This window comes from Nocardioides sp. URHA0020, assembly GCF_000620705.1.
In the GTDB taxonomy this organism is placed as follows: domain Bacteria; phylum Actinomycetota; class Actinomycetes; order Propionibacteriales; family Nocardioidaceae; genus Nocardioides.
Map to the genome: position 1 here is coordinate 314,157 of NZ_KK211171.1, position 40,878 is coordinate 355,034.

General features: G+C 72.7%; 43 protein-coding genes (1 of these 43 cut by a window edge). 17 read left to right on the plus strand and 26 right to left on the minus strand.

The genetic code is table 11. The features are described 5' to 3' along the window. The 3 genes in view from N542_RS0120900 to N542_RS0120910 are tightly spaced (at most 51 nt apart) and all read right to left on the minus strand, a layout consistent with a single transcriptional unit that may run on beyond the window. Window positions 1–515, minus strand: partial view of a YlbL family protein gene (locus N542_RS0120900; RefSeq protein WP_028645582.1) — the 5' end (the start) only. 541 nt of this gene lie to the left of the window's left edge; 515 of the gene's 1,056 nt are visible here — the first part of the coding sequence; it begins with the start codon at window positions 513–515; its stop codon lies off the left edge, out of view. 51 nt (window positions 516–566) lie between these two features. Then, window positions 567–812, minus strand: coding sequence for a hypothetical protein (locus N542_RS0120905; RefSeq protein WP_028645583.1), 246 nt, complete (start codon window positions 810–812; stop codon window positions 567–569). Window positions 813–861: 49 nt separating this feature from the next. Further along, entirely contained in the window at window positions 862–1,287 is a 426-nt protein-coding gene (locus tag N542_RS0120910) for a molybdenum cofactor biosynthesis protein MoaE (RefSeq protein ID WP_028645584.1), read from the minus strand. Window positions 1,288–1,334: 47 nt separating this feature from the next. On the opposite strand from N542_RS0120910, the gene N542_RS25970 reads away from it, so the two are divergent. The 4 genes from N542_RS25970 to N542_RS0120930 are packed head-to-tail and all read left to right on the plus strand — an operon-like array spanning window position 1,335 to window position 5,210. Further along, the gene (locus tag N542_RS25970) at window positions 1,335–2,663 is read left to right on the plus strand and encodes a zinc-dependent metalloprotease (protein WP_051552191.1); all 1,329 of its coding nucleotides are present in this window, start codon (window positions 1,335–1,337) and stop codon (window positions 2,661–2,663) included. After that, window positions 2,660–3,202 (plus strand): NUDIX hydrolase, encoded by a 543-nt coding sequence (locus tag N542_RS0120920; protein WP_028645585.1) that lies wholly within the window; start codon window positions 2,660–2,662, stop codon window positions 3,200–3,202. The genes N542_RS25970 and N542_RS0120920 overlap by 4 nt, the downstream gene beginning before the upstream one ends. Window positions 3,203–3,252: 50 nt before the next feature. After that, complete coding sequence (locus N542_RS0120925; RefSeq protein WP_028645586.1) at window positions 3,253–4,593, plus strand: MFS transporter; 1,341 nt, start codon at window positions 3,253–3,255, stop codon at window positions 4,591–4,593. Next, window positions 4,590–5,210: a hypothetical protein gene (locus N542_RS0120930; protein ID WP_028645587.1), complete on the plus strand. Its 621-nt coding sequence runs from the start codon at window positions 4,590–4,592 to the stop codon at window positions 5,208–5,210. The genes N542_RS0120925 and N542_RS0120930 overlap by 4 nt, the downstream gene beginning before the upstream one ends. Here N542_RS0120930 and N542_RS0120935 read toward each other — a convergent pair. The 3 genes from N542_RS0120935 to N542_RS0120945 all read right to left on the minus strand — a co-directional run bounded on the left by N542_RS0120935 (window position 5,207) and on the right by N542_RS0120945 (window position 7,952). Next, window positions 5,207–5,734, minus strand: a complete 528-nt coding sequence (locus N542_RS0120935; protein WP_081795427.1) for a M48 metallopeptidase family protein — start codon at window positions 5,732–5,734, stop codon at window positions 5,207–5,209. The two genes, N542_RS0120930 and N542_RS0120935, sit on opposite strands and share 4 nt — an antisense overlap. A 9-nt stretch (window positions 5,735–5,743) precedes the next feature. Next, complete coding sequence (locus N542_RS0120940; protein ID WP_036509094.1) at window positions 5,744–6,784, minus strand: PHP domain-containing protein; 1,041 nt, start codon at window positions 6,782–6,784, stop codon at window positions 5,744–5,746. 373 nt (window positions 6,785–7,157) lie between these two features. Beyond that, a complete protein-coding gene (locus N542_RS0120945) occupies window positions 7,158–7,952 on the minus strand; it encodes an enoyl-CoA hydratase/isomerase family protein (protein ID WP_028645590.1) in 795 nt (264 codons plus the stop codon). A 200-nt stretch (window positions 7,953–8,152) separates the two neighbouring features. Between N542_RS0120945 and N542_RS27970 the strand changes: the two genes are divergently transcribed. After that, complete coding sequence (locus N542_RS27970) at window positions 8,153–8,311, plus strand: DUF5679 domain-containing protein (protein WP_165356914.1); 159 nt, start codon at window positions 8,153–8,155, stop codon at window positions 8,309–8,311. A gap of 126 nt (window positions 8,312–8,437) precedes the next feature. Further along, entirely contained in the window at window positions 8,438–9,199 is a 762-nt protein-coding gene (locus tag N542_RS0120955; protein ID WP_155993267.1) for a hypothetical protein, read from the plus strand. A 1-nt stretch (window position 9,200) separates the two neighbouring features. Here the strand turns inward: N542_RS0120955 and N542_RS27975 are convergent, their stop codons facing one another. From N542_RS27975 to N542_RS0120985, 6 genes are all read right to left on the minus strand, one after another. Next, window positions 9,201–9,362 (minus strand): hypothetical protein, encoded by a 162-nt coding sequence (locus N542_RS27975; RefSeq protein ID WP_197026046.1) that lies wholly within the window; start codon window positions 9,360–9,362, stop codon window positions 9,201–9,203. Between the two features lie 72 nt (window positions 9,363–9,434). Beyond that, the gene (locus N542_RS0120965) at window positions 9,435–9,650 is read right to left on the minus strand and encodes a hypothetical protein (RefSeq protein WP_028645592.1); all 216 of its coding nucleotides are present in this window, start codon (window positions 9,648–9,650) and stop codon (window positions 9,435–9,437) included. 26 nt (window positions 9,651–9,676) lie between these two features. After that, the gene (locus tag N542_RS28340) at window positions 9,677–9,805 is read right to left on the minus strand and encodes a hypothetical protein (RefSeq protein WP_269319788.1); all 129 of its coding nucleotides are present in this window, start codon (window positions 9,803–9,805) and stop codon (window positions 9,677–9,679) included. A 120-nt stretch (window positions 9,806–9,925) separates the two neighbouring features. Continuing rightward, window positions 9,926–10,264: a WhiB family transcriptional regulator gene (locus N542_RS0120975; protein ID WP_051552193.1), complete on the minus strand. Its 339-nt coding sequence runs from the start codon at window positions 10,262–10,264 to the stop codon at window positions 9,926–9,928. A 169-nt stretch (window positions 10,265–10,433) separates the two neighbouring features. Then, window positions 10,434–10,673, minus strand: a complete 240-nt coding sequence (locus N542_RS27685) for a hypothetical protein (protein WP_155993269.1) — start codon at window positions 10,671–10,673, stop codon at window positions 10,434–10,436. Between the two features lie 144 nt (window positions 10,674–10,817). Then, window positions 10,818–12,860, minus strand: coding sequence for an ATP-dependent DNA helicase UvrD2 (locus N542_RS0120985; protein WP_036509102.1), 2,043 nt, complete (start codon window positions 12,858–12,860; stop codon window positions 10,818–10,820). A gap of 80 nt (window positions 12,861–12,940) precedes the next feature. Between N542_RS0120985 and N542_RS0120990 the strand changes: the two genes are divergently transcribed. After that, window positions 12,941–13,195, plus strand: coding sequence for a mycoredoxin (locus N542_RS0120990; protein ID WP_028645596.1), 255 nt, complete (start codon window positions 12,941–12,943; stop codon window positions 13,193–13,195). A gap of 3 nt (window positions 13,196–13,198) precedes the next feature. Here the strand turns inward: N542_RS0120990 and nudC are convergent, their stop codons facing one another. After that, window positions 13,199–14,107: an NAD(+) diphosphatase gene (nudC, locus tag N542_RS0120995; RefSeq protein ID WP_028645597.1), complete on the minus strand. Its 909-nt coding sequence runs from the start codon at window positions 14,105–14,107 to the stop codon at window positions 13,199–13,201. 25 nt (window positions 14,108–14,132) lie between these two features. Between nudC and deoD the strand changes: the two genes are divergently transcribed. Both deoD and N542_RS0121005 read left to right on the plus strand, forming a co-directional pair. Continuing rightward, window positions 14,133–14,870, plus strand: a complete 738-nt coding sequence (deoD, locus tag N542_RS0121000; RefSeq protein ID WP_028645598.1) for a purine-nucleoside phosphorylase — start codon at window positions 14,133–14,135, stop codon at window positions 14,868–14,870. A 116-nt stretch (window positions 14,871–14,986) separates the two neighbouring features. After that, window positions 14,987–16,060, plus strand: a complete 1,074-nt coding sequence (locus N542_RS0121005) for an FAD-dependent oxidoreductase (protein WP_028645599.1) — start codon at window positions 14,987–14,989, stop codon at window positions 16,058–16,060. Between the two features lie 20 nt (window positions 16,061–16,080). Here N542_RS0121005 and N542_RS25975 read toward each other — a convergent pair whose 3' ends face one another. The 3 genes from N542_RS25975 to N542_RS0121020 are packed head-to-tail and all read right to left on the minus strand — an operon-like array spanning window position 16,081 to window position 24,424. Then, window positions 16,081–17,958, minus strand: a complete 1,878-nt coding sequence (locus N542_RS25975; protein WP_036509105.1) for a patatin-like phospholipase family protein — start codon at window positions 17,956–17,958, stop codon at window positions 16,081–16,083. 53 nt (window positions 17,959–18,011) lie between these two features. Further along, complete coding sequence (locus tag N542_RS0121015) at window positions 18,012–21,203, minus strand: ATP-dependent DNA helicase (RefSeq protein WP_231482794.1); 3,192 nt, start codon at window positions 21,201–21,203, stop codon at window positions 18,012–18,014. Then, window positions 21,200–24,424: an ATP-dependent helicase gene (locus N542_RS0121020; protein WP_036509109.1), complete on the minus strand. Its 3,225-nt coding sequence runs from the start codon at window positions 24,422–24,424 to the stop codon at window positions 21,200–21,202. The genes N542_RS0121015 and N542_RS0121020 overlap by 4 nt, the downstream gene beginning before the upstream one ends. Before the next feature lie 46 nt (window positions 24,425–24,470). On the opposite strand from N542_RS0121020, the gene N542_RS0121025 reads away from it, so the two are divergent. The 3 genes from N542_RS0121025 to N542_RS0121035 all read left to right on the plus strand — a co-directional run bounded on the left by N542_RS0121025 (window position 24,471) and on the right by N542_RS0121035 (window position 26,786). Next, on the plus strand, window positions 24,471–25,064 hold the full coding sequence (locus N542_RS0121025) for a DJ-1/PfpI family protein (protein ID WP_028645602.1): 594 nt from the start codon (window positions 24,471–24,473) through the stop codon (window positions 25,062–25,064). A 62-nt stretch (window positions 25,065–25,126) separates the two neighbouring features. Then, window positions 25,127–26,284, plus strand: a complete 1,158-nt coding sequence (locus N542_RS0121030) for a CaiB/BaiF CoA transferase family protein (RefSeq protein WP_028645603.1) — start codon at window positions 25,127–25,129, stop codon at window positions 26,282–26,284. A 178-nt stretch (window positions 26,285–26,462) separates the two neighbouring features. Continuing rightward, on the plus strand, window positions 26,463–26,786 hold the full coding sequence (locus N542_RS0121035) for a nuclear transport factor 2 family protein (RefSeq protein ID WP_028645604.1): 324 nt from the start codon (window positions 26,463–26,465) through the stop codon (window positions 26,784–26,786). 91 nt (window positions 26,787–26,877) lie between these two features. On the opposite strand, the gene N542_RS0121040 is transcribed toward N542_RS0121035, so the two are convergent. From N542_RS0121040 to N542_RS0121060, 5 genes are all read right to left on the minus strand, one after another. Next, a complete protein-coding gene (locus N542_RS0121040; RefSeq protein WP_028645605.1) occupies window positions 26,878–27,972 on the minus strand; it encodes a ring-opening amidohydrolase in 1,095 nt (364 codons plus the stop codon). Between the two features lie 14 nt (window positions 27,973–27,986). After that, complete coding sequence (locus N542_RS0121045) at window positions 27,987–28,922, minus strand: carbamate kinase (protein WP_028645606.1); 936 nt, start codon at window positions 28,920–28,922, stop codon at window positions 27,987–27,989. Window positions 28,923–29,042: 120 nt separating this feature from the next. After that, window positions 29,043–29,783, minus strand: coding sequence for an SDR family oxidoreductase (locus N542_RS0121050; protein WP_028645607.1), 741 nt, complete (start codon window positions 29,781–29,783; stop codon window positions 29,043–29,045). Further along, a complete protein-coding gene (locus tag N542_RS0121055; RefSeq protein ID WP_028645608.1) occupies window positions 29,780–30,187 on the minus strand; it encodes a cupin domain-containing protein in 408 nt (135 codons plus the stop codon). Before N542_RS0121055 ends, N542_RS0121050 begins: the two co-directional genes overlap by 4 nt. 12 nt (window positions 30,188–30,199) lie before the next feature. Next, a complete protein-coding gene (locus N542_RS0121060) occupies window positions 30,200–30,424 on the minus strand; it encodes a hypothetical protein (RefSeq protein WP_028645609.1) in 225 nt (74 codons plus the stop codon). Window positions 30,425–30,636: 212 nt separating this feature from the next. On the opposite strand from N542_RS0121060, the gene N542_RS27690 reads away from it, so the two are divergent. Continuing rightward, entirely contained in the window at window positions 30,637–30,810 is a 174-nt protein-coding gene (locus N542_RS27690) for a hypothetical protein (RefSeq protein ID WP_155993271.1), read from the plus strand. Between the two features lie 55 nt (window positions 30,811–30,865). Here N542_RS27690 and N542_RS0121070 read toward each other — a convergent pair whose 3' ends face one another. Further along, on the minus strand, window positions 30,866–31,435 hold the full coding sequence (locus N542_RS0121070; RefSeq protein ID WP_028645610.1) for a TetR/AcrR family transcriptional regulator: 570 nt from the start codon (window positions 31,433–31,435) through the stop codon (window positions 30,866–30,868). Window positions 31,436–31,620: 185 nt separating this feature from the next. Here N542_RS0121070 and N542_RS0121075 point away from each other — a divergent pair, with 185 nt between their 5' ends. Further along, the gene (locus tag N542_RS0121075; protein WP_028645611.1) at window positions 31,621–32,319 is read left to right on the plus strand and encodes an SDR family oxidoreductase; all 699 of its coding nucleotides are present in this window, start codon (window positions 31,621–31,623) and stop codon (window positions 32,317–32,319) included. A gap of 19 nt (window positions 32,320–32,338) precedes the next feature. Next, window positions 32,339–33,016 carry a TIGR00266 family protein gene (locus tag N542_RS0121080; protein ID WP_028645612.1) on the plus strand — a complete coding sequence of 226 codons (678 nt, stop codon included), beginning with the start codon at window positions 32,339–32,341 and terminating at the stop codon, window positions 33,014–33,016. On the opposite strand, the gene N542_RS0121085 is transcribed toward N542_RS0121080, so the two are convergent. Further along, entirely contained in the window at window positions 33,013–33,693 is a 681-nt protein-coding gene (locus N542_RS0121085; RefSeq protein WP_036509115.1) for an SDR family oxidoreductase, read from the minus strand. The genes N542_RS0121080 and N542_RS0121085 overlap by 4 nt on opposite strands. A gap of 58 nt (window positions 33,694–33,751) precedes the next feature. Here N542_RS0121085 and N542_RS0121090 point away from each other — a divergent pair, with 58 nt between their 5' ends. Continuing rightward, entirely contained in the window at window positions 33,752–34,300 is a 549-nt protein-coding gene (locus N542_RS0121090) for a hypothetical protein (protein ID WP_028645614.1), read from the plus strand. On the opposite strand, the gene N542_RS0121095 is transcribed toward N542_RS0121090, so the two are convergent. The 3 genes from N542_RS0121095 to N542_RS0121105 all read right to left on the minus strand — a co-directional run bounded on the left by N542_RS0121095 (window position 34,297) and on the right by N542_RS0121105 (window position 39,061). Further along, entirely contained in the window at window positions 34,297–36,216 is a 1,920-nt protein-coding gene (locus N542_RS0121095; RefSeq protein WP_028645615.1) for a hydantoinase B/oxoprolinase family protein, read from the minus strand. The two genes, N542_RS0121090 and N542_RS0121095, sit on opposite strands and share 4 nt — an antisense overlap. Further along, the gene (locus N542_RS0121100; protein WP_028645616.1) at window positions 36,213–38,306 is read right to left on the minus strand and encodes a hydantoinase/oxoprolinase family protein; all 2,094 of its coding nucleotides are present in this window, start codon (window positions 38,304–38,306) and stop codon (window positions 36,213–36,215) included. The genes N542_RS0121095 and N542_RS0121100 overlap by 4 nt, the downstream gene beginning before the upstream one ends. Window positions 38,307–38,395: 89 nt before the next feature. Beyond that, entirely contained in the window at window positions 38,396–39,061 is a 666-nt protein-coding gene (locus N542_RS0121105) for a lysophospholipid acyltransferase family protein (protein WP_028645617.1), read from the minus strand. A gap of 1,155 nt (window positions 39,062–40,216) precedes the next feature. Here N542_RS0121105 and N542_RS0121110 point away from each other — a divergent pair. After that, on the plus strand, window positions 40,217–40,878 hold a 662-nt coding region (locus tag N542_RS0121110), incomplete at its 3' end, for a DUF222 domain-containing protein (protein WP_231482795.1).

Genomic DNA, 40,878 nt, shown 5'->3' on the forward strand with positions numbered 1-40,878 from the left:
TTGGCGACCTTCGTGCCGTCGACGCTGAGGATGACGTCGTCGGCCTGCAGCTTGCCGTCGGCCGGCGAGCCCTTCTCGACACCGGAGACGAGCGCCTCGGTGACGTCGTACCCCAGCTCGGTCAGGGCGGCCGCGGTCGCCGCGTCCTGGGACGAGGTCATCTCGGCCTGCCCCTCCTTGCGGTCCTGCTCGACGGTGCCGCCCTCGGGATAGATGGCGTCCTTCGGGTAGACCGCGTCGGAGCGGCTGATCCAGGCCTGCATCAGCTCGAAGACGTTGTTGTGGGCGTCGCGCTGCGAGACGAAGACGGTGGTCATCCGCAGCTCGCCGTCGTCGGCGTACGTCGGCTTGCCCTTGATCTGGATGATCGACGCGCCCTCACCGTTGTCACCGAGGACGTTGACGGTCAGTCCGGGCTTGTACGTGACGTAGGGAAGGCCCTCGAAAGCGGCGCCCACCCACAGCGCGATCAGCAGCGGCACGGCCAGGAGGCCGGCAATGGTCCGCTGCGTCATGGCGCCAACCCTCTCAGACCCGTCCAACGCCCGGACCGCCCGCCTGGGTCGTCAGGACGCTCGACGCGACGGGCGTACGGCGATGCCGCTGCTGCGGTCGCGCTCCGGCTGCGGTGCGGCGTACCCCGGCGCGGGCCGTCGGCGACGTCGCGCGTCGTGCTCGAGCGCCCCAGCGAGCCGGCGTACGGCGACGTCGCGGTCGACCTCGCCGCGCCCCTCGCGGCCGAGCCAGGCGACCCAGAGCATGGCCAGGATCCCGACGACGAGCGACGGCACGAGCCAGAGCAGGATCTCCACGGGTCGAGGCTAGGCACTCCGGCCGTGCCGGTCGGGGAGGCTCGCCCCGTCAGGGAGTGCCGACCCATTCCTCGGTGCCATCGCCGAAGCGCTGGTGCTTCCAGATCGGCACCTCGGCCTTGAGGGTGTCGATCAGCGCCCGCGAGGCCGCGAACGCGTCACCGCGGTGGGACGACGTCGTCGCGACGACGACGGCGATGTCGCCGATGTCGAGGCTGCCGACGCGGTGGACGGCGGCGACCCCCTGCACGGCGTGCTCGGTCGCGACCCGCTCGCATACCTCGCGGAGCCGGTCCAGGGCGCTGGGGTGGGCGGTGTAGTCGAGCCCGAGCACGCCCTTGCCGTGGTCGTGGTCGCGCACCCGTCCGACGAAGAGGGTCAGCCCGCCCGAGGCGTCGTCGTCGAGGGCGGCGACGACCTCGGCGACGTCGAGCGGGTCCTCGCGCAGGTCGACGAGGCGTACGGCGGAAGTCACGCGTCCGACCCTAGGGCAGGCGACCACGACACGAGTAGCGTGGAGCCATGAGCGACAAGCCCGGTGACACCCCCGACGACGGCCAGAACCCCTTCAAGGGCACGCCGTTCGAGCAGCTCTTCGGCGCGGCCGCCGGCGGTGGCGGCGGCGCGATGCCGGACCTCAACCAGCTCTTCGGCCAGCTCCAGTCGATGATGCAGCCGCACGACGGCCCGGTGAACTGGGACTTCGCGCTCGACCTGGCCCGCAAGACCGTGGCCCAGTCGCCCGACCCGACGCCCAGCCAGCGTCAGCAGGACGCCGTCGCCGACGCGATGCGCCTCGCCGACCACTGGCTCGACGCGACCACGGCGTTCCCGTCCGGGGTCACCGCACCGGCCGCGTGGAGCCGCGCCGAGTGGGTCGTGGGCACCACGGACGTGTGGAAGGTCCTGGTCGAGCCCATCGCCGAGTCGTCGGTCAACGCCCTCAGCGGCGCGCTGCCCGAGGAGGCGCAGGCCATGTCGGGCCCGCTGCTCGGCATCATCGGCAAGGCCGTCGGCGGCATGCTCGCCGGCCAGATCGGGTCGGGTCTCGGCGCCCTGGCCTCCGAGGTCCTCAGCGTCTCCGACATCGGCCTGCCCCTCTCGGCTCCCGGTCGGGGCGCGATCCTCACCACCAACCTCGATGCGTTCGCCGCCGACCTGGACGTGAGCGCCGACGACGTGCTCCTCTACGTCGCCCTGCGCGAGGCCGCCCACCAGCGGCTCTTCGCGCACGTGCCGTGGCTGCGCGACCACCTCATCGGCGCGGTCACCGACTACGCCCGCGGCATCGAGATCAACGCCGAGGGCATCCAGGCACGCATCGACGAGCAGATGCGCGGCGTCGACCCCACCAACCTCGAGGCGATGCAGGAGCTGATGGAGGGCGGGATGTTCGAGCTCGAGCGCTCCCCCGCCCAGGAGGCCGCGCTGCAGCGGCTCGAGGTCGCGCTCGCGCTGGTCGAGGGATGGGTCGACGACGTCGTCGGCCAGGCGACCGCCGAGCGGATGCCGACCGCCGCCAAGCTCCAGGAGATCTTCCGTCGTCGACGGGCCGCCGGGGGTCCTGCTGAGCAGACCTTCGCGACCCTGGTCGGTCTCGAGCTCCGGCCGCGCCGGCTGCGTGACGCCTCGACCCTGTGGGGCTCGCTGCGCACCCGGCAGGGCGCCGAGGCCCGCGACGGCGTGTGGATGCACCCCGACCTGCTGCCCACCCCGGCCGACCTCGACGACCCGCTGGGCTTCCGTGAGGACGCCTCGGCCCCGGAGGCCCTGACCGACGCGGACTTCGACGCCGAGCTGCAGAAGCTGCTCGACGGCCCGGACGACGCCCCCGCCCCCTCCCAGGAGTGAGCCTCCACGACGACGCGCTCGCGACGCTCACGGACTGGTCGGCCCCGACCGACGCCCAGCGGCGGCTCCAGGAGAGGTACGTCGAGCACCTGCGCGCCCACCCCGACGGGCTGACCCGCGCCTGCGTGCCCGACCACCTCACAGCGAGCACGCTGGTGCTCAGCCCCGACCACGACCGGGTGCTGCTGACCTTGCACGCCAAGGCTGAGCGGTGGTTCCAGCTCGGCGGCCACTGCGAGCCGGGCGACGAGACGCTCTCCGGTGCCGCCCGGCGCGAGGCGGTCGAGGAGTCCGGACTGTCCGGGCTGCGGCTCGACCCGGTGCCGGTGCAGCTCAGCGAGCACGCCGTACCCTTCTGCGGGTCGTCCGGGGACGTGCACCACCTCGACGTGCGCTTCGTCGCCGTCGCTCCCGCCGGGGTCGCGCCCGCGGTCAGCGACGAGTCGCTCGACGTGCGGTGGTGGGCGTACGACGCGCTGCCGGACCCGCAGCCCGACCTGGTCGAGCTGGTCGGGCTCGCCCGCCGGCGGCTGGCCTGAGGCTCGCACCGGTCGCTCGAGATCCGGCAGGAGTGGTCCAAGATGGTCCGGTGCGCCGCGTCGTAGGTCCTCTGCTCGCCGTGACCGTGGCGCTCGTGCTCGCGGACTCCGCGGTCGTGACGCTCGCGCTGCCCGACATCCTCCGACACCTCGATGCGTCCGTCGGGCAGGTCGCGTGGGTCCTGATCGCCTTCAACCTGGTGCTCGGCGTCGCCGCCGTCCCCACCGCCGTGGTCTTCGCCCGCTCGCAGCCGCGGATCGTCGGTGCCGTCGGGATCGCGGTGTTCGCCGGATCCTCGGCATGGTGCGCGGCCGCGCAGTCGATCGACGTGCTGATCCTCGCGCGGTGCGTGCAGGCGCTCGGCGGCGCGCTGGCGCTGGTCGGGTGCCTCGAGCTCCTGGTCGCGGCGTACGGCGAGCGTCGCGGCGTCGCCGCCTGGGTGACCGCGGGTGTCGTCGGCACGGCGATCGGCCCGTTCGCCGGCGGCCTGCTCACGCAGGCGTTCTCGTGGCAGGCCATCTTCGTGGTGCAGGTGCCCGTCGCCGTCCTTGCCGTGCCGGCCGCGCTCGCGGTCGCCGCCGCGCCGGAGCCACAGCCGGACCGGCATCGCCCGGCCATCCGCCCCAACCTGACCCTGGCCCTGCTGTCGGCGGCGCTCACGGCAGCGTTGTTCCTGCTCGTCCTGCTCCTGGTGGAGGGCTGGCGCCAGTCCCCCGGGATCGCGGCCCTGACCGTGTCCGTCGTCCCGCTCGCGGCCCTCGCCGCCCGCCCGCTCGCCCGCCTGCTGCAGCCTCCGCCGGAGGTGGAGGTGGCCGTCGGCTGCTTCCTCATCGCCGGCGGACTGACCGCGCTCGCGTTCCTGCCGTCAGCGGACCTGGTGTGGACGATCGCTCCGCAGGCACTGGTCGGGCTCGGTCTCGGGCTCACCGTGGACCGGCTGACCTCCCAGGCGATGGAGATGCGGCTGCCGCGGGCCAGACATGCGGCCTGGACGATCAGCGCCCGTCACCTCGGTGTCGTCGTGGGCCTCGCGATCCTGACGCCGGTGTTCACCGCCGACCTGCAGGCGGCCCAGGTGCCCGCCCAGGAGGCGATCGCGTCGTTGGTGCTCGACGCGCAGCTGCTGCCCGACGACAAGATCTCGATCGCGCAGGCGCTCGGCGACGAGCTCACGCAGCAGGAGGGACGGGTGCCCGACCTGTCGCACGCCTTCGCGACGGCGGACCTCGCGGCCGGGGACCGACCGGCCGCCGCCCGCCTCGAGCGCGAGCTCGACTCCCAGCTGGAGCGGGCGGCCACCCACGCCTTCCGGGACTCCTTCCTCATCGGCGCCGGTCTCGCGCTCCTCGCCCTACTGACCGTGGTGGCGCCCCGCAGGCGGGTCCGATGACCGGCGTGGCCCGGGTGCTCGCCCTGCCTGCGGCGGCCGTCGTCCTGGTGGCCGTGGTCCTCGGCGTCCAGGTCGCCCACGGCGGCGGGAGCTTCGAGCCGCTGCGGCCGGCCGACCCGTGCGTGGCCCGCGAGGTCACGTCGCGTGCCGCCGGGATCGACGGGCTGACCGAGCGGCTGGTGCTGCTCGGGGTCGACGGAGCGGCCTGTCGCCTGGGCGTCAGCCGTGAGGCGCTGACGCTGGAGCTCGCCCAGCCCGGCACCCGCACGGACGCCGAGATCCAGGCCCTGCACGACGGCCTGCTCGACGCCGTACGCCGGATGCACGACGACGGCTCGCTCCCGCCGGCGTCGGACCTGGTCGACGAGGCCCTCGACAACGCCGACCTCAACAGCTTCCTCGAGCGCGCGATCCGCGCGATCCCGGACCCGGTCGTCGACGCGGCCCTGAAGACCGACGACGTCCTGACCCGCGCGATCGAGGACCTCGACCTGCGCAGCGTGCTGGAGAGCCTCGACGACCAGGACGACCTCGACCAGCAGATCGAGGCCGCCATCACCCAGGCGGTCAAGGACTCCCTGGTCGACCGGGTGCGCGGGCTGCTGCCCGGCGGCTAGTCGACCTGGTCGTCCGGCGGCGGCTCGAGGCGGGCCGCCGCCGACCAGCCGGCCAGGTAGCCCTGCGCGCGCTCGGCCTGCGGGAAGCGGTCCACCCAGCCCCAGAACTGCTCGTTGTGGCTGGGCTCGAAGAGGTGCGCGAGCTCGTGCATCAGCACGTAGTCGATGACCCACTGCGGCATGCCCTGCAGCCGGGCCGAGAGCCGGATCGAGCGGTCGCCCGGTGTGCAGGAGCCCCACCGGGACTCCTGGTTGTCGACCCACCGCACCGAGTCCGGCAGCGCGAGCCCGCCCAGGTAGCGGTCGCTGAGCGAGGTGGCCCGCTTCATCAGGTCGTCATCGCTCGGCTTGCGCCGCCGCTCGGACTTCTCGAGGCGGGCGATCATCGTCTCGACCCACTCCGCCTCCTCCTTGCGGGAGAGGGAGGCCGGGATCAGGACGACGACGCGGTCACCGTCGCGATAGGCCGACACCGTACGGCGGCGTCGCTTGGAGCGCCGTACCTCCACCTCGGGCCTGGCCATGGGCCGACGCTATCTGTTCGCCCACGCCAACAGCCGCTCCCGCGACCACGTGTTGACGATCCGGTCGGCGTCGATCCCGGCCTCCTCCGCGCGCTCGCAGCCGTAGACCTGGAAGTCGAGCTGACCCGGCGCGTGGGCGTCGCTGTCGATCGAGAAGAGGCAGCCCAGGTCGCGGGCCAGCTCGATCAGCCTCGTCGGCGGGTCCCGGCGCTCGGGGCGGGCGTTGATCTCGACGGCCACGTCGTGCTCGACGCACGCCTCGAAGACGGCCCTGGCGTCGAACTGCGAGCTCGGCCGGGTCCCGCGGTTGCCCATCACCATCCGGCCCGTGCAGTGGCCCAGGACGTTGGTCCGTGGGTTGCGGATCGCGCCGATCATCCGCTTCGTCATCGCCGGTGCGTCCATCTTGAGCTTGGAGTGCACGCTGGCCACCCGTACGTCGAGCCGGGCCAGCAGGTCGTCGTCCTGGTCGAGCGCGCCGTCGTCGAGGATGTCGACCTCGATGCCCGTGAGCAGCGTGAACCCCTCGCCCAGGTGGTCGTTGACCGCCTCCACCACGCCGAGCTGACGGGTGAGCCGCTCGGCGCTCAGGCCGTGGGCGATGGTCAGCCGGGGCGAATGGTCGGTGAGCACCAGGTAGTCGTGGCCGAGCTCCATGGCCGTGAACGCCATCTCCTCGATCGGCGAGCCGCCGTCCGACCAGTCCGAGTGGGAGTGCAGGTCGCCGCGCAGCGCGGCCCGCAGCTCGGCTCCCCCGGACGTCAGCGGTCCACCCTGCTCACGCTCCAGGGTGGCGAGCCGGTCGGGGAGCTCCCCGCGCACCGCCTGGGCGATCACCTTCGCCGAGCTGGCTCCGACGCCGGGCAGGTCGGTGAGGGTCCCGTCCACCACCGCCCGCGCCACGTCGTCGGTCGGCAGCGGCAGGATCGCGGCGGCCGCCCCGCGGAAGGCCTTGACCTTGTAGGTGTCCTCACGCGCTCGCTCGAGCAGGAACGCGATCCGGCGCAGGGCCGCGACCGGGCCCCCGTCGTACCCCTCGCCGTCCGACACGCCGCGTCCTCCCGAAATTCTGTCTCGATGTGGCCGGGTTTCTTTCCTCCACACCCCGTGGAGAGCCATTGTGGCTGGTCAGCGCCCCGACGGGGCGAGGGAGCCGCGGTTCGTCCACAGGCATCTCCCACCCCGAGCGCGTGTCGTCCACCGGTGCGGGGGTTCCTCCACAGGTTTATCCACAGCGTTGTCCACAGGCGGGAGCGGGTCCGCGTTGACCGTGACCGCACCCGGCTCCTAGCGTCGAGCCCAGACGAGGCCTCCGGGCCGTCGACGGACACTCGCAAGGGGAAGGCAAGTGTCCGCCCGGCGGCTCGGGGGCCTCCTCTACCTGCGGCTCCCTGGGGTCGCGGTGGGTCGCCCCGCGCGCGGCTCAGCTGCCGGTGAAGACGGGGGCGCGCTTCTCCTGCGCCGCGCGGATGCCCTCCTGCAGGTCCGCGGTCGCCAGCGTGATCGGCTGGGCCATCGCCTCCCACTGCAGGCAGGCCTCCACGTCGGCGTGGCCGCCGTCGCGCAGGGCGAGCTTGGTCAGCCGGCTCGCGATCGGGGCCGTGGCCGCGATCCCGGCCGCGGTCGCGAGCACCTCGTCGAGGAACGACGCCGGGTCGACCACTCCCGAGACCAGCCCCAGCCGCAGCGCCTCGTCGGCGTCGACCACCCGGCCGGTGAGCAGCAGCTCGCGGGCGTGCGCGGCGCCGACCACGTTGGGCAGCAGGTACGTCGCCGCCATGCCCGGGTGCATGCCGAGCTTGACGAACGGCACGCCGAGCTTGGCGCCGGCCGCGGCGTACCGGATGTCGCACGCGAGCGCGAGGCAGAGGCCGGCGCCGATCGCGGGTCCGTTGACGGCGGCGATCGTGGGGACCTCGAGCCGCCGGATCGCCAGCCACGCACGGTAGAACGCGATCATCCGGGTGCGCAGGTGGTCGACCGACGCGTCCGGCTCGCTGGCGATCCACGAGGTGTTGCCACCGGAGCAGAAGGCGGAGCCCTCGCCGGTCACCACCACCGCTCGGACCGAGCGGTCCGCGGACAGCTCGTCGATCGCCGCGACCCACGACGAGGTCATCTCGTCGGACATCGCGTTGCGCTGATCGGGGTTGTCGAGGGTGAGGAGCACGACGCCGTCGCCGGGCCGCTCGAGGCGCAGGTGGGTGAGTTCGGGCATGGCCTCAACGTACTCATCCGGTCCCGGACGCGCCGTGATGCGGTTCACCGGCGCCGAACGGCGCGCCGAGGGCTTCCGGCACGCTCAGCCCCGGTTGTCGTAGGGTCTGAGACGGTCCGGCGGCAACCCGCAGGACTCCGGCGGGTCTTCCCCATCTCCCCGCCGCGACGACCGAGACATTGAAAAGCAAGGAGGCCGTCATGGCGGAGACCTGGAGCGGCGAGTTCTACTGCGTGAAGTGCAAGGAGAAGCGCGAGGCTGAGGGCGAGATTCGCGTCAACGACAAGGGCACCAAGATGGCCAAGGGCGTCTGCCCCGTCTGCGGCACGAACCTCAACCGGATCCTCGGCAAGGCCTGACGCTCCACGCGTCACGCCACACGAGCTCCCCAGCGGCGTCGCCCCGGACCTGTCCGGCGGCGACGCCGCTGTCATTTCCCCTGTGGAGGACCGTCCGGGGCCGCTCCCACCGGGTAGGTGGGCGTGATGAGCCTCCTGCGCACCGGCCTCCACGTCGTACGCCGCGACGACCAGCACCTGCAGATCGGCGTCGACCCGCCCTGGCGCCTGGTGGTGCCCGACGAGCCGGACGTGCAGCGCGTGCTCGACGACCTGCTGGCGGGCCGGCCGCCATCGCCGGAGACCGCGGCCGGACACCAGACGCTGCGCGACCTGCACCGAGCCGACATGCTGCGCCCGCCCGGGGAGCCCCGCCGGTCGTGCTCCGTCGCGGTCGCGGGCGCCGCCCGCGCGACGGCCGAGGCCGAGCGCCTGCTGCGCGCGGCCGGGATCGGGCCCGTCCTCGCCGAGCGCGCCGACCGCGCCGACCTGACGATGGTCGTCGCTGCCGGCGAGCCGCCACGCGACCTGGTCGACGACCACGTCCGGACCGGGCGGCCCCACCTGGTCGTCGGTGCCGGGCCGCGCGGCTTCCGTGTCGGCCCGTTCGTCGTCCCGGGGAGCACCGCCTGCCTGCGGTGCGTCGACGCGCATCTCGCGGAGCACGACCCGCGCCGCGGCGTCGTCGTCGAGCAGCTGGCCGGGCGTACGGCGGCACCCGACGACCCGGCCCTCGAGGCGCTGGCGATCACCTGGGCGGTCCGCGACGCGCTGCGCTACGTCGCCGGGTCGACGCCGTCGACCTGGTCGGCGACCGTCGACCTCGACGTGGAGCTCGAGCCGCGACGGCAGGCATGGACCCGCCATCCGCACTGCGGGTGCGCCTGGGACGCGCTGGCGCTCGGCTGAGTCACCACCACTCGCTGTCGAGCTTGCCCTCCATCGCCCGCAGGTGGGTACGGGAGCACTCGACGCAGTAGACCCGGGTGCGACCGCGCTCGACGGAGGTCGTCCAGGCGAGCGTCGCCGACTCGTCGCTCTCCTGGCGTCCGCAGAAGTCACAGGTGGTCACGCCGCCACGGTAGTCCCCGGACGCGCCGGGAGCCGGGTCCGACGAGGTGTCGGACCCGGCTCCCGGGGTGGATCAGAGTGCTCGGGCGAGGGCCAGACGCGCCTGCTGTGCAGCCTGCTCGGCCTTGCGGCTGAGTCGACGGGCACGGGCCAGCCGGTAACCGAGCTGGAGCTGGTGCGCCTCTCCCAGGCGCGCGGACATTTGTGCGCGCGCGAGATCTTCGTGGAGGAGATTCATGGTGGTGAGTCCGTTCGGGTCGGTGTTCGTGGAGGTGTTCATCGCGGTCATGTCGACTTTCTGGATCTGGGCGGGGCTCAGAGCGTGCGAGCGATGGCGAGCCGGGCCTGCTGAGCGATCTGCTCCGCCTTGCGGCTGGTGCTGATCGCCCGGGCGAGGCGGCGACCCTGTCGGCCGTGCTGCGCCTCGATGAGGCGAGCGCTCACGTGAGCTCGAACCACGTCCTCGTGGCTGAGGTTCATGTCGGTGTCCTGACGTCGTTGTCTCGGAAGGTGGTCGGTGCGGTGCTGCGGTGCTGGGTGTCGGTGCTGCGGGCGGGGGCTGGATCAGGCGGCGACGTCGTTCTTGCGAGGACGCCCCCGAGGACGCTTGCGCGGGATCACCACGCCCTGGAGGAAGAGCTGGCCTCCCCAGACGCCCCAGGGCTCGCGACGCTCGAGTGCGCCGTCGAGGCACATCGACCGGACGGGACAGTCCAGGCACAGTGCCTTCGCGAACTCCACGTCGTGCGGCGACTCCGCGAACCAGAGCTCGGGGTTGTTGGCCCGGCACGGCAGCAGGTCGTCGTCGACGCGGTCGGCCTCGTCGTGGAGCTGACCCAACGTGACCTCCTGGAAGGTCACCTCGGCAGTCCCATCGGTGCGGACGAGTTCACTGATGGTCATGTTTTTCACCTCCTTCTGCTGACCTTGTCTCTGCTTTGCTGGCCCGATCGCTGGTGCGACCGGGTGCGGTCGTGGAACGCGGTCTTGGGAAACGCTGGGTTTCCGCAAACAAAAAGGCCGCGAATCCCGGTGAGGGATCCGCGGCCTGGAGGCTGCCGAGCTGTTGGGGTCAACAGGTCGGTGGTCTCCAGGCAGAGTTCCCCGGGATGTAGGACTGGGCGAGGCCCAGACCCGCCTTGACGGCGCCCGTGGTGCCGGCGATATCCACCAGCCGCTCGCGCACGACCGAGGTCGTCGAGGTACGGCGGGCAGCGGTGGCCGGCGTGACCACACCAAAGGCGTGGCCGGACATGGGCATGCCGAAGTCGGACGGGTTCGTCGCCGTCATCCAGAGCTTGTTGCTGTTCACGTGGGCCACCTCCTTCGGTTCGTCGTGCGCCGGTCGTGCCAGGACCGTGATGCGCTACTGATCAAGTGAGAGAAAACTATCGGCTCATACAGGTAAGGGGCAAACGATTTACTGCCCATTTCTCAAAAACTTTCTGCCACGCTCTCAGTTCACGAGCGTCAGCACGTCCTCGCCGTACTTCTCCACCTTCGAGCGGCCGATCCCGTTGATCCTCAGCAGTGCCTCGGGCGTGCTCGGCTTGTGCTCGGCGATCAGCTGCAGGGTCGCGTCGGTGAAGACGACGAACGCGGGCTTGCCCTCCTCGCCCGCGCGCTCCCGGCGCCAGTCGCGCAGCCGGTCGAACAACGCCTCGTCGTACGACGCCGGGCAGTCCGCGCACCGGCCGACCTTCTTCTCCGCACCGGTCGACAGCGGGCGGCCGCACTCGCGGCAGCTGGCGATCTTGCGGTGGCGAGGCGTCTCGCTGGTGGCACGGACCGAGTCGGGCAGCAGCGGGTCGAGGAACCGCGACGGCTTGCGGGAGGCACGGCCTCCGGGGTTGCGCGCCAGCGACCAGGAGAGCGAGAGGTCGATCCGCGCCCGCGTCATGCCGACGTAGAGCAGCCGCCGCTCCTCCTCGATCGCCGCGGGGGTGTCGGCGTACGTGATCGGCAGGGTGCCGTCCTGGAGCCCGCACAGGAAGACCGAGTCCCACTCGAGGCCCTTGGCCGCGTGGAAGGTCGCGAGGGTGACGCCGTCGGCGACGGGCGCATGCTGCTCCGAGGCGCGGCGGTCGAGGTCGTCGACGAAGGCGTTGAGGTCGGGCAGGGCGCCGTCGAGCGGGGTGCGGGCGAACTCGGTCGCCTGGTTGACCAGCGCCTGCCAGGACTCCCAGCGGTCACGGGTCTGACCGCGACCGGTCGGCGCCTCGGCCTTCCAGCCCATGCCGCCCAGGATGCCGGTCACCGCGGTGACGATGCCGTCGTCGGCGCCCTCGCCGGAGCGGGCGGCGCCGCGCAGCCGCGTGACCGCCTCACGGACCTCGGGCCGGTCGAAGAAGCGGGCGGCGCCGCGGATGACGTACGGCACCCCGCGGGCCGAGAGCGCCTCCTCGAAGGACTCGGACTGGGCGTTGATCCGGAACAGCACCGCGACCTCGGCGAGCGAGCGGCCGCCGTCGCGGAGCCGGGCGATCTGAGCGGCGACCGCGTCGGCCTCCGCGACCTCGTCGGGACGGGCGGTGTAGCTGACCGACGGGCCCGAGGACCGCTGCGCCCTCAGGTCGACGCCGCGGCTGTCCGAGCCCGCGAGCAGCGTGTTGGCGGCGTCGACGACCTCGGGCGTCGAGCGGTAGTTGCGGACCAGCTCGATCGACGCGGCCTGGGGGTACTCGGTGCGGAAGTCGCGCAGGTAGCGGGCGTCGGCACCGGCGAAGGAGTAGATCGTCTGGGCGGGGTCGCCGACCACGCACAGCTCGTCCCGCCCGCCTAGCCAGAGCCGCAGCAGTGCCCACTGCAGCGGCGAGACGTCCTGGAACTCGTCGACGACGAACCACTTGTACTGCCGGCGCACCTGCGCCGCGACCCGCTCGTCCTCGTCGAGGAGCCCGGCCGTCAGCAGCAGGACGTCCTCCATGTCCATCCGGCCCTGGCCGCGCTTGACGTCCTCGTACGCCGCGAAGACGCGTGCCACGGTGTCGGGATCCTGGCCCGACACCACCCGGCCCCGGGCCTGGGCGATGCGGACGTAGTCGTCGGGGTGGACGTTGCTGACCTTGGCCCACTCGATCTCCGAGGCCAGGTCGCGCAACGACGCCTGGTCGGGCTTGATCCGGTGACGGCTGGCGGCGGAGGCGAGCAGGCCGATCTTCGACTCGATCAGGCTGGGCAGCTCGGTGCCCTGGACGCGCGGCCAGAAGTAGCGCAGCTGCCGGAGCGCGGCGGAGTGGAAGGTCCTGGCCTGGACGCCGCCGGCGCCCAGCGCACGGAGCCGACCCCGCATCTCGCCCGCCGCCCGGGTCGTGAACGTGACCGCCAGGACCTCCGTCGGGGCGTAGACCCCGGTCGCCACCCCGTGGGCGATCCGGTGGGTGATCGCGCGGGTCTTGCCGGTGCCGGCACCCGCCAGCACCCGGACCGGCCCGCGGAGCGCCTCGGCGACCTGGCGCTGCTCGGGATCGAGGGCGGACAGCAGGTCGGGGGCGGGCATCCGGGGGAACAACTCCTGCGCTGCGATGGTTGGATCAGGCGGACGAACAACACCCTAGACGTCGGAGGCGACAGTCCCAGATGAGCAGCCCCTTCACGATGTACACCACTCCCTGGTGCGGCTACTGCCACCGGCTGAAGAGCCAGCTGGACCGCGAAGGCATCGCGTTCGACATCGTCGACATCGAGCAGGACCCGAGCGCGACGCAGATCGTCGAGTCCGCCAACAACGGCAACCAGACGGTCCCGACGCTGGTCTACACCGACGGCACCGCGCAGACGAACCCGTCGCTCGCGCAGGTCAAGGCGAAGATCGCGGAGCTCGCGAGCGCCTGAGCGTCACCAGGCTCCGGGGAGCGGGCCGCCGTACCAGTGCTCGACCAGCGACCGGCTGATCGAGACGCCGCCGGGGAGCACGACCGAGCCGGCCTCGGCCAGGTCCTTCATCTCGGCGCGGGTGAACCAGCGCGCCTCCTCGATCTCGTGCTCGTCGACGGTGATGTCGGTCGACACGGCCCGGCCGATCATGCCCAGCATCAGGCTGGCCGGCAGCGGCCACGGCTGGTTGCCGAAGTACTCGACCTCGCCGACCTGGACGCCGACCTCCTCGGCCACCTCCCGGCGCACGGCGTCCTCGAGAGTCTCGCCCGGCTCGCAGAAGCCGGCGAGCGTCGAGAAGCGCCCCTCGGGCCAGACCGCCTGACGCCCGAGCAGGCAGCGCTCGTCCTCGGACCCGGGCTCGCCGTGGGTGACGACCATGATCACCGCCGGGTCCGTGCGCGGGAACTGGGTGTGGCCGTTGGCGCACCGCAGCTCGTGGCCGGACTTCACCGGTGCGAGCGGCTCGCCGCAGCGCGGGCAGTAGTGAGTCACGAAGAGCCACTCGGCCAGGCCGAGCGCGTGGAGGAGCAGCGGTGCGGCGTCCACGGCCCCGTCGGCCAGCGAGGGCAGCAGGCCGCGCAGCGGCGTCCACTCCCCCTTCGCGGACCTCGAGATCTCCGCGTCCACGATGACGGCGAACCACGCCAGGCCGTCGTGCTCGCCGAGCAGCACCCGCAGGCCGTCGGGCGCATCGGCCGGCGAGACCCAGTCGATGCGGCCGTCGACCGGCTTGATCCGGGTCCCGGACACCACCAGGACCCGGGTGCCCGGGTCGGCCCACTGCTCCTCGAGCCAGGCGTCGTCCGCACGACGTACGGCGACCCGGTCGTGGGCGTTGGCGGAGAGCTGCTCGTGCGCGTAGGTCACGTGGACCGAGGCTAGTCTCCTGCCAGTGAGCACCCACATCGGAGCCCGGCCCGGAGAGATCGCCCCCCTCGTCCTGATGCCGGGCGACCCCCTGCGCGCCCGGTGGATCGCGGAGACCTTCCTCGAGGACGCCCGCTGCTACACCGAGGTGCGGGGGATGTACGGCTACACCGGCACCTGGCAGGGGCATCGCGTCTCCGTCCAGGGCTCCGGCATGGGGCAGCCGTCGCTGGCCATCTACGCCAACGAGCTCTTCACGGAGTACGACGTGCAGGCGGTCGTCCGGGTCGGCTCCTGCGGTGCGATGACCGAGCGGGTCGCCGTGCGCGACATCGTCATCGCGTCGGGTGCGTGCACCGACTCGTCGATGAACCGGATCCGCTTCGAGGGCCTCGACTACGCGCCGGTCGCCGACTTCGGTCTGCTGCGCGCCGCCCACGACGCCGCCGTCGCGCGGCGACTCGACGAGGCCGTGCACGTCGGGCTGATCTACAGCAGCGACTCGTTCTACCCGGCGCGACCGGAGCTGGCGGCGCGGATGGTGGAGTACGGCGTGCTCGCGGTCGAGATGGAGGCCAGCGCCCTCTACACGCTCGCCGCCAAGCACGGCCGTCGCGCCCTGGCGATCTGCACGGTCTCCGACCACATCGTGACCGGTGAGGAGACCACATCGCAGGAGCGCGAGCAGACCTTCGGGGCGATGGTGGAGATCGCGCTGACGGCGGGCGTGTCCGGCGCGGGCGGTTTCGAGGCTCAGGCCTAGCGGCCTTCGCACCTCAACCACCGTTCGGTGGTTGAGGTGCGAAGGCGCCCTGGCGCCTGAGCCTCGAAACCACCGGCCGCCCGGATTACCTCGGGGGTCGCCGACGTTCACCTGGCGTGGAGATCTACGACGCGGTGGTGATCGGCGCGGGCCAGGCCGGCCTGTCGGCGTCGTACCACCTCAAGCGGCGCGGGATCTCCCACGTCGTGCTCGACGCGGACGCGGCACCGGGCGGGGCCTGGCAGCACCGCTGGGACTCCCTCACGATGCACGACGTGCACGGGATCGCCGCGCTGCCGGACAGCCGCCCGCCGGGCACGCCCGACGGGCGCGCCAACACGGTGGTGCCGGCGTACTTCGGCGACTACGAGCGCACCCACGACCTGCCGGTGCTGCGGCCGGTGCGGGTCGATCGGGTGGTCGAGGCCGGTGACCTGCTGGTGGTGCGCGCCGGCGAGCGCAGCTGGACCACCCGCACCGTGGTCAACGCGACCGGCACCTGGACGCAGCCGCACCTGCCCTTCTACCCCGGCGGCGCCGACTTCGGCGGCGAGCAGCTGCACACCGTGTCCTACCCCGGACCCGAGCACTTCCGGGGCAGGCGGGTCGTCGTCGTGGGTGGCGGGGCGTCGGCGGTGCAGCTCCTCGGCGAGATCGCGCCGGTCGCCGCCGCCACTCTCTGGGTGACCCGGCGCGAGCCGGTGTGGCGCACCGACGAGTTCAACCCCGACCGCGGGCGCGAGGCGGTCGCCCTGGTCGAGGAGCGGGTACGCCGGGGACTGCCACCGGCCAGCGTGGTGAGCGTGACGGGGCTGGCGCTGCGCGAGCAGGAGGCAGCGGCCTCGCTGCTCGGTGCGTACGAGCGGCACCCCATGTTCACGGGCATCGAGCCCGACGGCGTACGCCTGCCTCCGTCGGCGGGCGCCGGGCCCGGCGAGCTGTGGCCGGCCGACACGATCCTCTGGGCCACCGGCTTCCGGCCGGCGATCGGCCACCTCGCACCGCTCCACCTGCGCTCCGAGCACGGGGGCATCCGGCTCGACGGCACCACCGCGGTCACCGACCCCCGGGTGCAGCTGGTCGGCTACGGACCGTCGGCGAGCACCATCGGTGCCAACCGGGCCGGGCGGGTGGCCGCGCGCGGGGTCGCCGCCTGGCTGGGCGAGCACGGCGCCGAGGACGTCGCCTAGTCCTCCGCGCGGTCCCTCCGTCAGGTCCGCGGCACCCGCCGGATGACGCCCTCGGGGTTGGGGACGCCGGTCAGGTCCGCCACCGTCTCGGGGTCGGCCGCGGCGACCACCGCGGCCGCCCGGTCCAGCGCGTCCGAGAGCTCCTCGGCCAGCGTCCGGGTCGCGGTCCGGGTGAAGGGGTACGACGGCGGGGGGTCCTGCCCGACGCCCAGTGCGGCCCGGCCGTTGGCGTACGAGCCCAGCCACGCCGGCATGCAGGCGAGGAAGGCGCGGTAACGGACCCACCGGTGGTTGTCCCACCCGGTCGCGTGCGGCGGTCGGTAGTGGTCCGTGCCGAACTGCTCGACCATCGCGTCCGCGGCGGCCCGGCCGCGGGCGCCCAGGTCGTCGATCACCTGCTGCTGCATGTCGAGGTTGAGCCCGCCCTCACGGTCGGTCTGGAAGACCTTGACGATCCGGTCGCGGTAGCCGGGGAACTGCAGGTGCGAGGAGTCGTTCCAGTTGCGGGCAGTGTCGAAGGCGAGGCCGGCGAAGCCGGTGAGGGCACCCAGACCCGACGTGGCGAGGGGGGAGTACGTCGGCGCGATGACGTCGTTGTTGCGGGCGTACTCGATGTTGTGACGCTGGTCGGGGTCGGGGACGCGGCCCTCGGGGAAGGCGCCCAGGTTGATCGCGAAGGTGGGCCTGGTCGGCAGCGCGCCGTCGAAGAACTGCACCGGGAAGTTGCTGCACAGCCCGCCGTCGGAGAACCACACCTCTCGGAAGGTGACCGGGCCGACCGCGGGCGGCGTCCGCCCGCGCAGTGCGGCGCGCGCGGACGCGAGCGACGTACGGGTGTCGGGCGCCGCGAAGTCGATGTCCCACATCGGGACCGCCGAGATCAGCCCCGGGAAGCTGAGCGAGAGCCGGGTGGCGACGATGACCGGCAGCGACCGGGCAGGAGGCAGGCGGCGCAGCCCACGTCGGGAGGCGAGCAGGTCGAGCCACGCCGTCTCGGTCGTGACCTCGTCGACGTCGGCGGGCACCGGGTCACTGCCGGCGAGGAGCGCCACCATCACGTGCTCCGGGAAGAGCGTGCGCCACACCTGCTCGTCGTAGAAGAAGCTCCGCACGTCCATCGGCAGCTCGAAGGGGCGCCCGTAGCTCAGGCAGGTGGTGATCATCCGCAGGTCGATCTCGGGGTGGGCCGGGATCGGCGCTCCGAAGCCGGCCACCGGCCGCACCGCCGCACCGGTCCACAGGTCACCGAAGAGCAACGGCCGCTGGTCCGACGTCAGTCCGGCGGCCTCGTCGATCGCGTCGCCGAGCCAGTCGGTGAAGCCCGGCCTGCCGTCGGCCCCGAGGCCGCGGCAGATGCCGAACAGGTTGGCCGGGACGGCGACGGTCACGACCCGGTGGAGGCGCACGGCGACGGCGACCAGCCAGCCCGCCGGCACCAGCGCGACGCCCACGACAGCCAGCAGCACTCCCGCGAGACCCCCGGACAGCAGCCCGATCACGATGGCAGCGATCCCGGGGGCGATGCCGATCAGCGACGCGACCGGGAAGCCGACCAGCGCGCCCCGCAGGACGCCGGCCCGGCCCGAGCGCAGGTAGGCGAACAGCAGCCGCAGCAGCCCGGAGGTGGCTGGCTGCGGGTGGAAGAGCTCGCCGAGCGCTCCCCCGCCCAGACTGGTGGGCAGCCTGGCCAGGACGTCGAAGCCGCCGCTCTCGCGCCCGAACTCGGCCGCCGCACCGACCGCCGCTCCGATGGCGCCGGCCGACGTGCCGCCCAGCCCACGGAAGCGGTAGGTCTCCGCGAGGCGCACCAGAGCCGCCGGGTAGATCACCCCGGAGGTGATGCCACCCTTCATCACCAGGTCGCACTGCAGCTCCGGCACCTCTGTGGTCACACCCATGTCCGCCTCCGAGATCGTGGCCCCTGCGACAGTGTGGCCGACGGAGGCGTCGATCAGGATGACCCGGATGGGCGGCTGACGAGCGCCTCCAGCTCCGGGCGCCCGAGGAGCCCCGGGGGCTCGACCAGCTCACCGGTGCGGACGTAGTAGAAGGCGGCGCGCACCTGCTCGAGGGGTACGTCGTGCAGCTCGGCCCAGGCCAGGCGGTAGATCGCGAGCTGGAGCGGGTCGGCGCTCGCCGACCGGTTGGTCTTCCAGTCGACCAGCAGGTAGCCGTCGCCGTCGGCGTACACGGCGTCGATCCGGCCGCGGACCACCTGGCCGTCCAGCACCAGCGCGAACGGCGCCTCGACCCGGTGGGGCGTGCGGGTCGCGAAGGGCCCGGCCTCGAAGGTCGCGATCAGGTCCTTGAGGTCGGCGTCGTCGTCGATGCCCGCGTCGCCCCGGCCGGGGAGGTCGCCGTAGTCGAAGAGGTCCTGCTGGCCGAACCGGGCCTCCACCCACGCGTGGAACCGGGTGCCGAACCGGGCCGCCGAGGAGGGCGGGCGCGGCATCGGCCGGGCCAGGTCGCGCGCGAACGAGTCCGGGTCCTCGCGCAGCCGGCCCAGCGCGGTGGCGGACAGGCTGCTCGGGAGAGGTACGGCGATGTCGGAGCTGCGGTCGCGGCGCGCCTCGACCAGCAGCCGGTCGAGCTCGGCGTCCCACTCGGCGACCCGGGCCGCGTCGATCATGTCGAGCCCCTCGTCGGCCAGGTCCACCTCGACGGCGCGCACCCGCTCCGCCGCGGCGATGCGGAGCGCCGCCTCGCGGCCGATGCCGGTGGCCGGCCAGGGACGGGACGGGTCGACGGCGGCGTACGGGTTGGGGTCGCCCCGCTGCGGTTTGTCGAGCCAGCCGTCGACCGGCTCGCCCCACGCGACCAGCTGGTCGCGGACCGTCTCCTGGTAGGACGACGGCCCGAACGGCGTCGCGCGCGGGCTCCAGAGGTAGGACGTCACGGACAGGTGGTGCGCCGCCCGGGTGAAGGCGACGTAGCCGAGCCGCAGCTCCTCCTCCGCGTCGTGGGCGCGGGTGTCGGCGCGGTAGGCGTCGAGGGCCGCCTTGTCCCAGCCCTGCAGCTGGGGCAGGTCGGCGGCGTCACCGCGCAGCGGCGCCGGCAGGATCGACGGCGAGGAGGTCCACAGGGTGCGTGATCGGTTGGACGGGAAGCGGCTCTCGCCGACCCCCACCAGGAACACCGAGTCCCACTCCAGGCCCTTGGAGCGGTGCACCGTCAGGAGCTTGACCGAGTCGGCGGCGGTCGGGGTCGCCACGTCGAGACCGTTGCCCTGGTCGTCCTCGGCCGTGAGGTAGGCGAGCAGCGCGGGCAGCGTCACGTCGCCGTCGACGGCCTGGAACTCCGCCACCGCCTTCACGAACAGGTCCAGGTTGTCGCGGCGCGCGCTCGCCGCCGGGCTGACCGCTGAGGCGAGCTCGACGTCGGTGCCGCTGGTGTCGATGATCCGGCGGACGATGTCGAGGAGCGGCTCGCCGACGTACGTGCGCAGCATCCTCAGCTCGCCGGCGAGCAGCGCGAAGCGCTCCAGCGCCTCGGCGGAGTACGGCGCCTCGCCCGGGGAGGAGAGTGCGTCGTCGAGGGACGGGATCTCGGCCGGGTCGATCCCGTCGGCGATGTCGAGCAGGTGCTCGGTGATCGACGCCGACTCGTCGCCGCGACCGGACCGGCCGGCGATCTCGTGGGCCCGACGGCTCAGCAGCCGCAGGTCGCGCGGGCCGATCGCCCAGCGCGGACCGGTGAGCAGGGTGAGCAGGGAGGCGTTGGCCGTGACGTCGTGCAGCAGGTGGAGGGTCGCGACGATCTCGGCCACCTCGGGCAGCCGGAGCAGGCCGGAGAGGCCGACGATCTCGACCGGGACGCCGGCGCCGGTCAGCGCGTCGAAGACGTCCTCGGCGTGGGCGTTGTCGCGGGTCAGGACGCCGATCGCGGCCCACGACTCCTGGTGGGCTTCCTGCACCGCCGACACCAGGTGGTCGAGCTCGGCGGCGTGCGTCTCGAAGACGCCGAGCGACACGCTGCCCACGGCCGCCTCGGGCTTGGCGACCAGCGGCTCGACCTGGCGGTACTTGTCGTAGAGCGGCGCCGCGAGGCGGTTGGCGACCTCGAGGATGCGGGCGTCGGAGCGGCGGTTGACGGTGAGCGGGTACGTCGGGACCGGGCCTGCGGACGCCGGGAAGGTGTCGGCGAAGTTGAGGATGTTGGAGACCGACGCGCCGCGCCACCCGTAGATCGCCTGGTTGGGGTCGCCGACCGCGGTGACGGCGTGACCCTCACCGAAGAGCCGCGACAGCATGGTGGCCTGCGCGACCGAGGTGTCCTGGTACTCGTCGAGCAGCACCACCTTGAAGCGCGACCGTTCGAGCGCACCCACGTCGGGCTGCTCGCTGGCGAGCCGGGCGCCCAACTCGATCTGGTCGGAGAAGTCCATCAGCCCGAGGTCGCGCTTGAGCCGGCGGTAGGCGCCGACCAGCCCGAGCAGCTCGGCGCGGCGGTCGATCGCGGAGATCGCCTTCTCGACGGGCTCGCGGTAGGTGGTGCGGGCCTTGCCGGCGACCTCCTCGGCGAGCGCCCGCTCGAACTGGACGCGGGCGTCGGCGTCGAGCGTGCGCACCTGCTCGGCCGAGACGAGGTGCTCGCTCATCGCGCTGTCGAGGGCGAGGAGGTTCTGGATCGCGGTCGCGGGATGGTCGGTGAGGTGCCGGATCTCACCGGTGAACCGGTCGACCGCGCGGGCGCCGAGCTGGTAGCGCGCGGCGTCGGTGATCACGCGCGTGTCGGGCTCGTGGCCGATGCGCAGGCCGTGGTCGGTCAGCAGGCCGGCGGCGTACGCGTTGTAGGTCAGCACGGTCGGCTCCAGGACGTCCTCGCCCTCCTCGTCGACCTCCTCGAGCGCGCCGGCGGTGCTGAGGGCGGTGCGGATGCGCTGCCGCAGCTCGCTGGCGGCCTTCGTGGTGAAGGTCAGCCCCAGCACCTCGTCGGGGCGGACCTGCCCGGTGACCACGAGGTAGACCACGCGCGCGGCCATCAGCGTCGTCTTGCCGGAGCCGGCGCCGGCGATCACGACGGCCGGGCTCAGCGGCGCGGAGATGGCCGCCCACTGCTGCTCGCTCGGCGCGTAGTCGGTCTTCATCACCCGCTTGAGGTCGTCGGGCGTCGCGATGGTCTGCCGGGTGGCGGTGCCGCTCACTGGGAGGTCACCGACCCCGCGCCCTTGATCGGGCAGATCGGCACGAAGCTGCAGTCGCGGCAGTGCTGGCCGGCGACCGCCGGGAACTCCTCCGCGCGCAGCAGCGCCGCGGTGTGGCCGAGCCGCTCGCGGAGCAGCTCGCGGTCGGCGCCGTCCTCGGGCTGGACCGACTGGGGCTGCACGACCGCCGACGGGCCCCCGTCGAGCATCCCGAGCTGCACCAGCTCGGCGCCGCCCGCGCGGGCGTGGGGCACCAGCTCCTCGACGGCGCCGTGGTCGACGGCGTACTGGTAGAGACCGAGCTGGACGTGGCTCTCCACGGCCTTGTTGCTGGGCTTGGTGCGGCCGGTCTTGAGGTCGACCACGACGACGTCGCCCTCGGCGTCGAGCTCGAGCCGGTCGGCGTAGCCGGTGAGCTGGACCTGCTCGCCGGTGTCGAGCTCGACGACGGTGGAGAACCGGGTCTCGGTGTCGAGCAGCTGGCGGGGGTTGGCGACGTGCCACTGCACGAAGCGGCCCAGGGCGGCGCGGACGCGCTCGTGCTCGCGGGCCTTGGACCACGGGGTGCGGAAGTCGAGGCGGTCCCACACCGCGTCGACGTGCTCCATCAGCACGTCGACGACGGGCTCGACCTCACCGCCCGCGACGCGCTGCGCCAGCGCGTGCAGGAGCTCGCCGAGGTTGGCCGACTGGTGGGACCGGGCGACGCCGCCGGCCTCCCGCTCGAGGAACCACTGGGTCGGGCAGACCAGCAGCGACTCGAGCACGCTGGCCGACACGGGCACCGGCTGGTCCGGGTCGCGCACCGGCTGCGCCGACCGGCTGGCGGCGCGGGTGCCCCACCAGGTCGCCGGGTCGGCGCTGGGGACCAGCGCGCGCTGGCCGATCGACTCCCCCGCCAGCCGCGCGAGGCGGCGCGCGGCGGCGTCGCGGAGCGGTGGGGACGTCTCCGGGTCGGCGAGGGTGCGGCGCAGCTCGCTCACCAGGCCCGCCATCGAAAGCGGACGGAGCGGGCGGCCGACCACCTTGTCGACGGTGACGCCGAGCTCGTCGAGGAACCGCGACGGCTGCTCACCGTCGTCCTCGGCGGACGCGACAGCGGTGACGACCAGCCGCTGGCGGGCCCGGGTGCACGCGACGTAGAAGAGCCGGCGCTCCTCCATCAGGAGCTCGCGGGTCGACACCGGCGGGACCAGGCCGTCCGTGCCGATCCGGTCGGCCTGCAGCAGCGTCGAGCGCCGGCGCAGGTCGGGCCAGCCCTCCTGCTGGACGTGGGCGACCACCACGAGGCGCCACTCCAGGCCCTTGGACCGGTGCGCGGTGAGCAGGCGTACGGCGGCGCCACGGGCACCGCGGTCGGCGAGCGTGTCGGCGGGGATCTGCTGCTGGACCAGGGTGGCGAGGAAGGTCCGGACCCCGACGTGGTCGCGCTGCTCCTCGGCCCGCGCGGCGACCTCGAAGAGCGCGCAGATCGAGTCGAGGTCACGGTGGGCCCGGCGAGCCGCGCCGCCGCCGAGGTCGACCGATCGGCGCAGCCGGGCCGGCCAGCCGGTGCGGGACCAGAGCAACCACAGGACCTCCTCGGCGGAGGCGCCACCGGCGAGGTCCTCGCGGCCGTCGACGAGCAGCTGCGCCAGCGCGCGGGCGCGCCCGACCTCGGGGCCCTCGAGCCCGTCGAGGCAGCCGGGCTCGATGACCGCTGCTCGCACCAGCTCGCGCGACGTGCGCGGCGCCCGCTCCTCGGCCTTGGCCAGCTCCTTCTCGCGCGCGCGCATCAGCCGGGCGAGGCGTCGTACGTCGCCGGCGTCGAGGCCGCCGAGCGGTCCGAGCAGCAGGGCCTCCGCACGCGCCGGGTCGAGGTAGTCGACGTGGTCGAGATCGGTGTTGTCGAGGTTGATCACCGCGCGGAGCCCGTCGAGCAACGGCAGCACGGCCGGGTCGCGGACGAGCGGCACCTCGTCGCTGGCGACCTCGACCGGGACGCCGGCCGCGCCGAGGGCGCGCCGCAGCGGCGGGATCGAGGTCCGCCCGGAGCGGACGAGGACGGCCATGTCGTCCCAGGCGATGCCGTCCTCGAGGTGCGCCCGGCGGAGCAGGTCGGCGAGGTGCTCGGCCTCGGCGCGCTCGGTGTCGAACGTGCGGACGACCACCCGGCCGTCCCCGAGCGGACCGGCCACGGCCTGCGGGTCGAGGAAGGCCTCGCGGGCCTCCAGGGGGATCGAGCCGGGCAGCGCGAGGCGGTGGGCGAGCCGCTGCGAGGCGACCAGCACCCGCGGGCCGAACCGTCGGGTGGTGCGGAGCGCGACCACGTCGGCGAGAGCTCCGTCGGCGCGCGGGAACTCGCTCGGGAAGTCGAGGATGCCGCGAACCTCGGCGCCGCGGAAGCCGTAGATGGACTGGTGCGGGTCGCCCACGACGGTGAGATCGCGGCCGTCGCCGGCGAGCGCCCGCAGGAGGGCGACCTGACCCGGGTCGGTGTCCTGGTACTCGTCCACGAACACGTGGCGCAGCGAGGCCCGCAGCTCGTCGCGGTGGAGCTCGGCCTCGATCGTCGCGCGCCGGATCAGGTCGGCGTAGTCGATGGCGCCCTGGCTGTCGAGACTGTCGAGGTACTGCTCGAGGAAGAGTCCGGCGGCCACGAGCTCGGGCAGCCCCTCGGTCTCGCCGAGCAGGCGCAGGTCCGCACCGTCCAGCCCCTTCTCCCGCGCGCGGGACAGCACGGTGTGGACCTCACGCGCGAAGCCGCGCGTGCCGAGCGCCCGGGACAGCGAGTCGGGCCAGGTGACGGACTCCGGGTGGTCGGTCAGCAGCTCACGGAGGACGACGTCCTGCTCCGGCGCGCTGAGCAGGCGCAGCGGCGCCTCGTACAGCTCGGCCGGCGCGTAGCGCCGGATCAGGGCGTAGGCGAAGGAGTGGAAGGTCGAGCTCAGAGTCGTCGACATGGTGCGGCCCAGGCGCGCGGTCACCCGGTCGCGCAGCTGCTCGGCGGCCTTGCGCGAGAAGGTCAGCGCCAGGATCTCGTCGGGTCGGGCCCCCCGGTGCTCGATCCGGTCGACGATCGTCTCGACCAGCGTCGTGGTCTTGCCGGTGCCCGGACCGGCCAGGACCAGCAGCGGTCCGCCCGGGTGGTCGACGACGCGCTGCTGGTGCTCGTCGAGCGTCGGCACGTCGACCGCGACGTCGGGCCGCACGAGGCGGTACGTCGTCGGGGTGGTCGTCATGTGAGTACCCAACCACCCGGCGCCGACAGCCCGGGAGAATGGCCCCATGACCAGTCACCGCAGTGTCGCCGTCCTGGTGTTCGACGACGTCGAGGTCCTCGACTTCGCCGGCCCGTACGAGGTGTTCAACGTCGCCGGCGAGCTGGGCGAGGACACGCCGTTCTCGGTCTTCTCGGTCGGCCTGACCGGCGCGCCTGCGGTCGGCCGTGGCGGGTTCACGGTGCAGCCGACGTACTCGCTCGACGACGCGCCGCCGCCCGACGTGCTCGTCATCCCCGGTGGCGCCGGCACCCGGCTGCTGCTGCACGACGAGCGGCTGCTGGCGTGGCTGCGCGAGCGCGCGGCCGAGGTGGAGGTGCTCCTGTCGGTGTGCACGGGCGCGCTGCTGCTGGGTGCGGCCGGGCTGCTCGAGCGCAGGTCGGCGACGACCCACCACGACGCGTTCGACGAGCTCGCCACCCTGTCGCCGACGACGCAGGTCGTGCGCGGCCAGCGGTTCGTGCGCAGCAGCGAGCGGATCGTCACCTCGGCCGGGGTGTCGGCCGGCGTCGACGCCAGCCTGTACGTCGTCCAGGAGCTCGTCGGGGCGCCGACGCGCGAGCGGGCCGTCACGGAGATGGAATGGATGTGGCAGTCGTAGCCGTGCCGGGTTGTCACCTCTCGCCGTAGGACGAGCGCCCGCCGCTGGGTAGCGTGCCAGGTATGACCGACGGCCCGCTGTCCGACCTGATCGTCCTCGACCTGACCCGCGCGCTCGCGGGTCCGCACGCCGCCATGATGCTCGGCGACATGGGCGCCCGGGTGATCAAGATCGAGTCGCCGACCGGCGACGACACCCGCGGGTGGGGGCCGCCGTTCATCGGCGAGGACGACGAGCGCGAGTCGACGTACTTCATGTCGGCCAACCGCAACAAGGAGTCGCTGGTCCTCGACCTCAAGACCGAGGAGGACCGCGACGTCCTGGCCCGGCTGGTGGAGCGGGCCGACGTGCTGATGGAGAACTTCCGCGTCGGCGTGCTCGACCGGCTCGGCTTCCCGGTCTCGCGGCTGCACGAGCTCAACCCCGGCCTGATCGTGCTGTCGATCACCGGCTTCGGCCACGACGGCCCCGAGGCGAAGCGTGCCGGCTACGACCAGATCGCGCAGGGCGAGGGCGGGATCATGTCGATCACCGGCACCGAGCAGCCGACGAAGGTGGGCGTCCCGATCGCCGACCTGATCGCCGGCATGAACGGGGCGTACGGCGTCGTGGCCGCCCTGCACGAGCGTTCGCGGACCGGCCTGGGGCGCGTCGTACGCACCTCGCTGCTCGCGGGGATGGTCGGCGTGCACGCCTTCCAGGGCACCCGGTGGACCGTCGCCGGCGAGGTGCCCGGGCTGGCCGGTGACCACCACCCGTCGATCGCGCCGTACGGCATGTTCGCGACCGCGAGCGCCCCGGTGCAGATCGCCTGCGGCTCCGAGGGCCTGTGGCGCGCGCTGTGCGGCGCCTTCGGGTGGGACCCGGCCGAGCCGGAGTTCGCGACCAACGCCCTGCGGGTGGCCAACCGGGACGCCCTGGTGGCGCGGATCGAGTCGCTCTTCGGGTCCGAGCCCGCGGAGCACTGGCTGGCCGCGCTGGCCGAGGCCGGGGTGCCGTCGGGCAAGGTGCGGTCGATGGACGACGTCTACAGCTGGGACCAGGTGCTCTCGCAGGGGCTGCTGCTCTCGGTCGAGCACGCGACGCAGGGCGAGCTGAAGCTGCCGGGCTCGCCGATCCGCTTCGACGACAACCCCTACTCCGGTGGGCGCTCCACGCACCTCGCGCCGCCCACGCTCGGGCAGCACGACCAGTCGATCCGGGAGTGGTTGGACTCCTGAGCCGCTCCTGGCTGCCTGCTCGGGCTTCCGGGGCGGTGCTGGCCCCGGCGGCGGCTGACTCTTCGGGCAGAGCCGTCACTTCTCGGGCGTTGCAACGCCTGAGAAGTGGCGGTTTCACCGGTGCACCGGTGAAACCGACCGACGAACGACTGTCGGAGGCCGGTGGCAAGCTGAGGTGATGCCCACTCCCACCGAACGCATCGACCACTACTTCGCCCTCGCCGCCCGGCCCGAGCTCGAGCCGTACGTCGCGCAGTTCGCGCCGGACGCCGTGGTCGAGGACGACGGGCAGACCCACGTGGGCATCGACGGCGTACGCGCGTGGCGACGCAGCGTGCCGGGGGTGTCGTACGGCGTACGCGCGGTCGCCGACACGTCCACCGGGTCGCACGTCGCGACGACCGAGATCTCCGGCGACTTCCCGGGCAGCCCGGTGCTGCTCGGGTTCGCCTTCACCTTCGACGATCGGGGCCTGATCAGCCGGCTGGTGATCGCGCCGTGAGGCCGGGGTTCCTGGACGAATCTCCGGGTTCCTGGACGAAGTTCGGTACAGGAACCCGGAGATTCACCGGGTAGGCGGTGAATCCGCTCCGTCAGCCCAGATCGACGATCGCGGCCACAGGACCGCCGCCATCGGGACCCTGGTGGGCGGCGGAGACGGACACGAACACGGCCGGGTCACCGGTGACGGCGGCGGTGACGCCACCGACGGCGGCCTTGATCTGGCGGTGCCAGTGCACGTCGGAGTCGTCGAGCATGGCGTTGCGGCGTCCGCGGACCTGGCCGTCCTGGGAGACCTCGCACTTGAGGAACACGTTGACCAGGCGCCCGTCGAGGTCGGCGGTGCGGGGGCGCTCCGGCAGGTCGAGCCCGGCGTCCTTGATGGCGGCCCAGATGCCGTCGGCGTCGAGGGCGTCCTTCATCACCGAGTGGCCGACGCGGTAGCGGCCGCCGACACCGGTGGCGTTGCCGACCACGACGACCTGTGCCTGGTCGAGCTCCACGCCCGAGGAGCAGGACGCGACGGCCGAGAAGAGCGACCGGTCGTGCATGACGTCGGCGTCGGTCGGCATCTCGATCTCACCGAGCGCGACGGCGATGCCGAGCGCGGTGGTGCCGTTGGAGAGGTCCATCGACTCGTGGGTGTGCTCGGTCCAGACCGTCTTGCCGCGCGACTTCGCGTCGCGGATGGTGTGGACGGTCAGCAGCGGGGTCTTGGTCTGCACGTAGTGCACGTCGGCCACGTCGGTGATGCCGGCGCGCTCCATCGCGACCTTGACCGCGTCGGCGACCTTGCTGACCATCGCGACCCGGCCGATGTCCTCGGGGAGCAGCACCTCGCTCATCGCGAAGCCCACCGTCAGCCGCGGCTCGTCGACCGGCTCCGCGTCCGTGGTCGCGAAGATCGTCGCGTGCGGGCTGATCACGCCGTCGGTGCCGCCCGACCAGACGATCGGGATCTGCTTGACCTGCTCGGCGGGGGCGCCCTTCTCGATCAGCACCTCGCGGAACGCCCGGTCGGAGATGATCCGCGTGTAGTCGTTCACGCCGCCGTTGCCCTCGGTCTTGCCGATGATCGCGATCACCCGGTCGGCCGCCATCACGCCGTCGTCGATCAGCTTCGCGAGCTCGCTGGCGTCGGCGACGGAGTGGATCGGGACCTTGCGTACTTCGATCGCGTCAGGCATCTGGGTTCCTTCGGTTAGTTGGGTACGACGACGGTCCCGGCCGCGCCGGTCACCGCCTCGGCGAGATGAGCAAGATCGGTGATCACGGCACGGGAGCCGCCGCCCTCGACGAAGCGGCAGGCGGCGTCGACCTTCGGGCCCATCGACCCGCTGGCGAAGTGGCCCTCGGCGGCGTACGCGCGCAGCTCGGCGGCCGTCACGACGCCGACGTCGCGCGCCTGCGGCGTACCGAAGTGCAGGACGGCGTGCGGGACGTCGGTGCCGATCACGAGCACGTCGGCCTCGACCGACTCGGCCAGCAGGGCCGCGCCGAGGTCCTTGTCGATGACGGCCTCGACGCCGCGCAGGGAGCCGTCGGGCTCGATGACGACCGGGATCCCCCCGCCCCCGTTGGCGATGACCACGAAGCCGGCCGCCACCAGTGCCTGCACCGCCGGCGCGTCGATGATGCGCACCGGTGCGGGCGACGCGACGACCCGGCGCCAGCCCTTCTCGCCGCGGTCCTCCCAGGTCTCGCCGTGCTCCACGAGCACGGCGGCGTCCGCGGCCGGCAGGTAGCGCCCGATGGGCTTGGTGGGCCGGGCGAAGCCGGCGTCGGAGGCGTCCACGAGGGTCCGGGTCACGACGGTCGCCGTACGCCGGTCCACGCCGCGGCGGCCGAGCTCGGCGTCGAGCGCGTTCATCAGGACGAAGCCGAGGGTGGCCTGGGTCTGGGCCCCGCACCAGTCCAGCGGGACGGGGGGTACGACGGAGGCGGCGATCTCGTTCTTGACCAGCAGGTTGCCGACCTGCGGCCCGTTGCCGTGGGTGACCACGACGTCGACGTCGTGCGCGAGCAGGTCGGCCACCGCGGCCATCGCCACGTCGGCGGCCGCGATCTGGTCCTCCGGACGGACCCGCCCGTCGGCTGCGGTCATGGCGTTGCCACCGAGCGCGAGCAGGACCCTCATGCCTCGAACCTAGTGACCATCGGGAGCCCGAGCACCGTGGGAGCCGACGAGGGACGGGTCGATTCGCTGGCAACTTCTGCCAGCAGGACACGGTCGGGCCCGTCGGCACCGACCTCCGGTCTAGCGACCGCCGGCCACCCGCAGCGTCGTGCCGGTCACGTACGACGCCTCGTCGCTCATCAGCCAGCCGACCGCGTCGGCGATCTCGTGCGGCTCACCGGCGCGCCCGAGCGGCACCAGCGGGCCGACCCGGTCGACCCGACCCGGGGCACCGGCGTCGGCGTGGATCGTGGTGCGGACGATCCCGGGCGCCACGCCGACCACCCGGATGCCCTCGGCGGCGACCTCCTGGGCGAGGCCGACGGTCAGCGCGTCGACGCCGGCCTTCGCGGCGGCGTACTGGACGTACTCCCCCGGCGCCCCCAGCGTGGCCGCGCCGGAGCCGATGTTGACGATGACGCCGCCCGGTCCGCCGTACGACGTCCCGAGCGTGCGGACCGCGGCGCGGGCGACGAGCAGCGCGGAGGTCAGGTTGAGGTCGACGGTCGCCGCGATGACCTCCGGGGGCGTCTCGGCGAGCGGGCCGACGTGCAGCGTGGCGCCCGCGTTGTTGACGACGCCGGTGAGCCGGCCGTGCTCGGCGGCGGCCGCGAAGAGCCGGTCGACGCCGTCAGGGTCGGTCAGGTCGGCGCGTACGACGGCGCAGCGCGCGCCCGCGTCCTCGACCGCCAGGCGGGCCTCCTCGGCCGCACGGTCGTCGCGGGCGTGGCCGAGCACCAGGTCGTGTCCGTCGCGCGCGAGCCGCAGCGCGATCGCGGCCCCGATCCCCCGGGTGCCGCCGGTCACCAGGGTGAGGCTCACGGCTCCAGCTCGAAGTCGGCGAAGTCGAACCCGGGTGAGACCAGGCAGCTGACCAGCGCGTCGGCGCCGGTCGGGACCGTGCGCTGCCAGACCCCGGCGGGCACGTGGGCCTGAGGGTGCGCGGCGTCGACGACCGCCGACGACGTCAGCGCCGGCGTCGTACCGCTGCCGCCGAGCTCGAGGGTGACCGCTCCGTCGTGCGCCATCCACAGCTCGTCCGACGCGACCTTGTGCCAGGCCGACGACTCCCCCGCGGGCAGCAGGAAGTAGATCAGCGTCGCGGTCGGACGCACCCGACCGTCGGGCAGCTCGACGTCGACCGGCGAGCGCCAGGTGCGGCGGTACCAGCCGCCCTCGGGATGCGGCTCCAGGTCGAGCGCCTCGGCGAGCGGGGGCTTGGGCATGGCCCGATTGTGTCAGCCCGAGCCGTCCGCCCGGCGGTGGACCGCCACGGCCGCCAGGGTCGAGGCGACCTCCAGCTTGCGGCGGATCTCCGCGACGACGTCACCCACCGCGGTGTCGCGCGGTGCTGGGCCACTGCTGCTCAGCACCGCGAGCACGGACCGCTCACGCGCGTCCAGACGTGCGAGGCGCTCACGCAGCTCGCGCTGGATGGTCGGATCGAGCTCCTGACCTGGCACAACTCTCCTCCCCGGCGCGTCCCCCGACCGCCGGTATGGTCCAGTTGGTGCCCCGTCGTCACCGTCCTCACACCTGGTGGCTCACCGACGTGACGAATCACCCAACTTCTCCGGATCCGTGACCAATCCCCTCGCCCACCGGTTGACCCACTGACAGAAGGCAACACCCGGGCAACAGCCCCGTCATGCCCGCAGTCCAGAATTCGGGAGCCATGCCAGACATCCGCCGAGTCCTCACCGTGCACGCTGAGATCAGCGTGCCGCTCCAGCTGGCGCTCCTCGACGCCGTCGAGCAGGCGCTGCAGGGCCACGGCGTGTCCCGGATCTGGATCGACCCCGGGACCCGGCCGGACCTGCTCGTCCTCGCGGAGTTCGAGGACGACTGACCGGCACCGGTCCCGCGGGACCTCGCAGCTCCCGACGGGTCCGGCGACGAGCCGGCTACGCCGCGGCGAGCAGCTCCTGGACCAGCCCCACCGCCGTCGTCGCCGCCTCGCCGCGGTCGCCGTACGGCGCGCTCGCGTAGAGGCCCTCGATCAGCAGCCAGATGCGGTCGGCCAGCAGGTCGGGGTCCTCGGCACCCAGGGCGGCCACCAGTACGTCGACCCGCCTGCGCAGCGCCCGGATCTCGGTCAGGGCGAACCTGCCCGGCGCCCCCGACGGGTCGCGCATCTCGCGCAGGTAGTTGCGGAAGGGGCAGCCGCGGAAGCCGCGCGCCGTCGCCCGGTCGGCGACCTCCCGGGTGATGGCCACCAGCGCCGCGCTGGGCATCGTGTCGAGGCCGGCGACGGCCGCGTCCATGGCCGGGTCCAGCTGGCCCGCCACGCGCTGCAGGTAGGCCAGGACCAGCTCGTCCTTGCTCGCGAAGTGCCGGTAGAGCACGTTCTTGCCGCAGCCGGCAGCGGTCACGATCTCGGCCATGCCGACCGCCCGGATCCCGCGGGCGTAGAAGAGCCTGCCGGCGGCGTCGACGATCCGGTCACGGGTCGCGGGGTCGGCGGGGCGAGGCATGGGCCGATTCTACGGACCGATCGGTCCAGACCCGTCCGGAGTCGTCCGGAGCCGTCCCGAGCCGTCCCGGGCCGTCCCGGGCAATCGAGATTCGACGGCCGGTCCGGGAATGTTCGGCTCACCCCGGTGGCTGCAACCTCATGACGGACCGATCGGTCCGCAACGGCCGCAGAAGAGGTAGACCCATGAGCATCTCCATCGACCAGTCCACCGTCCTGGTGACGGGCGCCAACCGCGGGCTCGGCAAGGCGTTCGCCGAGGCGCTCGTCGCGGCGGGTGCCACGGTGTACGCCGGGGCGCGCGACCCCGGCTCAGTGACCACCCCGGGCGTCACCGCCGTCCGCCTCGACGTCACCGACGTCGAGTCCGTCGCCGCGGCCGCCACCGCGCTGGGCGACGTCACGGTCGTGATCAACAACGCCGGCATCGGGCGCAGCGGCTCGCTCCTCGCCGGCGACTCGCTCGACGGGTTCCGGGACGAGCTGGAGACCAACGTGGTCGGACCCCTCAACGTCACCCGCGCGTTCGCGCCGGTCCTCGCGGCCAACGGCGGCGGCGCAGTCGTCAACATCCTCTCCGCGCTGACCTGGATGACCAGCCCGCAGGTCGCTGGCTACGCGGCGACGAAGGCGGCGCTGTGGTCGCTCACCAACGCCGCCCGCGGCGAGCTGCGCGAGCACGGCACCCTCGTGGTCGGCGTCCACGTCGGCTACATGGACACCGACATGACCGCCGGGGTCGACGCCCCGAAGTCCGACCCCGCCGACCTCGTGGTCCAAGTGATCGAGGCGCTCGAGAAGGGCGAGGAGGAGGTCCTCGGCGACGAGACCAGCCGCTTCGTCAAGACCGTGCTGACCGGCCCGCCTGCGCAGCTGGTGCTCTGAGCGGCCCTAGCCTCGGGGCATGCAGACCGAGATCCTCTACAGCCCGGCGTACGCCGCCGCCAAGCTCACCCTCACCGCCGGGGAGACCGTCCGCGCCGAGTCGGGCGCGATGCTCGCGATGTCGCCCGGCATCGCCATGGAGACCTCCACCCAGGGCGGGGTGCTCAAGGGGCTGAAGCGCTCGCTGCTCGGGGGCGAGTCGTTCTTCATGAACACGTTCACCGCGCAGGCCGACGGCGCCGAGCTCTACCTGGCCCCGACGCTCTCGGGCGACATCGTGCACTGGCCGCTCGACGGGGCGCTCCTGGTCTCCTCCGGATCGTTCCTGGCCTCGTCGAGCGGCATCGAGGTCGACACGAAGTGGGGCGGCGGCAAGACGTTCTTCTCCAGCGAGGGGCTCTTCATGCTGCGCGTCGCCGGCCGGGGCGACCTGGTGCTGTCCAGCTACGGCGCCATCCACGCGATCGACCTGCAGCCGGGACAGACCTACACCGTCGACACCGGCCACCTGGTCGCGTGGACCGACGGCATCCAGTACGACGTGCGCAAGGTCGGCAACTGGAAGTCGACGTTCTTCTCCGGCGAGGGTCTGGTCTGCGACCTGACCGGACCGGGCCGGATCTACCTGCAGACGCGCAGCCAGGACGCGTTCCTGGGCTGGCTGATCCCGCAGCTGCCGACGCAGAGCAGCAGCTAGGCCGGATTCCGACCCAGCAACGAGCGCAACGGGAGCGTGCCGACCGGGAGTCCGTGGCGGTCGTAGTAGGCGAACATCGCGCTCAGCCACGGGTGCGTGCCGGGGTCGTCGACCCGCTCCGCGGTGACCCCGGCCTCCGCCGCGAGCCCGGCGACGGTCGCCACCCGGGTCGCGAGCTCGTACGTCGCGCCCACGTGGCCGTCGTCGAGCAGCACCGTCGCGGCGGCGGCGCCGAGGTCGGCGAGGTCGAGGAAGCCGAAGGCCGCGTGCACGTCGTACGGCACCCGCACCGGCGCCGTCAGGTCGAGGTTCTGCAGGTAGGCGCCGGGCTGCAGGATCGTCCACGCCAACCCCGAGCGTCGTACGACGTCCTCGGACTCGGCCTTGCCGAGGTGGTGCGGCATCGCGGGGACGTACGGCGACGCGACCGAGTGGTAGACCAGCCGGGGCACTCCGGCGATCTGCGCTGCGACCACCGCGTCCGCGACGTGCTCCGGCTCGTCGGGGTGGAGGTTGGGCGCGATCACGTAGACCGCGTCGCACCCGTCGAGGGCCCCGGCCAGGTCGGCCTGGTCGGCGCGACCGAGCGGGACGGCGCGCGCGCCGCGGTCGTTCAGCGCGGCCACGACCGCGCGTCCGGTCTTGCCGTGCCCGCCCAGGACGGCGATCCGTCTCATGCGGCCCAACCTAGGCGAACCCGCACGGGACGCCGCGCGGGCTGCGACATTGAGCCCCGTGGCGCTCGAGCAGACGACGGTCGTGTCCTACCGGCGGGTGACCACGCTCTTCGGGTGCGTCGCCGTGATGGCACTGTGCCTCACCTGGATCTTCCTCGGCATGCGTCAGGTCATGGACCTCGGCGGCTCCTGCGCGTCCGGCGGCCCCTACGTCACCTCCCAGCCGTGCCCGGCGGGCGCGGCGCTGCTGTCGGTCGGGATCCCGCTGATGATCGTCGCGGCCTTCCTGGGCAGCGCGGTCGCGGCGGCCGTGGCCGCCCCCACCCTGCTGCTGCCGATGTGGTGGCTGCTCTTCGGGTCGCTGGGCTGGAACTTCCTCGAGTTCGGCGCGTTCCACGGTGACCTCGTGTGGGGCTGGCTGGTCTGCGGAGTCGTGTTCGAGCTGATGGCGGCGCCCGCCCTCTGGCTGCAGCTGCCCTGGGGCACCTCGGGCCCGCCGAGGCTCAACCCGACCCCCAGCAGCGCGCTGGGGTGGTGGCTGGCGTACGCCGCTCTCGGCGCGGCCGGCTCCGTCCTGGGGCTCGTAACCTTCCACGCGACCGGCTAGCGCACCAGGTCGACCTCGGCGTACGCCGCACCGCCGGCCAGCGCGGCGTAGCCCGGACCGCGGTCGAAGAACGCCTCGCTCGGCTCGGGCCGGGCGGCGCGCTCGGCAGCCGTCGCGGCCTCGTCGTACGCCAGCGTGTCGTCGTCGAGCGAGCCGGTCAGCACGACGCCGTACGACGTGAGCGCCGCCTGCGGCGAGACCTTGCGCCACACCACGTCGCGCACCACGAGCGCCGGGTCGCGCTCGAGCGGGTTGCCCCAGCCGCCGCCGCCGGTCGTGCGGATCCGGATCACCTCGCCGGCGGCGACCGGCTCGGCGTCGGCCAGGGCGTCGACCTCGCGCTCGTGGGGCCCGCCCGCGTCGATGACGACCGAGAAGGGCTGGCCCGCGAGTCCGCCCTTCACGCCCCAGCAGGCCAGGATCGACCGGTCCGCGATGGACATGAAGTGGCCGTCCTTGAGCATCCGGATGTGCTTCTCGTAGCCCAGGCCGCCGCGGAACCGACCCGCTCCCCCGCTGTCCATCGCCAGCGACAGCGACTCGACGCGGAAGGGGAAGCGCGCCTCGGTGAACTCCGACGGCAGGTTCCGCGAGTCGGGTACGACGTGGATCGTGTCCTCGCCGTCGGCGTAGTAGCGCCCGCCGGACCCTCCGCCGAGGACCTCGCGCATCAGGTAGGGCCGGCCCTCGAGGTCCTCGCCGTAGACGCCGGTGTAGCGGATCGTCTCCTGGTCGGCCGGCATCCGGCCGTCGACCGCCTTGGCGACGACGCCCGCGAGGACACCGAGCAGCCGCAGGATCACGAAGGTGCGGGCGTTGGTGGGCGCCGGGAAGACCGGCGTGAGCAACGTGCCCGGCGGCGGGAAGCGCATCTCGATCAGGGGCACGATGCCCTCGTTGACGTCGAGCTCGGCCATCCGCTCGGGGTCGGTGGCGAGGTTGCGCAGGATCGGCGCCAGCCACTTCTTGAGGAAGACCCCGTCGCTGTAGTCGCCGCAGTGGTTGATCGGCCCCTTGGCCTGCGGCGAGGTGCCGCCGAAGTCGAGGATCAGGCGCTCGCCCTCGGGGTCGTCGGCCGGCGTCCGGGTCAGCGTGATGCGCTGGGTGTGCAGCATCGGCTCGTCGACGCCGTCGTGCTCGGCGTAGTCCTCCCACACCCACTCCCCGACCGGGATCTGGCTGAGGATCTCGCGGCGGTAGGTCTCGGTCGTGCGGGAGATGATCGCGTCGAAGCACGACTCGACCGTGGCCACGCCGTACCGGTCGAAGAGCTCGCCCAGCCGGCGCGCGCCCATCAGGCAGGCCGAGCACTCGGCGTCGAGGTCGGCGGCTAGCGACTCCGGCATCCGGGAGTTGCGGGTCATGATGCTCAGCGCGGCCCGGTTGGGCACGCCCGCGTCCCACAGCCGGATCGGCGGGACCATCAGGCCCTCCTCGAAGACGCTGGTGGCGTTGGAGGGCATGGAGCCGGGCACGGCGCCGCCGATGTCGTCGTGGTGGCCGAAGGCCTGGACGAAGGCGACCACCCTGCCCTCGGAGAAGACGGGGACGGTCACGCAGAGGTCGGGCAGGTGCCCGATGCCGCCCTCGGAGCGGTAGACGTCGTTGTGGAAGAAGACGTCGCCCTCCTGCATCTCCTCGATTGGGAAGTCGCGGGCGACCGGGTGCACGAGGGCGGAGTACGAGCGGCCGGTGAGCTTGCGCAGCAGCCGGTCGTGGATGCCGGCGCGGAAGTCGTGGGCGTCGCGGATCATCGGGCTGCGGCTGGTGCGGCCGATGGCGGTCTCGACCTCCATCTCGACGCTGGCCAGCGACCCCTGGACGATCTCGACCAGGACCGGGTCGGCGCTCGCGCCGGCGTCGTCGGTGAGGTGCCCGAACGGGAACTGGGTGGGCGCCCTGCGGCTGTCGGTCATCGGTCGCTCTCTCTCTCGTCCCGGGTCACGATGATGTTGAGGTACTCGTCGACGCGGGCGGTGAAGCCCGGGTGCAGCGGGACGGTCGAGCCGAACTCCTCGATGATCGCCGGGCCCGCCACCACCGTCCCCGGGGGCAGGTCGGGTCGCCACAGCACCGGCGCCTCGACGTACCCCTCCCCTGCGTCGAAGCAGACCTGCCTGACCGGGTCGTCCGCCTCTCGCATGTGTGGAGAGATGCCTGAGGCGGACGACCCGACTCGGATGATCTCCGGCCGCTGGATCGGCCCGATGCCGGAGACGCGCAGGTTGACCCACTCGACCCGCTGGGTCGGGTCGGTGGCGAAGTCGTAGCCGTACGTCGCGCGGTGCTCGGCGTGGAACGCGGCAGCGACGGCGGCGGGGTCGAGCTCACCGGCCCCGACCGGCACCCGCACCTCGAAGGCCTGCCCGAAGTAGCGGAGGTCGGCCGTGCGGACGAACTGGTGCTCGTCCGCCCCGAAGCCCTCCTTGCTCAGCGCCTCGGCCGCCTGGGCGGCGAGGCCGTCGAAGATGCCGGACACGGCGGCCGGGTCCAGCTGGTCGGCCAGGGTGACGTGGGTCCGCACGTAGTCGTTCTTCACGTCCACGGTCAGCAGCCCGAACGCCGAGACGTTGCCCGGGTTCGGCGGCACCAGCACGGCCGGCAGCCCGAGCACGTCCACCAGCCGGCACAGCAGCAACGACCCGGAGCCGCCGAAGGTGGTCAGCGTGAAGTCGCGTACGTCGAGCCCGCGCTTGACCGTGACCTGACGCAGCGCGTTGGCCTGGTTCCAGGCGGAGATCTCCAGGACGCCCGAGGCGCACGCCTCCGGCGTCATGCCGAGCTCGTCGGCGAGCGCCTCGATGCCGGCGCGCGCCGCCTCGACGTCGAGCGGGATCTCCCCGCCGAGCAGGTGCGGGGGGATCCGGCCGAGGAAGACGTGGGCGTCGGTGATGGTCACCTCGCTGCCGCCCTTGCCGTAGCAGATCGGCCCCGGGTCGGCGCCTGCCGACTGCGGCCCGACCTTGAGCGTGCCCTCGGGCGAGAGCCAGGCGATCGAGCCGCCGCCGGCACCGACGGTGACCACGTCGATCATCGGGATCTTCGACGGGAAGGCCCCGACCGAGCCCTCGGTCGTCAGCGTCGGCTCGCCGTCGATCACCACGGACACGTCCGTCGACGTACCGCCGCCGTCGGAGGTCAGCACCTTGTCGAACCCCGCGACCTTCGCGATCAGCGCGGCCCCGAGAGCGCCGGCCGCGGGGCCGGAGAGCACGGTGGTGATCGGCTGGTGCACGACCTCGTCGGCGGAGAGGACGCCGCCGTTGGACTTCATCACGTAGAACGGGATGACCCGGTCGTCGAGCGCCTCGAGACGGGTCTTGATGTTGGTGACGTACGCCGAGAGCCGCGGCTTGACGGCCGCGTCGACGAGGGTCGTCATCGCGCGCTCGTACTCGCGGTACTCGCGCAGCACCTGGCTCGACAGCGACACGACGGCGTCGGGGTGCTCCTCGGCGAGGATCGCGCGCATCCGCTCCTCGTGCTCCGGGTTGGCGTACGCGTGCAGGAAGCAGACGCCGAGCGTGTTGATGCCCTGCGCCCGGAACCAACGGGCGACGGTCCGGGCGCCGTCCTCGTCGAAGGGCCGCACCTCGTCGCCGTTCACGTCGAGGCGCCCCTCGACGCCCTTGACCCGGTCGCGCGGCACGATGCGCTCCGGCTTCACCCAGAAGTAGGAGTTGCCGTAGCCGTCCGGCACCGACTGGCGGGCGATCTCGAGCATCGCCTCGTAGCCGGTGTTGGTGATGAACCCGAGCCGGTCGACCTTGCCCTCGAGCAGCTGGTTGGTGGCGACCGTGGTGCCGTGGCTGACCGCGTCGATGTCGGCCCCGGTGGCGCCGAGCAGGGCGAGCACCTTGTCGATCCCGACCAGGAACCCGTCGGCGGGGTTGCTCGGCGTCGACGGGGTCTTGGTGGTCACCAGCTCACCGGTGTCCTCGTCGAAGGCGACCACGTCCGTGAACGTGCCGCCGGTGTCGATGCCGATCCTGATCCGTCGGGTCATGCCCTCGATTCAAGCGGGGTCACGGCCGCCGCGACCACGGCAGACCTTGCCGACGGACCACCACTTCTCCGGCAACCTCTGCCAGCGGCTCAGGCGTCGGGCGCGCGGTCGTTGTAGACGCCGGCCTCCTCCTGGCCGGTGATCGCCTGGATCGCGCGCATGATCTCGTCGGTGACCTCGCGCCGGGCCCTGCCGAGCGGCACCCCGTCGTACCGGCCGGCGACCTCGATCGGTCGGCCGAACGTGACGGTGACCGGCACGACCTTGGGGAAGCGCGCGCCGACCGGCTGCAGCTGCTCGGTGCCGGTGAGGCCGACGGGTACGACGCTCGCGCCGGCCGTCAGCGCCAGGTGGGCCACCCCGGTGCGGCCGCGGTAGAGCCGGCCGTCGCGCGAGCGGGTGCCCTCGGGGTAGATCCCGAACGCCTCGCCGCGGCCGAGCACCTGCAGCGCCGTGTCGAGGCTCGCCAGCGCGGCCTTGGAGTCGTCACGGTCCACCGGCAGCATCCCCATGCCCTCGAACCACCAGCGCGACGCCGCGCCCTTGAGACCGGTGCCGGTGAAGTAGTCGGACTTGGTGAGGAAGACGACCTTGCGCGGCGCGACGATCGGGATGACCAGGGAGTCGGCGAAGCTGACGTGGTTGCTGGCGAGGATCACCGGCCCGGTCCTCGGCACGTTCTCCAGACCCGTCACCGTCGGTCGCCAGATCACCTTCGCGACCGGAGTCACCACCGCGTGCACGACCGAGTACATCTCCACCCGACCAGTGTCCCGGTTACTCCCGGGTCCGGCGAACGCCGGCCGGAAATAGGTGAAGGGCCCTCGGAAGTATGAGTCCCAAGGGCCCTTCGGGTGACCGGTACCGATGACGCTCCCGGTCGACCGCCCGCAGCCTCCGGCCCCGGCGGCGTCGTCATCTCGCCGTCGCGTTCCCTCCCCGGCAAGCCGGTTCGGTCACGTGTGCACCTTCGTCTTCGAGCTGTCCCGCCTCCCGTTGCCGGAGGGCGTGAGAGAAGTTCTATGCCCTGGCGAGGGAGCTTCGCAAGACCTGGCGCCGACATTCCTGCGGTTCCACCGGAACTGCCGCACTGCTCCACAGTTCCGCTCCCGTTGTCCACAACATCGGCCCCAGTTCCACAGCCTCCTCCACCGCCCCTGTGGATGACCTCCACGTTCGTGGTGGTCGAGAGGCGCGCCCGGTGTCTGCTGGTCGAGGAGACGCGCCGACTGTCCGCTGGTCGAGGTGCGTCGGCCGCCAGTCCATCCGGTGGTCGAGGTGCGACGGCCGCCAGTCCATCCGCTGGTTGAGGTGCGAGGCGCGCTAGCGCCGAGCCTCGAAACCCCCGCAGGGAACGCAGGGCGATGAGCGTGACCTTCGGGTCGGCTCGGCTCGACCGCCGACAGGGCGACTACGCGGGTACGGCGAGCGGTGGTTGCGCTCGCCTCCCGGGTCCCCGGTGGTTGAGGTGCGAGGGCCGCCAGGCCCGAGCCTCGAAACCCCCGCAGCGAACGCAGGGCAATGAGCGTGACCTCCGGGTCGCCGGATACGCGGGTACGGCGCGCACGGGGTTGCGGCCGCAGGCCGGTCGCGGGTCCCGGTGGTTGAGGTGTGAGGGCCGCCAGGCCCGAGCCTCGAAACCACCCCTAGAGACAGGTCTTTCGCGTGGTTCGAACGCTGATGGATGCCCTCCACAGGCCGTCGGTGCAGGTGTGGATGAACCCCACTGATCGTGACCTCTTCGTGACCCAGAACCCTGTGGAAACAGGGGTTCTGAGCCTCTGACTGTCGGTGGTCAGTGCTTGGCTAGAACCATGACCACGACCACCACACCCCACCACCAGGTGGCATTGGCGACCGCGCAGATGCGTGCTGTTGCCGACGCTCTGGTGAATGCGTCGGTGTGGTCGATGGACGTTTCCGAAGCGGCGTCGGCGCTGGTCGAGCTCACGCGACTGGAGGCCCAGGTCGTGGAGCTGAAGACCCGGGTTGCCGCGCACGCCGACGAGGTCGAGGTCGGCACCGATGTCGGCGCGACGAGCACGGCGAACTGGTACGCCCACCAGACCAGGCAGACCCGTCCGGTAGCGGCACGTACGGTCCACCTCGGCCATGACCTGGCCACCTACAAACTGGTCCGGACCTCACTAGCACGCGGCGACCTGCGGCCCGAGCAGGCCGACGTGATCGTCCGGTCGGTCAAGGCACTGCCTGATGGCCTCGACGCGGAACTCCTGACCAAGGCCGAGAAGCACCTCGTCACCGCCGCAGAAGAGCACGACGCGAAGCGCCTCACCATCCTCGGGCGCAGACTCCTCGAGGTCATCGCACCCGACCTCGCCGACCAGCACGAGTCCGACCTCCTCGAACGAGAAGAAGCCAAAGCAGCACAAGCATGTCGGCTCACGATGAGCGACGACGGGCACGGCAAGGTCCACGGACGCTTCACCCTCCCCGCGCTGCAGGCAGCAGAGCTCAAGAAGATGCTCCTCGCGCTCGCCGCACCCAAACACCTCGCCGCCACCCACGGCCCCGGCGTCGAACGCAGACCCGGACCCGAGCGGATGGGCCG

Excerpts from the sequence above, each read along its gene's own strand:
- N542_RS25970 (WP_051552191.1), top strand. The coding sequence starts at position 1,335 with ATGAGCGACAAGCCCGGTGACACCCCCGACGACGGCCAGAACCCCTTC.
- N542_RS0120930 (WP_028645587.1), top strand. The coding sequence starts at position 4,590 with ATGACCGGCGTGGCCCGGGTGCTCGCCCTGCCTGCGGCGGCCGTCGTC.
- N542_RS0120935 (WP_081795427.1), bottom strand. The coding sequence starts at position 5,734 with ATGGCCAGGCCCGAGGTGGAGGTACGGCGCTCCAAGCGACGCCGCCGT.
- N542_RS0120945 (WP_028645590.1), bottom strand. The coding sequence starts at position 7,952 with ATGCCCGAACTCACCCACCTGCGCCTCGAGCGGCCCGGCGACGGCGTC.
- N542_RS27970 (WP_165356914.1), top strand. The coding sequence starts at position 8,153 with ATGGCGGAGACCTGGAGCGGCGAGTTCTACTGCGTGAAGTGCAAGGAG.
- N542_RS0120955 (WP_155993267.1), top strand. The coding sequence starts at position 8,438 with ATGAGCCTCCTGCGCACCGGCCTCCACGTCGTACGCCGCGACGACCAG.
- N542_RS0120965 (WP_028645592.1), bottom strand. The coding sequence starts at position 9,650 with ATGACCGCGATGAACACCTCCACGAACACCGACCCGAACGGACTCACC.
- N542_RS0120975 (WP_051552193.1), bottom strand. The coding sequence starts at position 10,264 with ATGACCATCAGTGAACTCGTCCGCACCGATGGGACTGCCGAGGTGACC.
- N542_RS0120985 (WP_036509102.1), bottom strand. The coding sequence starts at position 12,860 with ATGCCCGCCCCCGACCTGCTGTCCGCCCTCGATCCCGAGCAGCGCCAG.
- N542_RS0120990 (WP_028645596.1), top strand. The coding sequence starts at position 12,941 with ATGAGCAGCCCCTTCACGATGTACACCACTCCCTGGTGCGGCTACTGC.
- N542_RS25975 (WP_036509105.1), bottom strand. The coding sequence starts at position 17,958 with ATGGGTGTGACCACAGAGGTGCCGGAGCTGCAGTGCGACCTGGTGATG.
- N542_RS0121020 (WP_036509109.1), bottom strand. The coding sequence starts at position 24,424 with ATGACGACCACCCCGACGACGTACCGCCTCGTGCGGCCCGACGTCGCG.
- N542_RS0121025 (WP_028645602.1), top strand. The coding sequence starts at position 24,471 with ATGACCAGTCACCGCAGTGTCGCCGTCCTGGTGTTCGACGACGTCGAG.
- N542_RS0121030 (WP_028645603.1), top strand. The coding sequence starts at position 25,127 with ATGACCGACGGCCCGCTGTCCGACCTGATCGTCCTCGACCTGACCCGC.
- N542_RS0121035 (WP_028645604.1), top strand. The coding sequence starts at position 26,463 with ATGCCCACTCCCACCGAACGCATCGACCACTACTTCGCCCTCGCCGCC.
- N542_RS0121040 (WP_028645605.1), bottom strand. The coding sequence starts at position 27,972 with ATGCCTGACGCGATCGAAGTACGCAAGGTCCCGATCCACTCCGTCGCC.
- N542_RS0121045 (WP_028645606.1), bottom strand. The coding sequence starts at position 28,922 with ATGAGGGTCCTGCTCGCGCTCGGTGGCAACGCCATGACCGCAGCCGAC.
- N542_RS0121055 (WP_028645608.1), bottom strand. The coding sequence starts at position 30,187 with ATGCCCAAGCCCCCGCTCGCCGAGGCGCTCGACCTGGAGCCGCATCCC.
- N542_RS27690 (WP_155993271.1), top strand. The coding sequence starts at position 30,637 with ATGCCAGACATCCGCCGAGTCCTCACCGTGCACGCTGAGATCAGCGTG.
- N542_RS0121070 (WP_028645610.1), bottom strand. The coding sequence starts at position 31,435 with ATGCCTCGCCCCGCCGACCCCGCGACCCGTGACCGGATCGTCGACGCC.
- N542_RS0121075 (WP_028645611.1), top strand. The coding sequence starts at position 31,621 with ATGAGCATCTCCATCGACCAGTCCACCGTCCTGGTGACGGGCGCCAAC.
- N542_RS0121080 (WP_028645612.1), top strand. The coding sequence starts at position 32,339 with ATGCAGACCGAGATCCTCTACAGCCCGGCGTACGCCGCCGCCAAGCTC.
- N542_RS0121085 (WP_036509115.1), bottom strand. The coding sequence starts at position 33,693 with ATGAGACGGATCGCCGTCCTGGGCGGGCACGGCAAGACCGGACGCGCG.
- N542_RS0121095 (WP_028645615.1), bottom strand. The coding sequence starts at position 36,216 with ATGACCGACAGCCGCAGGGCGCCCACCCAGTTCCCGTTCGGGCACCTC.
- N542_RS0121100 (WP_028645616.1), bottom strand. The coding sequence starts at position 38,306 with ATGACCCGACGGATCAGGATCGGCATCGACACCGGCGGCACGTTCACG.
- N542_RS0121105 (WP_028645617.1), bottom strand. The coding sequence starts at position 39,061 with ATGTACTCGGTCGTGCACGCGGTGGTGACTCCGGTCGCGAAGGTGATC.